Here is a 57671-nt window from a genome sequence, read left to right on the forward strand (position 1 = left end):
TCAGCTAGAACGATTCCGGTGTCATCAGTAATGGAGCCACGTTGAGCGGTGATATCAGAGGCCGATGTTCGCACTTCGAGGCCTTCGGCAGCCAGAGCTGGCCCCTGGACGATTTGCAGCAGGAAGAGGCGCAGCACACATGCGCACAGTGCGAAAAGGGTGATGAACAAGATCCAGTGGGCGCGCCGAGCCGACTCCTGCCGCCCCGCACGAGTGTTCATCTAGTGAGCCTTTCTAGCTGCGCGTTATTCACTACGAAAAGCGGCCTGGCCGCCCTCGACGGTGCCGTTCGACAACGTGACGAACCCGGTGGGTCCTGCCGGAACCATACCAAGATCGCGTGCAGATTTTTCGAGGGCCTGAGGTGACGATGCGTTGTGCAGTTGCGTCTGCAGGGTCCACGCTTCAGCATCTAGCGCGTTGACCTCCAGCTGCATCTCCCTGATCTCAAACGCAGTTTCAGCCATCTGCGTGTTGACGACCAGCGGCACGACAATTGCCGCCAGCAGAATCGCGATCGCCAGGAGTGCGAGCGGGATGACTGAGCGCTGCGGAATCTTTCCCTCGATCAGGTGCAGGGTGGGCCGCAGCGTGTCGCGGGTACGGGATGCTGGACGTGTACGCGCCACTGCTTCGTTTGTCATTGTGGCCTCCATGGGGAACGGATTTCGACGGCACGCACGCGCACGGATCGTGATCGAGGGTTGGATTCCTGTTCAGCGCTGTCAGCTTGAAGAGCGCCACGTGTGACCAGTGTCAGTGTCGCCTTCATGGACTCAGGCACCACCGGCAGTCCGGGCGGCGCATTGTCACGGGCGCCCTGAGCGAAGATCTCTTTGACGATGCGGTCTTCGAGGGACTGGTAGGCTTCGACAACCATTCGTCCGCCCACGCGCAGATGGCTCAGTGCCTGCGGAATGGCGGCCCGCAAAATGTCCAGCTCGTTGTTGACGGCAATTCGCAGCGCCTGGAACGTGCGTTTGGAGGGGTTTCCGCCCGTGCGGCGTGCCGGCGCAGGGATGGCGCGTTTGACCAGATCCGCCAGCTGTCCGGTTCTCGTGATGGGCTGCTCGGCGCGCTCTTTGACAATCAACGTGGCGATGCGGTGCGCAAAGCGTTCCTGCCCGAAGGTGCGCAGGATGTCCGTCAGTTCCTGCACGCTCGCATCTGCAATGAGTTCGGCTGCGCTGCGTCCACGGGTCGGGTCCATGCGCATGTCGAGGGGTGCGTCATGCGCGTAGGAAAAGCCTCGCTCTGTCTCATCGAGCTGCAGTGAGGAGACGCCCAGATCCATCAGGACGGCATCTGCCAGTCCGTCTGCCGAGTGGTCGTCAATGACCTGGCCGATTTGATCGTATGTTGTGTTCACGGCTTCGAAGCGCTGTCCAAATTCGCGCAGACGTTCGCTTGCCAGCGCAATGGCCTGCGGGTCGCGGTCAATTCCGACCACACGGATATGGGGAAAGCGTGTCAAGGCTGCGTGCGTGTGACCGCCCATTCCCAGGGTGGCGTCGATCAGAAGAGAGTCGGGCCGAGTGAGGGCAGGGGCGAGCAGATCCATGCACTGGTCGACAAGGACGGGTGTGTGCAGCTGAGCTGCATCGCGTGTAGTTTCTGCGCTCACGTTGCCTCCTTGTCCGTGATCTGCCTGTGTGCGTTCTTCCCACCTGCTTCTCCCCCGCCGATCTGCCATCGGGGAAGTGATGTCAGAGCGTCGGGCGGAGGGCACGGTGGGGTCAGAACATTCCGGGGATGATTTCGTCCGCTGTATTGGCGAAAACATCTTCTTGGACGGTGAGGTACTCGCGCCACGCTGTGGTGTCCCAGATTTCAGCACGTGCGCCAGCTCCGATGACTGTGAGTTCCCGGTCAAGTCCGGCGTATGCTCGCAGGTCAGCTGGAACGACAACGCGTCCTTGTTTGTCTGGAATTTCCTTGTAGGCACCTGAGAGCATGACGCGAACCCAGTCGCGCGCCTGTTTCGATGACAAGGGCGCGCGCATCAGTTCTTGTGCCATGGACTCAAACTCATGGGCAGGGAATGCGTAGATGCAGTGTTCCTGACCACGGGTGAGGACGATTCCACCTTCCATGTCGTCACGGAAACGAGCAGGCAGAATGACACGCCCTTTGTCGTCGAGCTTCGGCTCGTACGTTCCCAGGAACATGCCACACCTCCCTTCCCCTCCGTGACACGCAGCTCCACTTTAACCCACTTTCAACCACTATGGGAACATTTTGCGCCCATGTTTCGGTTTATTTTGAAAATAAACGTTGGAAAATCGCGTAAAAATCAGGGTGGAGGAAGGTGGAGGGAAAATTCTCAACGCCGGGTGTTGACGGGCATGAATATGTGCCACATCGAGGCATATCAGGGTCGAGGCTGCAGATTTCGCAGGGGTATTCCCTCATCGATGAGGGGTCAGCACACGCAGTGGTGCACAGTGGTGGACGTCCACGACATTCGCGGCGCGGTGATATCAGTGGGCAGCCAGCGCCAACTCACGTCAGTCACCCTCGTCGATGAGGGCACAAAAGAATGAGCGGCGGCAAGAATGGAGAACGAAGGAACGGCGAGTGTGCAGTGACTAGTCGCGGCCGCGTTCGTCCCAGCGGCGATTTTGATTCGCAACGAAATCCGTCCAACGTCCACTGGACGGCTTCGTGCCAGACTTCTTCGACGAGGCGGGATCCACCGGGCGCGTATGCAACGCGAAGAGAATACCGGCGACCATGATGCAGAATCCGAGCACTCCCAGAAGGATCGACCATATGCCGTAACCGAGCGTCACACCACCGAGCACCACACACATGCCGATGACAGCGAAGAAAGCGCCGAGGATCATGTTGCGCGGGGAGAGTTTGGAGCGCCGAGGGGAATCAGCGGAAGTGTCGTACGAGGAACGTGCACGTGAGGATCGCGAGGTGCGAGCCGACATGGTCGAGGCGAGTTCCGGATCGTCCTCACGCAGCTGGCTCTCCATTTGTTCGAGTATTTCTTTTTCATAGTCGGACAGGGCCATCGCGCACCTCCTTCGGCTGTGGACGTTACGGATCCAGTGTAACGGTCTAAGGTTCCCTAAGACCATTCGGGCCACGATCTGCAGGCGACACATCGTCTTTTTTGACGCTAGTGCCCAGCAAAGAAGCTGGTCGCAGTGCTCCGTCACCGAAACGCTCACTGGCGTGATCCATCGCCTCCTCCACAGCCCGCGAGCGCCCGTCATTGTCCATCAGGACCGCCACGCCGTCCCGGCGCAGCTGCAGATTTTCGGCTCGCACGCCCATGAGTCTGACTCCCCCGCTCGGCATCACTTCGGCTGCAAACAGGTCGTGGGCAGCGCGGGCAATGACGCGGCCTTCATCGGTAGGCGCCACCAGTGTGGCGGATCGTGTGATCGTGCGGAATGAGGCATCGCGCATCTTCATCGTAACCGTCCACGCCACCTGTCCGCCTGCTCGCAGTCGACGAGCGCACTTGTGGGCGGCTCGCACGATGAACTGCTCAAGGTCACGCCGGCTGGTCACGTTCGTCTCAAAGGTTGTTTCGGTTCCGACCGATTTTTCTTCGCGTTCCACATGCACGCGCCTGCGGTCGATGCCCCACGCTAGGTCGTGCAAGTGGTGCGCACTGGCCACTCCCAACAGCTTCGTCAACCGTGTCATCGGCATCTGCGCCAACTGGGCGACACGTTCAACGCCTTCCTGCTGCAGCACATCCAGCGTTCGACCTCCCACGCCCCACAACACGCCCACTGGCAAACTGTGCAGAAATGCCACCGTCTGATCCTCAGGTATCAGCAGCAGTCCGTCCGGCTTGGCGTGTGATGACGCGATCTTTGCAACGGATTTCGTGGAAGCGATCCCGACTGAGGCCGGCAGGCCGACCTCCTCCCGGATTCGCCTGCGGATGAGATGTCCGATCGTGGTGGGTGACCCGAGCCGGCGCCTGGCGCCGGCGACGTCCAGGAAGGCCTCGTCAATACTGACCTGCTCAACCAGTGGCGTGATCTGAGCGAGGATCGCCATCACGCGCGTCGAGTATGCGCTGTATATTTCCCGGCGTCCGGAGACCACCTGCGCACTGGGGCACAGTGCGCGCGCCCGCGCCATCGGCATACCGGCACGCACTCCGAATTCACGTGCTTCGTAGGTTGCGGATGTGACCACGCCCCGCATTCCTGATCCGCCGACGATCAGCGGTCTGCCACGCAGCTGCGGATTTTCCAGCAGTTCAACCGAAGCAAAGAAGGAGTCCATATCCACGTGGATGATCGGGGTGGCTGAATCGTCATCGCCCCAGTTGCGTTTGGCGCGCTTGTCGCGCGGCGCGTTCGACATGGCTCCTCCCCTCATCACTATCTTAGGGGCGTTACAGTAACGGGTATGTCTTCACGCGACGCTCACGAATTTGCGATCTCCACTGGCTCGGCACGGGTGACGTGGGATGGTTCCCATGCGACAGTGTTCGTCAACGGTGCGGAGTCCTCCAGTGTCGATGTCGACCATCCTGAGGTGCTCGAATTTGAATACATGCAGCATATGGATGCCGCCCTCGAAGCGCTTGCACCATCACCTGAGCCGGTGCGTGTCCTCCATATCGGCGGAGCCGGCTGCGCTCTGGCATGGGCATGGAGCATCAAGCGTCCACAGTCGCGCCATTGCGTCGTTGAAATCGATGAAGATCTGGCGCACACCGTGCGTGACCTGTTTGATCTGCCGCGCTCGCCTCAACTCAAGATACGTGTGGGCGAAGGGCGCCAGGTCCTCGATTCGACACGCCCTGAGCGGTGGGACGTCATCGTACGTGACGCTTTTTCCGATCAGAGCGTGCCCCGCCAGTTGATGACGCTTCAGGCGGCTCGATCAGCATGGGATGCCCTCGTACCGGGTGGACTGTACGTGGCCAACGTGCCGCACGGTGGGAAGGCAAACGGGCGCCCTGACGTTGCTGCAATCAGCGAGGCGTTCGGCGAAGTTGTCGCCGTTGCGGACCCGAAGGTGGCGCGTTCAGGCAGGTGGGGCAATGTCATGGTGGCCGGACGGAAGACGGTCCGCGACCAGTCGCCTCACTTTGCGCCGCTGGATGTTGCCCAGTTGGACCGGCTGCTGCGCAAGCTCGCACTTCCAGCGCGCATCATGGCAGGTAAGTCGTTAAACCAGTGGATTGCGGGGGCTCGGCCTATGGAAGATCCACAGGGCGAATGATGCGTACGTGAGCACGCCGCGCATTCACGATCACACCGATCACCCCGATGAGCAGTGTGATGGCCTGGATGGACATCGCCACGCGGAACTCGCTCCACCCGTATTCGCGTGTCGGGTTCAACAGGTCAAGGACGACGCCGATGACCTGCACTGTCACGATCGTGGCAACGAAGCCGCCCATATTGACCGTTCCGGTTGCCGTACCCAGGCGGTGTTCGGGTGAAGAGCGGCGCACAAAGTCGAATGCAATTGTTGAAGCGACGCCGCTGACGGGAAGCACGATTCCCAGCAAGAATGCTGCCCAGGCACCGACAGGCTGCACGCGAGCCAGCACGATGACCCATGCGAAGGTGGAGGCAGCGGCCGCGGCCAACACGCCCAGAACTCTGCCACCGGGTCGTAACGCGGTCAGCTGACCGACAACTGGACCGATCGCAATATTGACGCAGGTGAATGCTACGAGCACCGCTGAGGCGACAGCGGGGCTCAGTCCCATGCCGAGAGTCATGAACGGAACGCCCCACAAGAGTGTGAACGTCATGCCGGGCATTCCGCCTGTCCAGTGGGCAAAGAACCCGAGCCATGTCGACGGGTCACGCATGACGAACTTAATGGTAGTCAGTGCGTGCTCCCCCTGCTGATCTGAACGCTCACGTTTCGCTCCGGGTTTGTCCGCAACAGCCAATCCGATGAGGAGGGTTGCCGAAAATCCAAGACCCGCCAGGATGCAAAAGGCTGGAGTCCAGCCGAAGGCGCGCAGCGCCCACAGGAAGGGAACGGCTGACACCACCTGGCCGAGCAGTCCGACAATTGCGGTGAGCTGAGTCATCAGCGGTACGCGAAATGGGGTGAACCAGCTCGGTACCAGGCGCAGCACAGAAATAAAGGCCGTCGCGTCACCCACTCCCAGCAGAATGCGGGCAGCAAATGCCAGCGGCAGGTTCGTCGCGCACGCCATGGCAATGTGGGCGATGGACACGAGGGCTGCGCCGACCATGAGAACGCGTCGCGGCCCCCACCGATCCAGCGCAAGTCCCGATGGGATCTGCATCGCAGCGTAGACGAACAGCTGCACGGAGGAGAACGCAGCCAACACGGATGCGGGCATGGCGAAACGATCCATCGCTTCAATACCGGCAACGCCCAGGGATGTACGTGCAGCAACGGCCAGCACGTAGGCGAACATGGCGCTCGTCCAGACGAGAAGTGCCCGCCTAGTCATCGGATGGCTGCTGAGGGGGTCCCCATGTCGGATCGGCACGGTGGCGCAGGGTCTGGTTACGTTCGGTTGCCTCACTGTCATTGCCGCGGTCACGCAGGCGTCGCAGAACATCCTCGACAGTTTCGCGCTGGCCCTGTGATGGGCGCGCCGATGATTCGCTTTCGGCGCCACGAGCAGGACGCGCGTGGAAGGAACCTTCTTCGAGGCGGTCGAGGACATCATCAATGGTGACCTGATCCTCCTCGTCACCCTGCGTTGCCTCGTCGGTGTTCGCGCTGGTCGCGTCAGCCTCGGCTGAACGCTGTGAGCGGGTACGCAGGAACTCCTCGATGGTCTCGGTAATGTCCTCCGCCGACATTGCGGAGCTTTCCGAGTCAGGCAGCCGGAAGGTTTCCGTGCTGTTCGACGCGGTCGCCAGCGCGTCATAGTGCTTTTCGAGGGCGGCGATGGTACGCGAGACTTCCTCGTTGGCCTCAATGAGCTGAGTTACCTGGTCAATCTCCTCGCTGGCACCGCGCTCCAGGTCGCCAACCGGAAGAGACAGGTCAGCGTAGTCCGACAGCGAGGTCAACAGCGCTGAAGCGGCACGCGGGTACTGCGTGTCAGACATGTAATACGGCACTGCCGCCAGCATGGTGACACCGTCAATGCCCTGACTGGCCAGGTGGGACTGCAGGAATGACGTCATGGGTGCCGGAAAGCGCATCGTTCCCGACATCTGTGGCTGCTCAGGCAACAAGGAGCCGTCTGTGGCGTGCATATGAACAGGTGTGGGCCGGGTATGCGGCACACCGGAAGGGATGCCGTGCAGCGAGAACGAGATCTCCACGCCTGCCTGCTCGGCAAGGTGGGACACGGCTCGGACGAACGTTTCCCACTTCGCGTCGGGTTCAGGCCCGTGGAGAACCAGCAGCGGCACTCCCGCATCGTCGTAGACCAGGTCAAGTGCAATTTCAGGCACTTCAAGAGAGGTTGTCACCCAGTCGTCAATATTCATCACAGGGCGGTGTGAGCGGTAGTCGATGAACATGTCCGACTCAAACGTGGCCACGCGTTGGGTGTCCAGCGTGTGCAACAGTTGCTCGATTGCGAGGTGGCCGGCGGTTCCCGCATCCATCGCACCGTCAAAGTGTGTCAGCAAAATGGGGGCACGCGCGCCTTTGGCGGGGCCGTCGTCGTACGCTTCCTGGTCGTCCAGGAACTGATCAAGCGTATTGTCAGCCATCGCTGCCTCCTTTCAGCTGTGTCGCTACTACCACGGTACCCAAATCCGTGCCCTCAGGCGAGCTTTGAGCTACAAGGTGAAATTTCTATCTCGCTGTATATGCCGAAGTCCTCCAGATAGGGCACAATAGTATGCCGTCAGTTAGCCAGGAGGATGCATGTTCGAACCCGTCGACGCAGGCTCACAGGACCCCGAGATTGCTCATGAGCAGGCTGTCGTTGATGCGACGTACCACCGACTTGACCAGTTGAAGGATGAGTACCGTCTGGCGCAGGAACGCGCCCACCGCCAGCATGGTGTCGGCAACGCTCAGGGATTCACAGAACGTGACGTGCTCTCAGCACACTTTTCTGACCTGCGTGAGCGCCTCGATCAGGTGGAGGACCGCCTGGTGTTCGGCCGGATCGACATGGAAGATGACCTCACTCACTATGTGGGTCGCATCGGCATCTCAACTGCCGAGGGCGAACCCATGCTGATTGACTGGCGCGCCCCCGCTTCGCGACCCTTTTACCAGGCGACGGCCATTGATCCACAAGGTGTAATCCGGCGGCGCCACCTGACCACCCGAGCCCGCCGCGTCACCGCAATCGAAGATGAAGCACTGGATCAGGAGGCCGCAAACAAACGGAATATGACGCTCCAGGGCGAAGGCGCACTCATGTCCGCACTGAGCGAAGCCCGTCAGGGCCACATGACCGACATTGTGTCGACCATTCAGGCCGAGCAGGACAGCGTGATCCGCTCAGAAGATTCCGGCCTGGTCATCGTTCAGGGTGGTCCGGGAACCGGGAAGACCGCTGTTGCGCTGCATCGCGCCGCCTACCTGCTGTACACACAGCGTGACAGGCTCCAGCATTCCGGTGTCCTCCTGATCGGCCCCTCCCACGTTTTCCTGCGCTACATCGAGCAGGTATTGCCGTCTCTAGGTGAAACAGGCGTCGTGTCCGTGACGATGGGTGACCTGCTGCCCGGATTCCATGCACAGGCCCACGACAGCGAGCGCGTGGCACGCATCAAAGGCAAGGCGGTGTGGCAGTCGATTATTCGCCGCGCAGTCAAGGGGCTGCAGCGCGTACCTGACGCTGATCAGGAGCTGCGCGTGTGGTCACGCACCGTCACGCTGACCGTAGAGGACATCCGCGCCGCGCATGCTCACGCCCGCCGCACGGGCAAGCCCCACAATGAGGCGCGTGACGGTTTTGCGCTGGAGCTCATGGATGTTCTGGCGCGCCGACTGGCTGCCGATGAACGTGATCGCCGTTCGCGCGAAGGGGTGCATGACGTGGACGGCAACGACGTGGAGATGTGGCGTCAGGAGATCCGTGATTCGGTGGATGCTCGTCGCGCCATCAACCTGGCGTGGATGCCGACTTCTCCGCTCACGTTGCTGGAGAGGATTTTTGCTCGCCCGGGCTATCTGGAACAGCTCAACGCTTCGGTTCCCAATCGCCTCACTTTCGATGAGATTGCTGGGCTTCGGCGCCCGAAAGGTTCCCCGCTGACAGTTAGTGATATTCCTCTGCTTGATGAGTGTGCGGAGCTGCTGGGGACATCCTCGGCCTTGCGTGAGCGTGAGGATAATGAGCGCGCCGAGCGTCTGGCATATGCGCGCGAAGCCATTGAGCGCCAAAACCTGGGCGACGGTATCGTCACGGCTCAGATGCTGGCTGATGCGACACGTGAAGGGGAATCTCATTCGTCACTGGCTGAGCGTGCGCGACGCGACCGGTCGTGGACATATGGGCATATCGTCGTGGATGAGGCTCAGGAGCTCTCCCCTATGGCGTGGCGCGCTCTGTTGCGCCGCTGCCCGTCCCGCTCGTTTACTGTCGTCGGTGATCTGGATCAGCGTCGCGGACATGATCGCCCGTCCACGTGGCACGAGGCTCTTGGGCCAGCTGCGCGCGCCTTGAGCGAGGAGTATGTGCTGACGATCTCGTATCGCACGCCTCGCCAGCTCATTGACCGTGCTCAGCGCGTTATGGCGGCGGTAGGCGAACCCATGTCCGGTGAGCTTCAGGCTGTGCGTGATGTGACCGATGCCTATGAGCTCACGCATCTCGCGCAGGAGCACCAGCCACCCTCGTCACCTGAAACAGACGACATGTGGGAGCCGACGCGTGAGGCGATTCGGCGAGAATTGTCCGTACTTGACCACACGGTTGGGATTGGACGAGGGCGCCTGGCCATCATCATGGGATCGGAGCGCGCCGACCAGTGGAACGCTGACACAGATGGGCACACCACTCTCAGTGAGCGGGTCGCAGTGCTGAGTGCGACGGCTGCGAAGGGGCTGGAGTTTGACTCAGTTATCGTGGTGGAGCCTTCTGAGATTCTGGGCGACGGGCCGGGTGATCTTTTTGTGGCGCTGACGCGATCCACTCAGCGCCTGCATATCGTCTCCAGCGGACAGGTTCTGTCCGGACTTGAACAGAACTGACTTTCAGGTCACCTTTGTGAGAATATGAGCTTATGACTCGTGTTCTCTTGCTTGAAAATCCTCACGCTGACGCTGATCAAATCTTCGCAGATCACAATGTCGAGGTTGAACGCGTCAGCGGTGCCCTGGACGAAAATGAGTTGATTGAGGCGCTTCACGGTTTTGACATGGTGGGTGTGCGGTCCAAGACCCGTGTCACACAGCGTGCCATTGAAGCGAACCCTCAGCTTCAAGCAATTGGTGCTTTCTGTATTGGGACGAACCAGATTGATCTTTCCACGGCCACCAGGCACGGTATCGCCGTGTTCAACGCTCCGTATTCCAACACCCGTTCGGTTGTGGAACTGGCGATCGGTTTGATCATTGACTTGACGCGTCGTGTCACGGTCAAGAACTCGCGTCTGCACCGCGGCGTGTGGGAGAAGAGTTCGGACGGATCGCACGAGGTACGCGGACGCACCCTCGGCATTATCGGCTACGGCAACATCGGCACGCAGTTGTCAGTGCTGGCCGAGGCGATGGGGCTGAACGTTATTTTTTACGACACTGCGGAGCGACTCGCCCTGGGCAACGCCACGCAGATGCCGACGATGGAATCGGTGTTGCGTGAGGCGGATATTGTGTCGATCCATGTTGACGGCGCACCGCAGAACCGGAATCTATTTGGCGAAAAAGAATTCGACATGATGAAGAGCGGGGCGGTTTTCATCAACCTGTCGCGCGGGTTCGTGGTGGATATTGACGCGCTGCGCTCACACTTGTTGTCTCGTCATCTGGCGGGCGCCGCTATCGACGTGTTCCCGCAGGAGCCGAAAAAGAATGGCCAGCCGTTCTCCTCGCCGCTGGTGGGGATGGATAACGTGATTTTGACGCCGCACGTGGGTGGCTCCACCGAAGAGGCTCAGCTGGACATCGGACACTTTGTGTCAACAAAGCTGTGCGATTATCTGACGACAGGATCGACGGATATGAGTGTGAATCTGCCGAATCTGCAGCTTGCGGCTTCGGCACAGTCGCGTTACCGGATTGCGCTCATTCACCGCAATACGCCCGGCGTTTTGGCTTTGATCAACCAGACATTTGCTGAGTCCGGGGCCAACATTGACGGCCAGATTCTGTCGACGCAGGGGTTTGTGGGCTACGCCCTGACCGACATTTCTTCGGAATTGCCGCGTGAGGCTCTTCATGCCATTGAGTCGATGGACGATACGATTCGTCTGACCGTGACCAGTTTGTAGTGTGATACGCGTTTCTCCTGGCCTGCCAACCTACGCTACCGTAGGGTAGGTAAATCCTAGTGGAACGATCCAGGAGGAACAATGACACTGATGCACCAGCTTCAGGCTGGGTACGCCCCTGGCATTCCTTACTCTGTTGACATCAAGGACCACCGCATAACCGACGTTCTTGAGGATGTCGCTTCGCGTTATCCGAACCGCGTGGCGCTAGATTTCTTCTCACGCCCGACCACTTATCAGGAGTTGGTGAAGCAGGCTCGGCAGGGTGCGACGGTGCTGAAGAGAGCCGGTGTGCGACCAGGCGATCGCGTGGCAATTCTGATGCCGAACTGCCCACAGCACATTGTGGCGGTGTACGCAGCGCTGTACGTGGGTGCTGTTGTGGTGGAGCACAATCCGCTGGCACCTGAGCGCGAAATTCACGAATCTTTTGACCGTCATGGTGCGCGCGTCGCTATCGCGTGGGAAAAAGTGGTGGACAAGCTGGCTTTTCTGCGCGGAACCGGCAGGGTTTTCGCAATGGATTTGACGCACGCCATGCCGAAGGTGACGCGTTTCCTGCTGAGCTTGCCGGTTAAGGCTGCGCGGGAAAAACGTCAGGAGATCTCCGCTCCAGTTCCCGCCTATGTACCCTCGTGGGACAAGTTGGTTGAGCATGCCGAGCCGATGTCCGGTGACAGTCCTGCTCGCCCCGACGATGCTGCGCTGTTGCTGCATACAGGCGGCACGACAGGCACTCCGAAAGCTGCGACGATTACGCACCGCAACATCATGGCGAATGTGGCGCAGGATATTGCCTGGGTTCCAGATCTGCACGAGGGCTCTGAGGTTGTGTACTGCGTGCTCCCCCTCTTCCACGCCTTTGGCTTCGGTGTTTCGTTTATGGCAGGTATCCGCCTGGGCGCAACGTTGGCGCTTTTCCCAAAGTTCGACACCGCGATGTTGCTGACTGCACAAAAGCGTTTGCCGTGTACCTTCTTCGTCGGCGTTCCGCCGATGTATGAGCGCATCCTGGATGCGGCAGAAGAACTTGATTCCGATCTCACGTCAGTCCGATTTGCGATCTCGGGCGCGATGCCGCTGGATGGTGAGCTTGCGGCCCGCTGGGAAGAAACCAGCAGGGGCCTGATCGTGGAGGGCTACGGCATGACGGAAGCAAGCCCGATTATCTTGGGTTCGCCGCTTTCCCCCGCGCGCCGCCCCGGCACGCTGGGTCTGCCCTTCCCGTCCACCGAGGTGCGAATTGTCAATCCTGACAACATTGACGAGGATGTTCCCGACGGTCAGATCGGTGAATTGATCGTCAAAGGTCCCCAGGTGTTTGCCGGGTATTGGAACCGTGAGGATGAAACCGAACAGACACTGATTGACGGATGGCTGCGCACGGGCGATCTGGTGGTCCTTGATGACGGTTTCATCACGATGGCCGACCGCCGCAAGGAGATGATCAATTCGTCGGGCTTCAAGGTGTTCCCGAGCCAGGTTGAAGATGCGGTGCGCTCAATGCCAGGTGTTCGCGATGTTGCCGTGGTGGGATTGCCTGACAAGAAGTCGGGCGAGTCGGTTGCTGCAGCGATTGTGCTGGAGGCGGGCGCCTCTGTCACGTTGGATGACATTCGCACGTGGGCTGAAAAGTCACTGTCGCACTATGCGCTGCCACGCCAGCTCGTTGTCCTCAATGAGTTGCCGCGCTCTCAGATCGGCAAGGTGATGCGCCGCAGGGTGCGTGAGGATATTTTGTCGATGCAGTCGCGTGCCGCTGACCTTGCGCAGCAGGCCCAGGAGGTTGTCGACCAGGCTCAGTCTGCCGTGTCTGCTGCAGTGGAGCGTCTGCGTGATAAACGGCAGGGAGATTCGCACCGCGATCAGGATTCGAGCCGCAGCGACAAGTAGGCCGCTCGGTTGTAGGAGTCGGTTGTAGGAGCCCACGCTGGCGATTAGGAGTCGAGCAGTGTGGGCTCTTCTTCTCTGATCTGCTTCTTGCGAGCCTTTCGGGCGTGCTGCTTGTGCACTCCAGTGTGCTGCGGTACCCCAGCCGCACTGTCGCGGGTGTTGCCGGGGATAGACACCGTTGCTTCCTTGTCATCGGCCGTCTTGTCAGCATCGTCATTTTCCTGGCGCTGCAGGCGCAGCTGCGCAATCGCATCTTCGAAGTCTTCGAGCGAGTTATACGAGCGGTAGACAGATGCGAACCGCAGGAATGCGATCTCATCGAGTTGAGACAGGAACGGCAGAATTGCTTTGCCCACTTCTTCTGACGAGACGTTCGAGACGCCACTGGATCGCAGATGCTCTTCTACTTGTTGAGCGAGCAATGCGAGGTCGTGATCTGTAACTGGCCTTCCCTGGCATGCTTTACGCACGCCGGCGATAACCTTGTTTCGGGAGAAAGGCTCAACTGCTCCTGAGTTTTTGACGACCAGGAATGAGGAGGTTTCAATCGTGGTGAAGCGCTTCTTGCACACAGTGCATTCGCGGCGGCGTCGAATTGACGCTCCGTCATCAGCGATCCTGGTGTCTACGACACGTGAGTCAGGATTATGGCAAAAGGGGCAGTGCACGCGAGCCTCCATCTAGTGTTAGCTCAACGCTACGAGTTTTCACACCTCATTTGCAACACGAGACACAGTGACAACAGGCTCGCAATCCTACTCTGCTGGGATTTGCAGACGCTGCCCCACCTGAAGGGGACCGTCAATGTCATTGAGGCGCTCAATGTCGACAACAACCTGCTCGAGCGGGCGGGAAGTATCCACGGCTTGAGCAAGGCTCCACACTGACTCTCCATTCGTCACCGAATGCGCCACGGTCGGCCCCGAGTAGTCGTCTGGCTGGAAATACAGACCGGCACCCACGCTCAGTGTCGTGGCGGCAGCCAATGTGCTCAGTGTGCACACCACAGAGCGAAGAGTGAGCCGCGGCGTGGCTGCCTCGCGATGTCGCGCGAAAACAGGATGACGACGAATGGCGGGGTCTTCTTCCAGCAGGCGAGCACGCTTGCGTTGAAGAGACGGTGCAGTGGAGATGTCACGAACTGTCGCGAGTTCGCCGGTGTCCACCACATGCAGATTCGCAGCATGACGCGTTGTGGAGTGTTCGGTTCGAGCTGCTCCAAGAATCGCAGCGCTCATGAGAATCCCTCACTTTCAATCGTCGTACAAATGTTCGTCGAACACTTGTACGATATCATCATTTTATGAGGGCAACAAGACTTGCTCGAACAAATGTTTCACATTTGCCTAAGTCTTCGGTACCCTGTAAACACAGTGAAACAACGACCATGTGCATTTGCGTTCCAAATACTGATTGACCTGCATAAACGGGAGGATCGATGGCGAAGAAGACGGATGAGGCGACGTTAAGCCGTCGCAGGCGTGAGATTCTCGACACGATTCGTGAGAGTATCCGCGAACGCGGTTACCCTCCCTCGGTGCGTGAGATTGCACAGAACGTGGGGCTGGCTTCCCCCTCGACAGTGAAGCATCATATTGACGCACTGGAGGAGGCTGGTTTTATCCGTCGTCTTCCTGGCCAGGCGCGGTGCATTGAACTCACGGAGCAGGGTCTTGGAGATTCCCGCGATCCCCGCGATGCTCAGGATCAGGCACCTGCCACTGTCCATGAAATCGAGATCCCGGTCAGCCATGCTGACCAGGACACAGTTCCTGTCCCCCTCGTCGGGCAGATCGCTGCCGGCGCGCCTATCACGGCAGAACAGCATGTTGAGGACACGTTCGAGCTTCCCACCTCACTGACGGGGCAAGGCAACGTGTTCATGCTGCGTGTCAACGGCGAGTCAATGATTGATGCGGGGATCCTTGATGGTGACTATGTCGTGGTACGCTCTCAGCCCACCGCTGTTGACGGGCAGACGGTTGCCGCGATGATCGATGGTGAAGCAACTGTCAAGATTCTGTCTCACGCCGACGGTCATGTGTGGCTGCTGCCGAAAAACGAGTCCTACAGTCCGATCCCTGGTGACGAGGCAACGATCCTCGGCCTCGTCGTCACCGTGATCCGCTGCCTGTAGGTCAGAACCCGAGCTCTTGCGCAACAGCACGCAAGCGTCGGGCTGATTCGGTCAGACCGTCGCGCTCAGCCAGCGTCAGCGGCGGGTTCAGCACCCGTCCTGCACCCATTCGCCCAACGATGGTGGGTGCAGCCATGCAGACATCTGAGATGCCTTCCCAGTCTTCAAGCAGCGAGGAGATCGTCAGAACTCGGTTTTCGTCTCGCAGCACCGCGCGGGCAATGTTAGCTGCCGACAGGCCAATCGCGTAATTCGTGGCGCCTTTACCTTCGATGATCTTGTAGGCCGATTGAGTGACTTCTTCCGCAATTTCCTTGCGCAGATCACTGTCGAAGAGCCTGCCGCTCAGGGTGGGCCCCCAGTGCCGGATCGGCACGTTTCCAATTTCAGCGGATGACCACAGTGCCACCTCTGAATCACCATGTTCGCCTGTCACGTAGGCGTGGATGTTCTGTGTGGCCACTCCGGTTTCGCGCGAAACCAGGTAGCGCAGGCGCGATGTGTCGAGCACGGTGCCCGAGCCGAAGACCTGGTTGCGTGGAACACCCATGATTTTCAGCGCCGCATAGGTCACGATGTCAACGGGGTTCGTGATGAACATGAAGCGGGCGTGCGGTGCGACGTTCTGCAGGTTCGGCACGATGGTTTTCATGAGGTTGACGGTGGAGCCAGCCAGCTCAAGGCGGGTTTGTCCCGGTTTCTGCTTCGCACCGGCGGTGACAATCACCAGGTCGGATCCTCGCACGATTTCCACATCGTCGGATCCTTCAACGGCGCCGCATGGGGTGAACTGGATGCCGTGAGCGATATCGAGCGCTTCAGCCTCGACCTTCTTCTTGTTGATGTCCTGGAGGACGATGGTGCGGGCGTCGCCCCTCATGGCGCACGCATAGGCGACTGCGGTGCCAACCGCTCCAGCCCCGATCACCGCAATTTTCGACGGGTGTCCTTCCGTCCCTGAGGGGTACAAGGTTTGAGCAGTCATGTGGTGCACCTGATGCCTCCTTCATTCCGATCCGGCACCATCATCCCAAATCAGATGAATTTTGAGAAGTGGTCTATGGCCTCATTCACGAGGGCGACTGGACGAATCGGATGTGTCAAGAGTGGCTGCAAGACGTTCAAGCGCCTGTACCACGATGCGCGAATCTGTCGTCGGCCACATCTGCGGCATGGTGGCGCGGATAAAGCTGCCATACGACTTTGTGACCAGTCGCGGATCCAGCACTGCCACAACTCCCTGATCCTGCGAGGAACGCAGCAGTCGGCCAGCACCCTGGGCCATCAACAGTGCTGCGTGAGGCAGTGCCACCGCGCCGAAACCGCTCACTCCCCGTTTCGCTGCATCGTTTTGCAGCGCTTGGAACACCGCGTTGTCAGGATGAGGAAACGGAATCCGGTCGATGACAACAAGCCGGCAGGACGGGCCCACAACGTCGACCCCCTGCCACAGTGACAGTGTGCCAACCAGACACGAATCACGTTCGTTTCGAAAACGCGACACCAGTGCCGACGTGGTTTCTTCGCCCTGCACGTACACGTCCAGAGATGTCCCCTCGCGAAGCGCTCGCGCACCGGCCTTCAGACCACGCCAGGCTGAAAACAGGGCGAGTACACCTCCACCTGCCGCTTGAGTCAGGGCGACAAGCTCATCGAGCGCTTCCTCGCTCGGGCCCTCGCGACCCGGAACTGGCAGATGCTGTGCCACGTAGATGATGCCCTGACGAGCCACATCGAAGGGCGAACCAACGTCAATGCCATGCCAGGGCACGTGGGAGACCATCAGCCCGCATTCCCGAGCCGCCGAATCAAAAGACCCGCCCAGTGCCAGCGTGGCAGACGTCAAGATCGCCGCACGCTCCCCCAGCCCGACCGCGCCGAGCGGTCCGGCGACATCCAGAGGCGCAATCTTCAACGACACAGCGCTGCTATCCGTGTCCCTCTCGATGTACGTAATCGTCTGAGCTGGATCGACATTCCACGCGTCGACCGCCTCGATGAACTCATCACACGCCGCCTGCGCCATGAGTTTCTGACTTTGCTCCACCGAGGACTGCTCAACTTCACTGGCCACGGTACGCACCGTTGAATCACATACGCTGATCGCCTCAACTACCGCATCTGGCCTGCACACCATCAGCCCGTCAGGCTGCGCGTCGAGGGCATCCATCAATGCGGTCGCTGCCTGCTCGAACGGTTGAATATCAACGGATTTGATCAGCGTGCGTACTACTCGCGCCACCCGCGTACACAGTGCCTTGGATATTTCACAACAGGATTGAGAGCGAACGCGGGAAGCAAGTTCGTGGCATTCATCAACCACCACATGATCCAACTCTCCAAACAGGTTGAGCGCACTCATCGTGTCAATACCGAAGAGGAAATGGTTTGAGACCACCACGTCAGCTTCAAGCGCTTCATCGCGCGCGAGGCCAGCAAAGCATTCCTCCACAAATGGGCAGTCGCGCCCCATGCATTCACGCTTCGAGACACTCACCTGTCTCCACGCCCGGTCGGAGACGCCGGGGATCAGATCATCACGATCACCTGTATCCGTGATGCGCGCCCATTCTCGCACCCGCGTCACTTCTTTGCCGAGGTCACTGATTGGTCCCTGATGCGCGTCGGCAGCGTCGAAAAGAGTATCCAGCTGGGAGCGCCCACCGTCAGCTCGATACTTGCAGACGTAATTCGACCATCCTTTGAGCAGTGCGACATGCGGACGCACACCCGTTTCATCCGCCACGGCGTCAATGACCAAAGGAGCATCCTTCGTCAGAATCTGGCGTTGCAGTGCCAGCGTGGCCGTTGTGATCAGGGTTCGTGCGCCTGATTCAGCTGCCCGAGCCAGCACCGGAATCAGGTAACCAATCGACTTGCCCGTGCCGGTTCCCGCCTGAATCATCACATGGTGACCTGATTTCAGCGCGGAGGCGCCCTCGTCAATCATGCGAACCTGGCCGTCGCGCCGACTGCCTCCCATCGCGGTGAGCACTCGGGTCAAAATACGATGTTCGAGGGCAGTCTCCTGCTCGTCAGCCTCACTCATGGGGCGCGGCATTCACATGATGAAGTCGGTCTGCAAGCGCACTGTCGACGTGAGCAGTGATATGCGTGCCTGCTGCCTCGTAGTCTTCACTGAGGACCTCGCCCTGTTCGTGGGCGGCATGGACGAGGTCGCCGTGGTCGTACGGGATCACCACGTCAACATAGACGCGCGGACGCGGCAACGTGTCTTCGATGAGCTGGCGCAGCTCCTCGATTCCCTGCCCAGTGCGAGCACTGATCGCAACAGCTTTGGGAAACAACGTACGGTTCAGCGCCCGGCGTTCAGGCGAGGCCAGGTCACTCTTGTTGAGCACAAGAATTTCGGGAATCGTCTCCGTGCCGTCAATCGTGTCCAGCACGCCGCGCACGGTTTCGACCTGGCCGACCGGATCAGGGTGAGCCGCATCAACGACGTGGACGATCACGTCCGCTTCACCGACCTCTTCGAGCGTGGATCGGAAGGCCTCCACCAGTTGCGTCGGCAGATTACGGACGAACCCCACCGTGTCAGACAGTGTGAAGACCCGGCCATCAGAAGTTTGCGTCCGGCGGACAGTTGGGTCGAGAGTCGCGAACAGCGCGTCCTCCACAAGCACGCCGGCATCAGTGAGCTGGTTGAGCAGGGTAGATTTCCCAGCGTTCGTGTACCCGACAATCGCCACAGAGGGCACACCCATGCGACGGCGTGCAGCTCGTTGAGTGCGTCGGGCGGGTTCCATGTCACGGATCTGTGCGCGCAGGCGCGCCATGCGTGATCGAATGCGGCGCCGATCCAGTTCGATTTTCGTTTCACCGGGTCCTCGTGAGCCGATACCTTCACCGCCGGCCACACGGCCACCGGCCTGACGCGACATGGACTCACCCCAACCTCGCAGTCGCGGCAACAGATATTCGAGCTGAGCGAGCTCCACCTGTGCCTTGCCTTCACGAGACTTGGCATGTTGGGCGAAAATATCAAGGATCAACGTCGTACGATCAACAACTTTCACTTTGACGACGTCTTCCAAGCCGCGGCGCTGAGAAGCGGTCAGTTCACCGTCCACAATGACCGTGTCTGCCCTGCTATCCGCCACGATTTCAGCGAGTTCACGCGCTTTACCGGAGCCGAGGTAGGTGCCAGGATCTGGGGTGGGGCGCCGCTGAATGATGCCATCGAGGACGTGGGATCCGGCTGTATCAGCCAGTGCTGCCAGTTCACGCAACGAATTTTCCGATTCCTCCAGACTCTGCGTTGTGCGCAGGCCCACCAGGACCACACGTTCGAGACGCACCTGGCGGTATTCAACTTCACTGACTTCGTCAAGCTCGGTCTGGCTCGCAATGTCATTGACGCGGCGCATACCGGCGCGCGCCTCCCGTTCCAGGTCGCCAGCATCGTGCGTCGTGTCCTGAAAGCGCGTGGATGCCAGTGCTGTGCCCTGGCGGGCGAGGATACGCGCCACGACGTCTTCTGCTGCTTTGAACGATTCGTCGTCATGCGCTGAGGTTGAATCACGTGAGTCGGCCACTGATCTCCTTCGTTGCGGGTTCATCCTAGTGTGCCACGAGCAGACCCACCCGCGCAGATGAGACAGCGATGGGTGTGGACACCTGAGTGATCCACTAGGCTGGACATCATGACTGACCAGTACTTCACCAACGCTGCTCCTGCCGAAGAATCTGAACTGCGCCGCATTGACGTGGCGCTGCGCGGACACGATTTTCGCGCCTGGGTCAGTGATCATGTTTTTTCTGCCAACCGTCTGGACCTAGGGACACGCCAGCTTTTGGCAGAAGCTCCCACGCCGCCTTCGTCAGGAACGTTTGTGGATGTCGGGTGCGGATGGGGGCCGATCGCGCTGGCGATGGCGCTGGAGTCGCCCGAGGCTCAGGTGTGGGCAGTCGATGTGACAGACAGGGCGCTCGATTTGACGCGCCGCAACGCCACAGCCGCGGGAGTGTCCAATATCACGGCGTACCGTGCGCCCGCTGCCCTGGCCAAAGCTCACTCCGAGAACGTGCGTTTCGACCTGATCTGGTCAAACCCTCCGGTGCGTATCGGGAAAAAAGCATTGCGTGAATTGCTGACTCAATGGCTCAACCTGCTGGCCGATGAGGGTGAGGCGTACCTGGTGGTACAGCGCAACCTTGGCGCAGATTCCCTGATCTCCTGGCTGTGCGAGCAAGGCTGGGATGCCGGCAAGATTGCATCCAAGAAGGGCTACCGCATTATTCGGGTCGCGCGCCGCTAGATCGCGATTCAGGCTGCGCAGCGCTAGAACGATTCGGGCTGTGCATCACTGAGTGCGCGCTCGATCAACTTCAACGCGTTCGCGCGCAGTGCCGCCTCATCGCACCCGTCTGCATCGATCCACATGATGCGTGGGTCCCGTCTGAACCATTTGATCTGTCGCCGTGCAAGCTGACGGGTGGCCAGTGCAACCGACTCAATCGCCTCATCACGACTCATATGACCGTCAAGCACGGACAGAGCCTGCGCATATCCCGTTGCCCGGGATGCCGTCTTGCCCTCGCGCAATCCGAGAGGAATCAGGTGGGCAACCTCGTCAAGCAGGCCCTCGTCAAACATGGCGTGCGTTCTGACCGCGATGCGCTCATCGAGGCGGGCAGGCTCACGCCTCATTCCGAGCATGACCGCCGGCTGGGCGAACTCGTAGCGCGGCAGACGCGCTGAGAACGGCTCCCCCGTCAGTTCAATCACTTCAAGTGCGCGCACAATTCGGCGCGCGTTATGCGGGTCGATTCGGGACGCAGCAATCGGGTCACGCTCACAGAGCTTGTCCCACAGCCCTTGGACGCCCAGTGGCCCGTCACCCTCAGCTTCAATGCGGGCGCGTATGTCCGGATCTGTGCCAGGAAAGTCGATGACGTCAAGGAGCGCGCGAACGTACAGTCCCGATCCGCCGGCAACCACGGCGATGCCCGCACGACGATGAATATCCGCGATGTCACGTCGTCCTTCGCGCTGATAGGCGGCAACACTGGCCTCGTCTGTCACATCCAGGACGTCGATCTGGTGGTGCGTGATCCCTCGGCGTTCCTCCAGTGGTGTTTTGGCCGTGCCGATATCCATTCCTCGGTACAGCTGCATCGCGTCCGCGCTGACCAATTCGGCCTCACCGGATGTTCCCAGCAATGCCGGCAGATCCTGCGCAATGGTAAGGGCGAGGTCGGACTTTCCTGAGGCTGTGGGGCCGACGACGGCGATAATCGGAGTGTGGTCAGAGGTCACAGGTTCTGATCACCCAGCGGTTTGTACCAGTCCACGTCAATGGCAACGGCGCGAGCGTCAAAGTTGCGGTTGAGCGCCAATACTGCGCGGTTGGTCACGGCATTCGATGTCACGATGTGACAGATGTCGGGGCGCTCACGTTCCAGTGCCTGAGCATTGACAAGCTTGATCCACGCTGACAGTTTCCTGCCCCGGTATTGCGGGTCGATCAGCGTTGTTTCCTGGTAAGCGTAGCCGGATGTGTCGTCACGATACGTCAGCGTTGTCCAACCAACCAGTGGTCCTCCGGCTGGTCGAATTGCGGTCGTCATCCACTTGGTGCCGGCGCGGTAGAGTCCGTCCTCCATCAGTCGTATACGCTGTTCGTCCCAGATTGCGCTTTGATCAGTGGGTAGCGCACCTGAAGGGATGTCACGCGCGCACATTTCGTAGAGGCGCACCATCTGCCTGGCGAGCGCGGGCCGAGTGAAGGGTCCTGTCCACGTCACTGTTTCAAAACCGTCAGGCGCGACCGGTGCGGCTTCACGGATACGTTGGGCAGGAAGAATATTCACCCATTCACCGCACACAGGCTCATAGCCCCCGGCTCGCAGTGCCCGAGTGTCGGCATCCTCATCAAAATTGACGAGGGTGTCCGGCCGATCCGGGTGATATCCACTGACGTCAGCGATAGCTTCGGAATCCTCGATCTTGTGCCACGAGGTCGACACAACCCACGTGTCGATACCGGTGCGCCCATAGCGCCGCGCTTTTTCTTCACATCGGGCGCGAAGTGCCTGAGCGATCGCCTCATTGTGGGAATCTGCCAGATAGATGTCATACGTTGCCAGATGGGTGTTCTCCAGCAGCGGTAGCTCCAGATAGGCAAAGCCGATCACGCTGGCTCGATCGACGTCGACGGGCTGGGAACCTGCGCAGGCAATGATAAAGAGCTGAGCGCACGAATGACGAGCCGTGGAGAGCTGCTGGGCGGTCAGCGCCCACACAGATGTGCCAAAGATTCGCTGCGAATGTTGCTCCGTGAGAGCCGCCAACCGGCAGTAGAGATCAGCGTGCGGGTGTTCATTGTTGAACGGACGGCTGATTTGGGGGCGCACCTCAATAAGCGTGACGTCCTGGACGGCGTCAACGTCGCTTTGCTTCATGCATTCATGATCTCACGCGCAGCGTCGGCATTCCAAGAGTTACGCGCGGATCGGATGCCTCGTTGTGTGCACGCTGAACCTCCTGCCATGCGTCCCCTGCACGGGTACGGCGAACGTCGAAAAGTCCCCCGGTCAGGGCCGAGTCAGCGAGCAGATGGTGAGGCGCACCGTGCGTGACCGTTGCGCGCACCATATCGCCGGGTCGTGGCCTGTCCGCTTCTACAAGAGTGTCGGGCAGGGCGACATGTACCAGTCGGTTATCACGCGCACGCCCCGTGATGCGTTGAGTGGCACCGTCTTTGCGGCCTTGTCCTTCGCTGACGAGGACTTCGACGGCAGTGCCTTCGAGCTTCTCATTGTCCTGCGCGCAGATCTTATCTTGCAGGGCGATAAGACGGCTGTAGCGTTCGGAGGCGACCGCAGGGTCAACCTGGTCGTCGCGATCGGCTGCGGGCGTGCCGGGGCGCGGTGAGTACAGGAAGGTGAAAGCAGATGCGAAGCGTGCTTCTTCGACGACTTCGAGGGTCTGCTCGAAATCTTTTTCCGTTTCGCCGGGGAAGCCGACGATGATGTCGGTCGTAATAGCCGCGTCGGGCATTGCTGCGCGAACGCGTTCCAAAATGCCCATGAATTTCTTGCGACGGTACGAGCGGCGCATCTGGCGCAGCACCGTGTCTGAGCCTGACTGCAATGGCATGTGCAGGGATGGCATGACGGTGGGTGTCTGAGCCATCGCCTCGATGACGTCATCAGTGAAAGCTGCCGGGTGAGGGGAGGTGAAGCGTACGCGCTCAATTCCATCGACTGCGCCGACTGTGCGCAGCAGATCAGCGAAGGCTCCTCTGTGACCGAATCCCACACCGTAGGAGTTGACATTTTGCCCCAGCAGCGTCACTTCGATAGCGCCTTGTGCGACAACTGCTTCGACTTCCTGGAGGATCTCACCTGGCCTGCGGTCGCGTTCCTTTCCGCGCAGATGCGGCACGATGCAGAATGTGCAGGTGTTATTGCATCCGACAGAGATCGACACCCATGCCGCATACACGGATTCGCGGTGTGTGGGCAGCGTCGATGGAAAAACCTTCAGCGATTCTTCGATCTCAACTGCTGCTTCCTGGTTGTGTTCAGCGCGCCGCAACAGTGCGGGCAGAACATCGATGTTGTGTGTGCCGAAAACGGCGTCGACCCAAGGTGCGCGTTCCACAATACCGCCGCGCATTTGCTGAGCCAGGCACCCGCCCACTGCGATCTGCATGCCGGGGCGTTCACGTTTGACCTGGGCGAGCTGGCCAAGATTTCCGAACAGACGAGTCGCAGCGTTTTCTCTGACCGAGCAGGTATTGATGACCACCACGTCAGCGCCCATGTCGCCGGCATCAGTGGCGCGTGCTGCAGCTTCGGGTACTTGTGAGACGGGAACCAGTCCATACTCTTCCAGTAGTCCCGCCATGCGTTCTGAATCATGCTCGTTCATCTGGCATCCGAGTGTGCGCACCGCGTAGGTACGTGGCAGTGCAGACGGTGCGGCTGGCGCGGAAAGATCGGTCAAAGAAGTCATCGTCTGAAGATTCTACTCAACAATGCCTTACTCCACCCTGTTGGGTTCGTCATGCCCGCGTGTGACCACGTCACTCACCAGCGTGATTGCAGCGTCCACAGCCGCGGTGCGCACCTGTGTGCGTGAGCGGTCAGTGAAGTGATATTCACGCTGCGTGAAGCCTTCTGGAGTGACACAGGCGATGTGGACGGTTCCTGCTTCGTGCCCGTCTGCCGGACCTGGGCCGGCCACGCCTGTGGTGGAGATACCGATATCGGCACCCATCAGGGTGCGTACCCCCTGAGCCATCTGAATGGCCACGTCCGCATCTACCGGACCGGTTCGTGCCAGGTGTGCCCGATCGACACCCAGAATGTCAGCCTTCAGCTCAGTGGCATAGGTACACACGCCTCCGCGCACCGCATCGGATGCGCCCGCAATGTTGACCAGTGTCGAGCACAGGAGCCCACCTGTCAGGGATTCAGCTGTCGCAATCGTCAGGTGTGAGTCGATAAGGTCGTGCACCAGGCGAAAAGTCGCATCATCAGATGTCATCGTCCGATTCTCTACTCCACTCATTCAACGCGGCGCCGACAACGCTGACGCACACGTGAGCCGCATATCCTTTGCGCGCCAGCATACCCGTCAGCCTGCGAAAGGCTTTATCGCGTTCAGCGCCGTCGAGCCCTCGTGACAGCACCGACCGTTTCTTCGCGTCGACAAGTTGTCGAGCCCGCGCCTGTTCATCCTCATGAGAAATCTCGCTCAGGGCCTCGTTAATCAGCTCCAGCGCAACTCCGCGTTTCGCCAGATCTGCTGCCAGGGCGCGTCCTGCTTTGCCGCCCAGCGAGAAGCGATCCTTGACGAACATGGCGGCAAACGCGCGATCATCAACCAGTCCAACGCGTTCGAGCCGATCCAGTACGTCATCGGCAACATCACTGGAAAAGCCACGCGACGTGATGGCCGTGTGCAGTTCGGCGCGTGATCGCGCCCTGGCGTCCAGCTGACGCAGTGCCACCTCACGTGCCGCTTCAATCGCGGCTGTCCCCGTTAAAGAAGCGTTGCGTTCGCGAATTCGCGCCATGCGTTGCGCAGCCGAATCCGCGGTTGCACGCCGACGCTGGTCACCCAGCTCAGGATGGTCTTCGGGATCCGAGTAGTTGACCACGTGCACACACCTTAGAATCCTGCATCTTCGGAGGGGTCAACGGCCGGCTCTGCTGTCTCCGAAGCCTCCTCGGACTGTGTTGATTCTTCTTCGGGAGATGCTTCGATGCCAACGGCCTGCAGGATCTTGTGTTCGATCTCGTCGGCAAGTTCAGCATTGTCAACAAGGAACTGGCGGGCGTTCTCCTTGCCCTGGCCCAGCTGATCATCTCCGTAGGTAAACCAGGAACCTGACTTGCGCACGATGCCGCTTTCCACGCCCATGTCAATCAGGGAGCCTTCACGTGAGATTCCCTTACCGTAGACGATGTCGAACTCCGCCTGCTTGAACGGCGGCGCCATCTTGTTCTTGACGACTTTGGCGCGGGTGCGGTTGCCGACGGGTTGATCGCCATTTTTGAGAGTCTGGATGCGACGCACGTCGATGCGAACTGAAGCGTAGAACTTCAGTGCCTTGCCACCCGTTGTTGTCTCGGGAGATCCGAAGAACACACCGATCTTTTCACGCAGCTGGTTAATGAAGATCGCAGTTGTCCCTGTGGCCGACAGGACGCCTGCGATCTTGCGCAGCGCCTGACTCATCAGACGGGCCTGCAGGCCGACGTGCGAGTCACCCATTTCGCCTTCGATTTCCGCCTTGGGAACGAGCGCGGCCACCGAGTCAATGACGATGATGTCAATGCCGCCCGAGCGGATCAGCATGTCGGCAATTTCCAGTGCCTGTTCACCGGTGTCGGGCTGTGAAACCAGCAGGGAGTCAGTGTCCACGCCCAAAGCACGCGCATACTCCGGGTCAAGTGCGTGCTCAGCGTCGATGAACGCAGCGTTTCCACCCGCTTTTTGTGCGTTGGCAACGGCGTGCAGAGCAACGGTGGTTTTACCGGAAGATTCTGGTCCATAGATTTCAACGACTCGACCGCGCGGCAAACCGCCGATGCCCAGTGCGATGTCGAGGGCCAGCGAACCTGTGGGAATGACGCGTACGGGCGGGCGCGCATCGTCGCCCAGTCGCATCACAGATCCTTTTCCGAACTGCTTATCGATCTGCGCGAGTGCCACTTCCAGTGCTTTGTCGCGATCTGTGGTCGCTTGCTGCGCACGCGGGGCTGTTTTCCTGGCCATCGTGTTTCTCCTCGTCGTTGCGGGCTCTCCGCCCAATGGATCAGTCCTGGTCTCGGAATGCGGTCCCCTCGCCGGGGTGCATGAGTGACGATATGCCCGACCATAGGCATTTGGGATTCGTCGCGAGCAATCTGTGGAAAGCTGGAGCGAATCGGGCCACCTGTGGATACAGTAGTGGAACACGTGTTCGATTGTGAAACGACACGCTGATGTCACAAACGTGAGCCGCCTCGCCCGTCAATCCTCGCGCAGGCAACCGTTCGGCTCGCCTTCAGCGCTTCTTCTTCGGGCGCCTGTGCACCCAGCGGGCTTCTTCGCCTTTTCCGGTTTCATCGACGAGGGCGTCCCATATCACCTCAACGTCAACACCGGCATCCATCGCCTCACGGCCGCTCATTTTCAGCGGGACGAGGTAGAGGTCCTGAAACAGGGAACGCCCTAACGCAGGTCCATAGACCTGGTCAAGGGCGTTCCAGAATTCTGATTTGAGCACGAAGCTGAACCGTTCTAGCTCAACAGCGCAACCGACATCAAATCATCGGGCACCGTATCGGGCACCGTTGTGCTTTCAATGATCGCCATGCGATCTGACACGGTGCGCAGGACGACCCACAGCGGGACGCCTAGTGCTCCGGTAATGGCTTGTAGCAGTTCAGAGGAGGCTTCTTTCTGTCCCCTCTCAACTTCGGACAGATATCCCAGCGACACCTGTGCCTGAGATGAAACTTCGCGTAAGGTCCGGCCCTGGTCCTGACGCAGTGAGCGCAGCACGTCGCCAATCTCGGTGCGAAGCAGTGGTGCTGTTGCAGTTGTCGTCATGTTCTGACTGTATCCTCTCGTTGAACTCACATGCATCCTATGTTCACCAACTGGGAAGTTACTGAACACCAGCTTGCAATGCGCAGGATCATTTCCTTGTCTGATCATTTCAACGCCCTTGACGATGTCTTTATTCCCGGCAGTTGACAGATCCCTAATGTGGGGTACGTCTCGATTCGGGGAGTTGGTACTCCCCTGGCCGGCAGCGTCAGTGCGTGATTTCAAATTGTTTGAGCAGTGTGCGGCTGGCGTGCGAGTCTGTGGCCTGCAGCGCCAGGAGCTGCGCGTAGATTCCGCCACTGCGCGCCAGTTCAGCAGGCGACCCGACCTCATCGATCGTCCCGTTCTTCAAGGTGACGATTCGATCCACCGTTGCGATCGTGGACAGCCTGTGCGCGATGATGATCGTCGTGCGCCCATGCATGAGTTCGTCGAGGCCGGCCTGAACCTGCCGTTCAGCTTTGGTGTCCAGGGCTGAGGTTGCCTCATCGAGCACGAGGATCGGCGCGTCCTTGAGCATGGCGCGAGCAACGGAGATGCGCTGTTTTTGCCCACCTGACAGTTTGATGCCGCGCTCACCGATCTGCGTGTCGAAGCGGTCGGGAAGGCGCTCAATGAACGACAGGGCGTTCGCGCGACGCGCCACCTCGACAATCTCGTCGTCCGTAGCGTCGGGTTTGCCGTAGGTGATGTTGTCACGAATCGTGCCGGAAAACAGGCTTGCGTCCTGGAAGACAACACCGATCTGATCGCGCAACGCCTGAGTCGGCACCTGCGTCACGTCATGTCCGCGCACCCTCAGCACGCCTGCATCAGGCGTGTACAGCTTCATCAGCAGGTTGATCATCGTGGTCTTGCCACCACCTGACTCACCCACAAACGCGATGCGTTCACCTTTGCGAATAGCGAGGGAAATATCGCGCAGGACTGCCTCGTCGGTGTAACCAAAGTTGACGTGGGTGTACTCGACGTATGGATCCTCGCTGGACCAGTCGATTGTCTCGTGCACGGCGGTCAGCGGCTCGTCGGGTTCTGACATGACTTTGAAGTACTCGTTGGAGCCGGTGATCGCCTTTTGCAGGGTATCCACGTAGTAGCTCATCGACGTGACAGGCTGCTTGGCCATGTTGATCAGTTGGATCAACAGCACCATCGATCCCACGGAGAAGGCGCCGCGAGCAGTTTGGATGAAGATAATCAGGTACACCGCGAAGAACACCAAGTCCAGGCACACGCGACGAATAATGTCCATGCGGTGCCAGTAGGCAGACTGGGAGCGCGTGATGCTGATTGCGTCGTCGTAGTGCCCGTCGAAGGCTTCCAGTTCGGAACGCTCGCGCGTATAGGACTTCACGACGCGAAGCTGGCCGATGACTTCAGCAAAACGGCCACCCGAGATGTCGTAGTGCTCGTTCTTCTGATGCTCCCACACTTGCCATTTCACCGAGGTTAAAGCTGTGAGCCAGACGAACAGCGGGTAGATGATGAACAGGCACAACGCCAGCCACGGCGAATGCAGGCCAGCCACCACCAGCACCGTGACGACGGTGAGGATCGTGGTGAAAAACGAATTGGCGAATACCTGCAGGAAGTCAGCCACCGAGGCAATTGAACGGTTCAGGCGCGAAATAATCGTGCCGGTCAGCTCGGAATCAAAATAGCGCTGCGGCAGGCGCAGCAGTTTCGAAAAATAGTTGTGCGACAGGATCGCGCGGATCCTCGTGCTCATCTGGTCACCCATATAGCCGGTGACGTTCGTGATCAACGAGTTCAGCACCATGAGTGCGAGCAGTCCAACGGCCAGCCACACCAGGGTGGTGATCGTCGCGTTCGTCTTGCCGCCGATCATGTCCACGACGATCTGCGTGCCCTGCGCGATGACGAAGGGGCTGAGCAGTGAGGTCGTGGTCGTGATAATGGCGCCGATGATAATGCCGACGTAGAGCGGCCACAGTGACCGGGCACTTGACAGGATCCGCCAGATATTCTTCATGTCTGAGATGACACCTAATGTTTGCCGAACAGTTTGACGCTTTCGATCACGTAGCCGGCTCCACTCCACAATGTGGCGATCAGAGTCAGTGCTGCAACGACGACCATGAACCATGATCCCGGCATAACGATGTTCCAAAAAGTGGACCAGGGCAGCAGCAGGATGAAGATCAGGAACATTTGCAACAAGGTCTTGAACTTACCTGCAAGCGATGCAGCAACGACAACTGAGCGTTTGAGCAGGAGTGCACGCAACACCGTCACGCCTAGTTCTCTTGCCGCAATGACGATGGTGAACCACCACGGGAGGTAACCCGCGATGCTCAGCATGATGAAGGCGCTCAAGGTCAGTGCCTTGTCGGCAATCGGATCCATGATCCGGCCGAAATCGGTAATGAGGTCCTGCGAGCGGGCGATGTGCCCATCGAGCTGGTCGGTGACGCCGGCAATCACGAACACGCTGACCGCCCACCAGTGCAGGTTCCAGTCATGCTGCAGCATCAAGATGATGAGGATGGGCACCATGATGAGGCGAAAAACAGTCAGGATGTTGGGAACATTGACCCAGGAGCGCTTCGGCCCCTCATCCAACATCGAGACGTTTTCCGGTGCTGACTTCATCATGATGAATCCTATCGTGTTCAGCGACCAGTCAGTTGCCAGGCGTCTTCATTTGGACCTGACCCGTCGTCATAGTCCTTCTCATCGACCCAGTCATCAGGTGCGCCGATGCTGGTCAGGTCCCGGTGAGGGTGGGCGAACGGCCCTGCATGTGAGTCATGACCCATTGAGTCGCCGTACGCGTCAGGTGCGTGATCAGCGGACGAGGGCGCGCCGTGGTAGCCGCCCTGACTGGAAGCCGGATCGGCAGGCTGTTCCGGTTCGGAAGCATGTACGGAATCCGTTTCCCCGCGCAGCATTGCCAGCACGTCTGGCAAGGACTCAGGTGGAACCAGCACTTCGCGCGCCTTGGATCCTTCGGACGGGCCGACAATTTCGCGCGATTCCAGCAGATCCATCAATCGTCCTGCGCGTGCGAACCCGATGCGCAGTTTGCGCTGCAGCATGGAGGTGGAGCCCAGCTGTGTGGAAATCACCAGTTCGGCTGCCTGCAGCAGATCCTCAAGATCATCACCAATATCCTCAGCAACCTTCGGCTTCTTCGCAGGTGCCGTGACGTCTTGACGGTACTGCACTTCCATCTGCTCCTTCACATGCGTGACAACAGCATGGATTTCAGATTCAGTGACCCACGAGCTCTGAACGCGCAAAGGTTTCGCCGCACCCGCCGGCAGATACAGGCCGTCACCTTGACCGATCAGCTTTTCAGCACCGGTCTGGTCCAAAATCACGCGCGAGTCAGTTTGCGAGGCTGTTGCGAACGCGAGACGAGAGGGAACATTAGCTTTAATGCCGCCGGTGACCACGTCCACCGACGGGCGCTGGGTGGCCAGCACCAGGTGAATGCCGGCCGCACGTGCCAGCTGTGTAATGCGCTGAATGGACGCTTCCACGTCACGAGGCGCCACCATCATCAGGTCCGCCAGCTCATCGACCACGACCAGCAGGTACGGGTAGGGCTTGAGCGTGCGATCCAGTCCCGGCAGCGCGTGCACCTGCCCGGACAGCACGGCCTTGTTGAAGTCGTCAATATGACGGAACTTGTATGTGTGCAGGTCGTCGTAACGCCTGGTCATCTCTTCAACAACCCATTCAAGCGCTTCGGCGGCTTTCTTCGGATCCGTGATGATCGGTGCGATCAGGTGCGGTATTCCGTCATAGACCGTCAGTTCCACACGCTTGGGGTCCACCAGAATCATGCGTACCTGCTGCGGAGTGGCGCGCATCATGATGGATGTGATCATCGAGTTGATGAAGCTCGACTTACCCGAACCGGTCTGGCCTGCAACCAGCAGGTGCGGTGTCTTGGCCAGGTTGGTGACAACGTAGCCACCCTCGACGTCCTTACCCACACCGACCATGAGCGGGTGGTGATTGCGCTTGGCGACACCGGAGCGCAGCACGTCACCCAATGCGACCGTCTCGCGGTCAGGGTTCGGGATCTCCACACCGATGGCGGACTTGCCGGGAATCGGTGAAATGATGCGCACGTCTGCTGTTGCCACAGCGTAGGCAATGTTCTTCGACAGGTTCGTGATGCGTTCGACCTTGACGCCCGGACCCAGCTCGACGACGTATCGAGTCACCGTGGGGCCGCGCGAAAAGCCTGTCACTGTGGCGTCGACGTTAAATTCGGTCAATACGCGCTGCAGGGCCTCGATGATCTGATCGTTCGCGGCAGAACGCGTCTTGTGCGGCGCGCCGCGGACCAGAAGGGATTCGTCAGGCAGCGTATAGGAAATCGACTCGTCGAGCTCGGGCTGGAAGGAACTGGCAGGCGGCTCGGTCGTGGGCGGTGCGGCCAGTGTGGAGGTCTCCTCCCCTGCTCCCGTATCTGCCTGTGGCAGGACCTGGGTTGCTGCTTCTGGTTCGTGGTCTGACGAGGGGGGCTCCGTTTCCTCGATGTCCTGGTGTTCTGACACATTCGGGACGGCGTGTGCGCTCTCGTGTGCACGGCGGAACGCTTCATCCGCGTCGTAGGAATCCAGCTGAGCGGTGGCCGCAAGCTCGTCCTCGTCACTATCGACATCGTCTGCATCAATGCGTTCACGCTGGTCCTGGCGTGACAGGATGCGCCACCATGAGCGCAGCACTGCGGGAATGTCACTGATCCGGGTGCGGGTGGCAAGCAGCAGTGAGTACAGGGCGAGCAGCACCAAAATGGGGATCGCTCCCCAGGGTGACAGCAGCTGAGCCAGCGGGCGTCCGATGAACCAGCCGGCAAGCCCTCCGGCTGCTTCGATCCGGTCGAAGGAATCGATGTTCGGGTTTCCCGCGGTGATGTGGGTGATGCCCGCGATCGACATGGCCATGCCGATTCCACCTGCAATGTGGTGTGGCAGAGCGTGCTGGCCGGAGCGCGCCTTGATAAGCTCGATCGACAGGGCGACGAACACGATCGGCACCAGAACGGAGAACAGTCCGACCAGGCCGGCTACCGCGTGATGCACGATCATTCCTGCGGCCCCCGATATGCCGAACCATTCACGCAGGGCGATGATGATGGCCAGCCCACACAAGATGAATGCCAACGCGTCGCGTTTAAGCTGAGGGTCCGTAGCGCGCCACTGCTCGTGTGCGCTGCGAACCGCGTGGCCTGTTGCCGACGCTGCCCGCGCCAGGCCGCCTGGGCGTGCCGGAGCGTTCTCGGCGCGTGCAGAGGAGCGCCCCGAGGTTCGAGAGCTGCGAGTACGCGAAGATGATGCAGATTTTTTGGCCATGATACTTCGACGCTACCGCGAACACTTTCCGATCCGTTTCAGACGCGCCGACCGACGCGCCAGATCGCCTCACATGGAGTATTTCACGCGTTTTTCCCGCAGGACTTCCTCGATCTGGCTGCGCGTGGGCACCGGCAGTGCCGATTCATGTGAAATGGTCACCGCGGCCGCGGCGTTGGCAATGCGGCATGCTTCGATCAGGTCGTGCCCCTCCAACAGTGCGGCAGACATGATCGCGATATGAGTATCGCCCACACCGACCGTGTCAACGGTAATGGAATCGAATGCGGGAATCTGCACGCGCGGCGAGTTCTCATCGACCTGCACTTCGCACCCCATCACGCCCAGGCGACGCACGATTGCGGCGTCGGGGCGTATGACATGTCGAATCGCAGTGCCAGGCTCAGTAGTTGCCAGAATCCGGCTCAACGTGGAGGCCTGGCGGATATTCATGGTCAGAACATCCACACGTTTCAGCAGTCGGCGCCACGCCCACACTGGTACCTGCTCCACAGCCGGTGACACGGAGACCACCAAAGTGACATCATCGGGCAGGTCTGCTCCCCATCCGGACAGGACGCGCGCACTGGACTCGTTGACCAGGTCAGCGCCACCGATATGGACAAGGTCCCCCTCCTGCAGCTCAATACGGTCGAGGGCGGCACGCGATGGCTCAGATTCAACGCCTGACGTAGCGACGGACGTGGTCGAGCCGTCGTTTTCCACCAGCATGATGGCAGCGCCGATGTCGCCCACCAGTTCATCAGTCACGATCTGGACGCCAGCGTGGGCAAGCTGGCGGCGCACGGTGAAGGAGTTCGGTCCGGTTCCCAGTGGTGAGGCCAGCAGCGCGGGGATCCCGTAGGCTGCCACGGCTGACAGCGTGGTGAAACCACCTCCCGGTCGTGACATGGCGCTGTCTGCCCGCACGGATGTTCCCCGCTCGGGGATGTGATCAACGTGCAGCGGGAGCGACAGCACGATGGAATCTGTCGAGATGAAACGACCGGTCATGCCATTACCGTACCTTCTGTTCCTGCGTGAGTCATAGGACGCACATATGGGAACGCCAGAATCTGACGAATCGTGCTGCCGGTCAACAACATGACCAACCGATCCATTCCGATTCCCACACCTCCGGTCGGCACCAATCCCAGGTCGAGGTCATCGAGAAATGCCGTGTCGATGCTCATTGCCTCAGGGTCTCCCGCTGCTGCCGCCAGCGACTGTTCAACGAAACGTTCGCGCTGGTCAATAGGGTCTGTCAGCTCTGTGTAGGCCGTGCCTAACTCCATGCCAAAAGCCACCAGGTCCCACCGTTCGGCAAGACGGGGGTCGTCGCGATGTTTGCGGGTCAGTGGCGAAGAGGATGCTGGGAAGTCGCGGTAGAACGTCGGCTGAACCGTTTGCGCTTCAACTAGGTCATCGTAGAGTACCGCGATCAGTGCTCCGTGGTCGACAACGGGTGGTACGTCAATGCCGTGCGCGTGACAGAGGCCGATAAGCTCATCATCGTCCGAATCCGGTGTCACTGTGGTGTTCGTGGCAGCACTGATCGCCTCATGGACACCAATCACAGGCCACTCACCTGACAGGTCGTATTCGACCATGTCTACACCGTCGTAGCGGCACACCGTCTGCAATCCCTCGGTACCGAATGACCCTGCCGGCCGCAGACATACGCATTGTCCGTTGACTTCCAGGGCGCAGCGTTGGATGAGTTCCTGGGCCAGATGACGCATCGTTGTGTAGTCGCCGCCCGCTCGGTAGGCCTCCAGGGAGGTGAACTCGGGATTATGGGTCATGTCCGCCCCCTCGTTCCTGAAGGAGCGTCCCATTTCGAAAATGGCGTCCATACCCGCCACAGCCAGTCGCTTCAAGTACAGTTCGGGAGCTATCCGCAAGAATACGTTGGAACCATAGGCATTCAGGTGTGTAATAAATGGCCGAGCGTTCGCCCCGCCCTTAATCGGATGCAGGATTGGCGTTTCCACTTCGGTAAATCCGTTGTGCGCCAGCACAGCGCGCGTAGTGGCCATCACGCGCGAGCGTTTGCGCAGAAGATCCACCGCAGTGGAGTCTGTCAACAGATGTGTCACACGCTGGCGGGAGCGGGTCTGAGCATCCAGCGTCGTGCCGTGGGCAGGCAGAGGACGCAACGATTTTGCCGCCATCGTCCACGTTGCCACCCGCACCGTCGGCTCGCCAAAGCGTGTACGTCCTGGGTGCCCTGTTACTGCCACCGAGTCTCCGATGTCACACAGGCCCCACAGTTCGAACACTGCCGGTTCCGTCGTGGATTGTTCCAGCATGATCTGAATCGTCTGCCCGCCTCGGTCAAGGTCGGCGAAGATGATGCCGCCATGATCTCGGATGGCACGGATGCGCCCACCGGTAGTGACCTCGTCAGGGGACCAGGTATCATCGGCACACTGCCGCGCTTGAGCGCGCACCTGATCAGGGAGAAGCCCCAGCGACAGTGACGGGGGCCACGGTTCCATACCGCTTTGGCGCAGACGCTCAGCCTTGGAGCGGCGGACGCGTTCTTGCTCCGTGAGTGCACGCTGCGGCACAACAGCCTGATGGGCTTCCTGCTCGATGGCGTGCACTGCCCGGCGGTGTTCGTCATCAATGCCCCATGACTGTCCATGGTCAATGTCAGCCCATACGGGCAGGAAACCCTCTAGTCCACCGGCTGCAGCCAGAACATGTGTGATTTCTGCGAACGTGCGATAGCACATATAACGAGGAAACCACTCGGGGCGGTAGCGGGAATTGGATTCATACAGGGACTCGAGCTGCCACCATTTGGATGCGGCGCGCATGATGCGCCGGAGCAGCCGGGCACGCCACGTGGCATCAACCGCCTCGCCCTCGCGAAAAATGCGACGGAACATCGCAAAGTTCAATGAGATCGCGTTGATCGGCCCGTCAGCGCAGTCCGTTATCAGGGCGACAATCATGGCTTCAATGATGCCGTTTGTCGCTGTAGCTGATCGACGCATCAGGTTCAGTGACAGCCCCGTATTGCCCCACGGCACGAATGTCAGAATTGCTTCGATAGTCCCGTCACCTGCGCGGGCAACGACTACTCGTGTGCGTGAATCCACCGGGTCGAACATGCGGTCCAGCGCCATGGAAAAGCCGCGTTCGTCGCCTCTGCGATACTCGTTGGCGACCCGTTCCAGGCAGCAGCGTTCCTCGGCGTCGATCTCTCCGAGTTGGCGGATCGAAATATCGATACCGGCGCGTGCCACTCGGCGAACCGCATGGGCAAGGTCTTTCATGTAGGGATCACGCAATTCGAAGTCGCGGACGTGGACGATTGCTTCACCCCCCATGGCTCGCACGGCAAACCCCTGCTGTCGGTAGGCACGCGCTCCTGATTCGGAGGCAGAAAGAACGGCCGGAATCCATCCGAAGCGGGCGCAGCGCAGGCGCCACTGCGCGATCGCGTTCTGCCATGATTGGGGATCACCCAGCGGGTCGCCGGCAGCCATGCAGACACCAAACAGAACCGAATAGGATACGCCGGCACGTTGATCTGTTGACAGCACCAGGGACCGGTCACCACGGGTTGCGAAGTACCCGAGCGAATCTGTTCCCCAACGGGCCAGCAGTTCGCGCGTTTTCAGGTCATCTCCGCAAGTGCGTCCCGGCGTTTTCTGCCCGCGCAGGAAGTAGGCCAGTGCCAACAGATAGATCAGCGCTGACCATAAAGACAACGCCAGTGCAAGGGGACGCGGCCCTATCGGCTCGCTACCGTCGGTCAGTGTCAGCGACACGAAGCCCAGAGAGCGTGAAATCACCCATCCGGGTCCAGCAGTGGTATGCGACCACGGTCCCCACGTCACCAGCACAATTCCCCACACGATCGAAGTGCCGATCCCTGTGATCAGAATGACCAAGGCACCGACGAGGGACCCGCGCACAATGTGCGAGGGAAACGAGGCCCGATAGTGCAACAGCGCCACCATCACGATGAGCGCCACGAGCGGCGAGATCAGTAAGGACGGCATATCCAGCCACACAGCGCTACCGTCCGCAACGAAAAGGATGATGAACAACACGGACGTGAGGGCGCCAATGATCTGGAAAAAGGCGATGGCCCATAGTACGACGCGTTTTCGTCGCGATGCGGCCAGCGCGATTGACCCACACACTACTGCTTCGAACAGGCCGGCACCCGACGGCAAGTTCAACGCGCTCGTGATCAACATGCCGATTTCAACGACGCGCGGAGCGATCAGGTGGATCAGCACCGACAGGAGGGACCAGATCATCGTAATGGCGTAAATGTCCGAGACGATGGTCGGTATTCTCAGCGCGCGGGCGGTGGCCTGCTCGCTGGCTGGTGGAAGCGGACTGCGTTTCGATGTGGACGGTGTTACGTTCACTGCTCGACCACGACAGGCACAATCATCGGGCGGCGACGCAGCTTGCGCGCCACCCACCTGCCCAGAACGCGCCGCATGGCCTGCTGCAGTTTGTAGGGATCCTGTCCTCCTGGCGCTGCTGCCTGGCGCAGTGCGTCATCCACATCAGGCAGGATCTCGTCGAAAACAGAATCGTCCTCAGCCATGCCGATCGCGCGGATCGTCGGCGGTGCGAGCACCATCCCTGAATCATGTTCCACCACGGCGTACACGCTGATGAACCCTTCGGCTCCCAGCGTGCGACGCGTCTCGAGTTCGTCGTCGGAAATTTCACCGATCGAGCGTCCGTCGACGTAGATGTATTCACATGGAACCGCGCCCACAACGCGCGCTTTCCCATCGATCAGGTCAACGACCACGCCGTCTTCAGCCAGCACGACATTTTCCGGGGAGACACCTGTCTTGACGGCCAGCTGTCCGTTGGCCACCAGGTGGCGGATCTCGCCGTGAATCGGCATGACGTTGGCTGGCTGCACGAGGTTGTAAGCGTAGATGAGTTCACCGGCAGAGGCGTGACCGGACACGTGAACCTTCGCATTGGCCTGGTGCACGACTTTTGCGCCCAGTCGAGTCAGGTCGTTGATGACCCGATAGACCGAGTTTTCATTGCCCGGGATCAGTGAGGAAGCGAACACCACAGTGTCGCCCGGTTCGATCGTGACGAATCGGTGCGATCCTACGCTCATGCGTGACAGCGCGGCCATCGGTTCGCCCTGCGAGCCGGTCGCCATGTAGACGCGCTGCTCTGGAGGCAGCTCCCCTATCATCGAGCGTTCGATCAGGACACCCTCGGGAATTGACAGGTAGCCTTTTTCTTCCGCGATGCGCATATTGCGTTCCATTGACCGTCCCACGAGGGCAACCCTGCGTCCACTGCGCGCCGCCGCATTGATGACCTGTTGGACGCGGTGCACGTGCGAGGCGAAGGAGGCCACGATGATCTGGCCGGTCGCATCTGAGAAAACCTGGTTGAGGACGGGGCCGATTTCGCGTTCAGGAGTGATGAATCCTGGCACCTCGGCGTTTGTGGAGTCCACCATGAACAGGTCGACGCCTTCTTCGCCGAACCGGGCGAATGAACGCAGGTCGGTCAGGCGGTGGTCGAGGGGCAACTGGTCCATCTTGAAGTCGCCGGTCATCAGAACTTTGCCGGCGGGAGTGCGCACGAACACTGCGAGCGCATCCGGAATGGAGTGCGTCACCGCAATAAATTCCAGGCTGAACGGGCCGACCTCGGCAGTGTCATGTTCATCTACGACGTTCAGGGGAGGGTTCTCCAGGCGGTGCTCGCGCAACTTGGGCTCAACGAACGACAATGTCAGGTCCGACCCATAGATCGGGATGTCAGAGCGCAGTTTGAGCAGGTAGGGGACGGCGCCGATGTGATCTTCGTGGCCGTGGGTCAGTACCATCGCCTCCACATCGTCGAGGCGCTCCTCAATCCACGAGAAGTCAGGCAGAATCAGGTCAACACCTGGCTGACTTTCTTCGGGGAAGAGAACGCCGCAGTCGACGATGAGCAGCTTTCCGTCATATTCGAGGACGGTCATGTTGCGGCCGACCTCACCGAGACCACCGAGGGGCACGATCCGCAGGGCGCCCGCGGGTAGGGGTGCCGGTTCGGTTAAGTTTTCGTACAGGGACTTCATGGGGCAAGTGTCTCACGCATTGGACCGCGCTGAAAGCGGCGGCGCGCGTCCAGATGTTTTCCCACGCTATTTCACAGCAGGTTCATGCGTTCCATGACGTGACGCAGGCGCGTGAGCTCCTCATCAGATGCCGGCACGAGCGGCAGGCGGACGGCCGGTGTGTCGATGATTCCCTGCAGTGCCAGTGCGGCCTTCGCCATCACTGTCCCTTGTCCACCTCCCATGATGGCGTCGACCAGTGGGCGTAGTTCGAAGTGGATTTCGCGCGCTTCCCACACCTGGCTGTCATCCAGAAAATCAATCATCCGGCGGTACTGGGCGGCGGCAACGTGGGCAACCACTGAGATCAGTCCTGATGCGCCGGCCACCAGCCAGTTGAAGTTCTCACCGTCATCGCCTGAGTAGTATTCCAACCCTGTGCGATGCATACGTGCCGATCCTCGTTCCACCTGACCGGTCGCATCCTTCACGCCTTTAATGCGGTCGTATTGGGCCAGCTCATCGAACGTCTCGTCGCTGAACGCCAGGCCGGTGCGCCCCGGAATGTCGTAGAGCATGATCGGCAGGTCGGTCGCGTCCATTATGGCGCGCACGTGCGCAATCAGTCCAGCCTGGGAAGGTCGGTTGTAGTACGGGGAGACGACCAGCAGACAGTCAGCTCCGCATGCCTGCGCTCCTTCCGCGATGCGCACGGCGTGAGCAGTGTCGTTCGAGCATGCGCCGCACATGATGTGAGCGCGCTGACCCACAGCTTCCTTGACAGCTCTGGTCAGTTCGTCCTTTTCAGGTTGGTGGGTGGTCGGTGATTCACCCGTCGTACCCGACAGAAGGATCGTGTCGCATCCGTCGTCGACCAGTTTGGTGGCCAGCCTGGCTGCTGCCTCGGCATCAAGTGAGCCATCCTGGTGAAAAGGGGTCACCAGTGCGGGCGCGAGGGATCCGAATGTACGTGACGGAAGATGTTTCATGTTTCACAGTCTAGGAGATGGCGTCACGAGGGGCCGCGTTGTTTCAGTTGGTGGATTCTGCAGGGTGGTCGCACCCTTCAGGGCCGCGAGCACCGGCACTGTCTGCTTGCGCATTCGGCCTGCCACCGCCACCTGATCCCGCGGAGTCGAGTCCTGCCCACCACAGGTGCTGCGTCATCGGCGTTCCTGCCACATCGAGCCGTCTGAGCAGCCCTGCCGGCGCAAAACCTGCTGACTGGAAGAATCTGACGCGCGCTTCATCGTTGGGGCTGATCCACACCTGGAGACTGCGGGCAGACAGCCCCGCTTCCCGCGCGGTATCCACAATCGCGGCCAGCATGCGGGAGGCGTGTCCAGAGCGCCTGAATCTCTCGTCCACGTCGAGGGCGGCCAGCTCAAGGCCGTCTGGAATATCAGGTGCCTTCGCATGGTCAATGTGATGGGACGGTGCCGGCTGCGCGACCACGAACCCGACAACGCGGCTGCCGTGCAGCGCCACCATTGTGGAGCATCCCGGCGGTGGTATGCGTGAGAGCGTGTCATTCCAGGCGCGCTGCACCTCCAGAGGCGAAACGTCGACGGATGCTCCCCCTACGGCGCGGGCAACGCTGCGTAGGGATGCGACCTGAATGGCAGCAATGTCGGCTGCATCCGGGGCGGTTGCGGGGCGTACTGAGACGCGGCTATCAGCGTTGCTCATAGTGTCATGAGCTGATCGACACCGACGGTCAAACCAGGCTGTTCGTGCACGTGACGGATAGCGAACAGGACGCCGGGCATGAACGATGCGCGGTCAAAGGAATCGGTGCGGATGACGAGCTGCTCGCCCTCGTTTCCCAGCAGGATTTCTTCATGTGCGACCAGTCCACGCAGCCGCACGGCGTGCACGGGGACACCGTCAATGACGCCGCCGCGAGTTCCTTCAGGGTCGGTGCGGGTCGCATCGGGCATCGGATCGCATCCTGCTTCGCGGCGGGCACGGGCAATGCGTTCAGCTGTGGCGCGAGCCGTTCCCGAGGGTGCGTCCAGCTTGTTCGGATGGTGCATCTCGATCACTTCAGCCGATTCGAAGTACGGCGCGGCCATTTCGGCAAATTTCATCGCCAGAATTGCTGACATCGCAAAGTTCGGCGCGATGATGACGGATCTACCTGCGCGTTCGGCGTGCTCCGCGACGCGCCCGCGAGACTCATCGGTCCAGCCCGTTGTCCCCACCACGACGTTTACGCCGCAGTCCAGCAACGCATGCACATTATCTTCTGTCACGGCCGGAGCGGTGAAATCAACAGCGACCGTCGCCTGGTTGAGTGTGTCGGTGGTGATCTGGTCATCGACGTCAATGCGTGCAACGACTTCCATGTCTGGTGCTGCGCTGACGGCCTCAACGACGGTCGCACCCATGCGTCCTCGTGCACCAACGACTGCAACTCGCAGTGTGTTCATCTCTCCTCCTTCGCCGCGGTGGCCTGCGGCTGTCTTAGCTGCGCACGTTCGGCAGCACGACCGCGCGGCCCTGCTCGGCGTTGACCAGCTCAGCTGCCAGCGCTCGCACGTCTTCCTGGGTGACTGCGTTGATGCGGGCCAAGCCCTGATCGACCGTGAAATACGTGCCGGTCAGCTCGGCGTTACTCAGCCGGCCCATCCGTGACAGGTTATCTTCCAGCCCCAGGGCGATCGCGCCGCGCACGTGTCCACGTACCCGAACGATCTCTTCCTCGGTCGGCCCGTCAGAAGCCAGAGCCTGCAGTTGTTCGTTCATGAGCTGTTCAACCTGCTCCACGTGTGCGGGCGACGTGCCGGCATACATCCCGAATGCGCCGGCATTCGAGTAGCGCATGTTGAAGGCATATGTCGTGTAAGCCAGGCCGCGTTTTTCACGGATCTCCTGGAACAGGCGTGACGACATCGACCCGCCCAGGATAGACAGCAGTACTGACATCGCAGGGATGCGGTCATCACCGACCTGCAGCGCAGGGCATCCGACGATCACATGAGCCTGTTCGACGTCGCGGTGACGTTCCTGGACAGTGGGTTGTGCCAGCTGTGCCGGTGTTGTGTCACGCCTGGGAGCAGGTCCGAGGCCTCCCTCGTCCCCACGCCACCCTGCCCGGTCGAGCGAAGCAGCAACGAGGTCGACGATGTGGTCGTGTTCAACGTTTCCGGCAACGGAGACGATGAGGCGGTCTGGACCGTAATGGGACTGGTAGTGCTCCCACACGTCGTCACGGCTGACGGCTCGGATTGCTTCAGGAGTTCCGCCGACCGGTTTGCCCAGCGTTGTGTCACCGAAAACAGCGGCAGCGAATGCTTCGTGGACTGCATCGAGCGGTGAGTCCTTCGCCATCGCCAGTTCGTCAAGGATCACGCCTTTTTCCACGTCGAAGGCGTCGGGCACCAGCGATGAGGAGGTCACCATGTCGGTGAGGACACTCAGCGCCATATCCACATCCGCGTCACGCACCCGCGCATAGTACTGCGTGTGTTCCTTGTCGGTTTCCGCGTTTGTTTCACCGCCGACCGCGTCGAATGCGACCGCAATATCGAGCGCACTCATCGTTGGTGTGCCTTTGAACAGCAGGTGCTCCAGGAAGTGTGTGGCTCCAGCGTGAACAGGGCTTTCGTCGCGCGAGCCGACCGGCACACACAGCCCGATTGCCGCTGAGCGCGTGGCAGGGACGTGCTGAGTGATGATTCTGACGCCGCGTGGCAGGATCGTGCGCGTCACCGTCGTTTCATCATCGCTGACGGTCATTGACGAGGCCGCTGCCTGCGCGCCGCCGAGTGGAAGATCGATACCAGTTATGGTTGGTGCGGTCACTAACGAGATTCCTTTGGTGCATTCGTTGATGTGCCATTTGACGCGGATGGCGTAATTGACGAGTCGGGCAGGTCAAGCGGGTCGGCACCCTGGCGCGCCTGCTTCGACGTCATCTTGGAGCCTTCAGTTGCGGAGGCGCCGACAGGTGCGATGTCTTGTGGCGGATCGCTTTCCAGGCTCGAGCGAGACTTGAGCGGAGCCGTTGTGCGTGTTTTGGCGCTTGCCGTCTTGTCGTTGCGACTGGCTGAGGTGTCAGCGTTGGACTCCTTGGCGCTGGTGCCCAGGTGCTTTTCCGACGGGATGCCGCCGGTGAGTGCGATGATCAGAGCGATCAGAAGTGCGAGAGCCATGATGGCGAAGAACCACGTCATCCATCCGAATCCCACTTCAATACCCCATGCAGATGTTGCGGCGCTTGCGATTCCGACGATCACGGCGGCGGCAACCGTCATGCACAATGCCCACATATAGAAGCTGCGTGGTGACTGGCGGGTGATAGCGCGCGCAAAGCCGAGAACTGTGGCAACCAACAGAGCTGGGCAGGCGATGACAATGATGCTGCCGACCGTCATCGGTGCGACGTAGCCGGGGTCTGCGGTTTCAATGCCGCCGGTGGACATCAGTATCAGCCATGCCAGCGTATCCAAGACAAAAAGGGCGCCGAATAAGACCGGATCCGTGAAGCGCTTCATGAGCTGTCCTTTCGTTGGTTCGCAGCTGTGTTGCACGCGTCAGACTTAGCTTATGCCATTGAGCCGCGGCGCACCTGCCTGTGACCATACCGGCGTTGTTCGAGGCAGGCCTTCGGCCAGCCCACGAAGGAGGCGCGGCACCCTCAGTCGGGTGCCGCGCCCTGCCGAGTCAGCATCACTCAGCGTTCAGACTTATTCAGCGTTCTCACTTACTCAGCATCGTCGGAGGAGTCAGTGGAATCTGACTGATCCTTCGAGTCTGCGTCGTGAGAGCCGCCCTCGTCGTTGTGATGACGACGGGTGCGGGTGCGCTGGCGACGCTCTCCACGGCCGCGTCCGCGACCGCGTCCGGAGCGCTCTGAACGATCATCCTGGTCCTTGTCGGACTGTCCGGACTTGTCCTTACGCGGTTCCGGCTCGAATTCAGCGGCCTCTCCGTCAACGACGGCATGCAGAGACAGCTTGCCACGGTCACCGATTTCAGCGATCTCAACCTCGATCTGCTGGCCCACCTGCAGCACGTCATCGACAGATTCGATGCGCTTGCCACCGACCAGGCGACGAACCTGCGAAATGTGCAGCAAACCGTCCTTACCTGGCGTCAGGGAGACGAATGCGCCGAAGGATGTCGTCTTGACGACGGTGCCGACGAACCGCTCACCCACCTCAGGCATCTGCGGGTTTGCGATCTGGTTGACCATGGTGCGTGCCGCTTCTGCAGAAGCACCATCGGAGGAAGAGATGAACACTGTGCCGTCATCTTCGATGACAACTTCAGCGCCTGTCTCGTCCTGAATCTGGTTGATCATCTTGCCCTTGGGTCCAATGACCTCACCGATCTTGTCGACCGGAACCTGGACGGTGATGATGCGAGGCGCGTTGGCGGACATCTCATCGGGGCCGTCGATCGCGTCGTGGATCAGCTTGAGGATCGCCAGGCGGGCATCGCGAGCCTGTGCGAGCGCGGAACGCAGGAGCTGTGAATCAATGCCGTCCAGCTTGGTGTCCAGCTGCAGAGCGGTGATGAATTCGCTGGTGCCCGCGACCTTGAAGTCCATGTCGCCGAAGCCGTCTTCTGCGCCGAGGATGTCGGTCAGGGTCACGGCCTTCTGCTCACCGTCAATTTCGCCGGTCATCAGGCCCATTGCGATACCGGCGACGGGTGCGCGCAGCGGCACGCCAGCCTGCAGCAGTGACAACGTTGAGGCACACACCGATCCCATTGAGGTGGAGCCGTTCGAGCCCAATGCCTCGGAGACCTGACGGATGGCGTAGGGGAATTCTTCGCGCGTGGGCAGAACCGGCTTGAGAGCGCGTTCAGCCAGGTCACCGTGACCGATTTCGCGGCGCTTCGGGGATCCGACGCGGCCGGTGTCACCGGTGGAGAATGGCGGGAAGTTGTACTGGTGCATGTAGCGCTTGGAGGTAATCGGGCTCAGGTTGTCGAGCTGCTGCTCCATGCGCAGCATGGCCAGCGTGGTCACACCCAGGATCTGGGTTTCGCCGCGCTGGAAGAGTGCTGAACCGTGGACGCGAGGCAGAAGACCGACCTCAGCGAACAGGGAGCGGATCTCGCGCGGATTACGGCCATCCATGCGGATGCCTTCACGCAGTGTGCGCTCACGAATCGTCTTCTTCTCCAAGGCGCGGAATGCAGCCTTGAGGTCCTTCTCGCCTTCAGGGAACTGTTCCTCAAGTGCTGCCAGAGCCTCGTCGCGCACAGCGTCAACGGCCTCGTCGCGGGCAAGCTTGCCTTCAGTCTTGAGGGCCTCGGCCAGCTTGTCACCCACCTGCTTTTCGAGGGCGTCGTACTCTTCGTCGGTGTAATCAAGGAAGAGCTCAAATTCGCCTGTTTCCTTGGAGGCCTTCTCCGCCACCTTCATCTGTGCTTCGCACAGCGCGCGAATGAATGGCTTAGCGGCTTCCAGGCCGTCGGCAACGACATCTTCAGTCGGCGCGGTGGCACCGTTTTGGATGAGTTCCCATTCGTTCTCGCCGCCGCCGGCTTCCACCATCATGATGGCCACGTCATCCGTGCCGTCCTCGTTGGTGACGATGCGGCCGGCGACCACGATGTTGAACACGGAGCGCTGCAGCTCGGACCAACGCGGGAATGCGACCCACTGGTCATCGATCAGAGCCAGGCGCGTACCACCGATCGGGCCAGTGAAGGGCAGGCCCGCGATCTGGGTGGACATCGACGCCGCGTTAATGGCGAGGACGTCGTATGCGTCATCGGGGTGAACCGCAAGAACGGTCTCAATGATCTGGACTTCGTTGCGCAGGCCCTTGACAAATCCGGGGCGCAGCGGGCGGTCGATGAGACGTGCAGCCAGAATGGCTTCAGTTCCGGCGCGGCCTTCGCGACGGAAGAATGATCCGGGGATGCGGCCAGCAGCGTAGGAACGCTCTTCCACGTCGACGGTCAACGGGAAGAAGTCGAACTGATCTTTGGGATTTTTCCCTGCGGTCGTGGTGGACAGGACGACTGTTTCGTCGTCGAGGTATGCCAGCGTTGAGCCGGCAGCTTGTTGCGCAAGCAGTCCGGTTTCAAAGCGGACGGTGCGCTTACCGAATTTGCCATTGTCGATAATGGCTTCGGCAGCGGTGATTTCTTCGCCTTCCATCATGGGCGTAATACTCCATTTCTTGTTCTGGTCATGCGCCCGACGTCGGCCTTCGATCGAAGCCCACGGACCGGCATTTTCTGTTCACGCGTTCCGTAAGCCACTGTCGAAAACCGCTCGTTCAAGGCGCGCATTGTCGAGTCGGGATAGCAAAAGCGGCCCGGTTCCAGGTGGAGCCGGGCCGAGCTTTACTCAGCGACGCAAGCCAAGGCGGTCGATCAGTGAACGGTAGCGTTCAATATCGATGTCCGACAGGTATCCGAGGAGCCTGCGGCGACGACCAACCAGCAGCATCAATCCACGACGTGAGTGGTGATCGTGCGGGTGCGACTTGAAGTGCTCCGTCAGATCCTTGATTCGCTGGCTCAGCAGAGCAATCTGCACCTCGGGAGAGCCTGTGTCGCCCTCATGAGTTGCGTACTCAGCAATGATCTGGTCTTTAACATCTTTACTCAGCGGCACGTGTTCTCCTCAAATGTCTCGCTGCGCGGAGCATCGAAGCTTGTCTTCGTGCAATCCATCCCGCGGCCGATCTAACGGCGAATATAGGCTAACACGCCCCGCCCTCACTTCAGCCTGATCAGGGCGAAAATCACGCTGCGAGCGCGGTGAGATGGCGCACGTTCAGCTTCAATGTCTCATCATAAGAAATTCAGGTGGCGCCTGTTGATCAGGCAGGCTGAAATAACCATATGAGTATTGAATTGGATGGAACAGCGACATGGCTCCCTGCCCTCGAGCATCTCGATCTTCTCGCGGATCCTACCGCGAAGGCACTTCAGGAACTGGCCAAGCGCGAGCCGGAGCTGACTGCGCAGGCCCTTGTAGCCGATATTGATCCGGATTACGCCGATACCGAGGCGATGACTGAGCACTACCAGATGAATCTGGCTCTGTCGTGCAACTGCGTGCTCATTGCCGGCAAACGCAGTGGTGAGGAGCGCGTGGCTGCCGCTGTCGTGCGCGCAACGACGCGAGCCGACGTCAACCATGTCATCAAGAAGACACTGGACGTGCGCAAGTGCTCGTTTTGGCCGCAGGACAAAGCAGTGGAAGCCTCCGGCATGGAATACGGCGGCATCACACCTGTGGGCGTGCCGCCACAGTGGCGCCTGCTGTTGGATCCGCGCGTGATAGTCGACATGTGTGTCATCGGGTCAGGTCTGCGTCGCTCCAAGTTGGCGATGCCCGGCGAGTTGCTGGCGGCCCTGCCCGGTGCCGAGGTGATCGAGGGACTCGCACAGCCGGTCAACGAACAGGCCTGACGAGGCTCACATCCCATGCTGCTGTGAGCGACCACTCACATACGTGCTGTCGCCCTGCTAGCATCACGGTATGGATCCCGACGACGTGACCTTACCGACCAGCCTGCATCTGGGCGTCGCCACGTCCTCCCTTCAGATCGAGGGCGGCGACACCCACAACGACTGGCATGACTGGGCTCAAAAGCCCGGCACTATCCGCGACAACTCCGACCCCGCTACTGCGGTCGACCACTGGCAGCATTGGCGCGAGGACATCGAACTGATGCGCAACCTTGGCATTCGCGACTACCGAATGTCCCTGGAGTGGGCGCGCATCGAACCCGAAGAAGGTGTTTTCGACACTGACGCCATTGCCCATTACCGACACGAGCTCGAAGCACTCGTCGAAGCAGGGATCCGACCCCTCGTGACGCTGCACCACTTCTCTAATCCGCGCTGGTTTGCCCAGCGAGGTGAATTCACCCGCCACGAGAACATCACCTGCTTCATGCGTTTCGTCTATCGGGTAGTACGCGAATTTCGCAACCTCGTCACCGACTGGGTGACGATCAACGAACCCAATGTCTATGTCACGCAGGCGCACCTGTTCCAGGAAGGTCCCCCGGCAGATGTATCGTGGCGCAGCGTGCGCGCCTGCCTGCGCCACCTCGCTCAGGCTCACTGCCGCGCCTACATGCTGATCCACCGGCTGCAACCAGAAGCGAAGGTCGGTTTCGCGCACCACATGCGTGTTTTTGTGCCGCGCGTCGCCTCGAACCCGTCGCACAGGGTACTCACCCGCGTTGCACGCTATGCGTTCCAGGACGCCATCGCACAGGCAATGCTGGTCGGTGAGTTTCCGGTCGCCCTCGGCACAAGTGGCGGAGTAAAACCGGGGCGCTACTACGACTTCCTGGGCATCAACTACTATTCGCGCAGCGCGATCGACAAGCTCGAAGATGGCACCATACCCGGTACCCCTGTCAACGACCTGGGCTGGGAGGTCTACTCTGACGGCATCGTGGAGGTGACACGCGAACTGGCTGAGCGCTACAACGCACCCGTATGGATCACTGAAAACGGCACGTGCGACAACGGCGATGCAAACGCCGATGAATCATTCCGCTGCCGCTTCATCTGGGATCACCTGAATGCACTGGCGCACAGTGGCCTGCCCGTCGAGCGCTACTACCACTGGTGCTTTACCGACAACTGGGAGTGGAGCGAGGGAATGACAGCGCGCTTCGGCCTGGTCAGTGTGGATCCTGCCACCGGTCAGCGCACGTGCAAACCCTCCGCCCTCATGTACCGCGACATCATTCGCGAAGGCGCACTGACACCGGATCTTTACGACACCTACGTTGCCGGCCAGCGTTACCGGGAGGATCCGCAATGAGCACCGCACCTGACCAGACCCACCACCACGATCACTTCGTTGATCCTCATGCGCGACCACCCGTCACCAAAGGCTGGATCGGTCGCTACGGATTGGCTTACCTGGGCATCAACCTGGCGTGGGCGGGCCCCAGCCAGCTCCTCATCGCCAAGCAGGTCCTTGACTTCTTCGGAGACAACGGCAAAGAGCAGTACCTTGCGCTGATCATGGCGGTCGGCGGTGCGGCCTCCATTATCGCCACCGCATTGTGGGGATTTGTCACCGACTGGACGCGTTCGCGTTTTGGGCGTCGATCCCCGTGGGTGCTGATTGGCGCGGTAACATCAGCTGCCTTGCTGGTGTGGATGGGCGGGGCATCCTCGTTCGTCAGTTTGCTGATCGCGTGGACGCTGTTCCAGATCATGATCGCAAGCGCCGTGGGAGCGAGCCAGGCGATGGCACCCGACCGTGTTCCGACCAACCAGTACGGCACGGTTTCAGGCGTCATGGGTCTGACGTACACACTCGCCCTAGTCCTCGGCACGGCAATCGGCACGGTCTTCGATGTCGCGCCGGCCTACTGGATTTCCGCTGCAGTCGTGGTGGTCCTGGTCGTACAGTTCCTGGTTTTCTACCGCGAGGTCCCCACTGGCGAGGGCGTCTTCTCGATCTCACCGACCACACCTGCCGCGACCGATGACAGTGATGAGGATGTGAAGAAACCCGTCGGCGCTCAGGCGAATGCCGACCGTCCATATGCAGACTTTATCTGGGTGTTCATTGCGCGCATGGCTGTGACCCTGGGGAACGTGACGGCACTGTTCTACCTGTTCTACTACCTGAGAGATCGCATCAAGCTGGACGATCCAGATACGGGCGTGCTGATCCTGACCGGAATCTATGCGCTGGCCGTGGTGGTGTGCGCCGTGGCGGCCGGGTCGATTTCTGACAAGATGCACCGGCGCCTGATTTTCGTGGCCGGATCATCCGTTGGGGTTGCGGCCGCCTGCTTGATCATGGCGTGGGCGCACGCGTTCTGGGTGGTCATTATTGCCGCACTGGTACTCGGCATTTCGTGGGGCGTGTACATGGCGGTCGATCAGGCGCTGATCAACGAGGTACTGCCAATCCCCGCGCAACGCGGACGCGATGTCGGAATCATGAATATCGCGGTTGTCACGCCAAATGCGCTGGCACCGGTCGTGGCAGCGGGAGCCTTGTCATTCCTGGGCGGCTATGCGGGCCTGTATATCCTGTCCGGAGTGCTCGCTCTGACCGGCGCACTCGTGATTTATCGGGTGAAGAACGTGGCGTGAGCAGCTTGCCTGGTGCCGAGCAGATGTCTGCTCTCAGTCAGTTGGCCGTCACGGCATCAGGATCCACGCGTCCTGACACGCCGATCCCCAGCACCAATGCTGTTTGCCGCAGATCATCATCCATCTGAGCCGTCAGAGCATCGACCGAGTCGAACGCCTGCATCGCACGGATGCGTTCCACGAAGTGCACCGCGATGCGCTCGCCATACAGGTTCAGGTCGGCGCGCCCCAGCACGTGCGCTTCAACGGTGCGCTTATCTCCACCGAACTGCGGGTTGGTGCCCACTGAAATCGCTGCCGGATAGAACTCACGCGCCGTCGTATTCGGCACCGAGCGCACGACCCATCCGGCATACACACCGTCCGCAGGCACCACACCGTCGATCCCCTCGGACAGATTGGCAGTCGGAAAACCGAGTTTGCGTCCGCGTTTGAATCCGTGCTGAACAACGCCACGCACTCGGTGCTGTCGGCCCAAAACATATGCCGCCTGAGCAACGTCACCCTCGTCAAGTAGTTCACGAACCCAGGACGACGACCAGCGCCGACCTTGCGGGCTGATGATGTCAGCGACCATCACCACATCAAAGCCGTATTCTCTGCCCAGTTCACGCAAGGTTTCGACCGTGCCGGCGTTGTCTTTGCCAAAACGAAAGTCCTCACCAACCACAACTTCCACAGCACCCAGTACCTCAACGAGCGTGAGCTGGACGAACTCGCGCGCCGTCAGCGAATAGAAGGAGCGGTCATAGTGGATGACAAGCGTGTGATCAAGGCCGGCAGCATCCATCGCGCTCAGGCGATCTTCCAGTGGGCTGATCAGCTGCATATGCGAGTCGGGCTGGTGGACTTGCCGGGGGTGCGGGTCAAAGGTGCAGGCCACTGCCGCCACCCCGCGTTTGCGCGCACGGTCCACGCAGGCGGAGATCACACGCCGATGACCGCGGTGCATACCATCGAAGTTGCCGATGGTCACCACGGAGGCGAAATCTCGTGGCACTTGGTCAATTGACGTCCACACCTGCATGTCTTACCACACCCTTATCGTGCGCAGAGCACCGTTTTGTACCTTCACCAGGCCTAAAGGCCGGCCTTCACAATACACGCCGATCGGCTGGTCCACATTCATATCAGCCAGCTGCGCGCCGCTGCGTTCAGGCGGATTCCCGTGAGCAAAGCGCGCGGCCTCCTCCTGAGAAATCTCAAGGGTGTCAAAGAGTCTGCTGACGGCCTCACCAATGGGAATGATCGGCACGTCGGCTCCTTCAGCGGTCAGCGCTTCAAGCCGATCCAGTGGCGCAGCATCGTCCAGGGTGAACGCGCCGGCCTGCAGGCGGCGCAAAGCAGTCAGGTGTGCAGCTGTGCCGAGCTGTTCGGCAATGTCGCGGGCAATGGCTCGCACGTAGGTGCCGGCCGAACATTCAACGTGAATATCACAGTCCACCACCGGCACGCCTGCCTCCGCTGCGGTCGGGCGGAGCGGACCAGTCAGGTCAATCGCGCTGATATGAACCTCGCGCGGAGGGATGTGGACGTCTTCTCCTTCGCGCACCAGGGCGTGCGCACGCTTCCCACCGATCTTGATGGCAGAGACGGCAGAGGGCACCTGCCACCCGCGTTCACGCACCACACGGGCAGCGTCGGCCACCTGATCGACTGTTACATCGCTGGCTCCTGGGCACTCCGTGACCTGCCCATCTGCGTCCTCGCTGGTTGTCCCGATTCCCAGACGCATGGTGGCGTCATAGATCTTCGTACTGGCGCTCAGGTAGGTGAGCAGCCGCGTCGCTTTGCCGATACCGATCACCAGCACACCGGTCGCCATCGGGTCGAGCGTACCGGCGTGCCCGACTTTACGGGTGTGCGCCAGTCGTCGCACACGGCTCACCACGTCGTGACTGGTCATCCCCTGGGGCTTGTCAACGATCAGAATTCCCGAGGGTGGCTGTGGCTTCTGCTTCGAATCGGTAGGTGTCATGGATCTGGGCGGGCCTAGATTTCGTCGGTGTCGGCGTCGGCCTCGTCGATGTCTGATTGATCGACGTATGTGTCGTCAGCGCCTCCCTCGTCGGCGTATTCCTCGTCGTCTTCTTGGGGATGACGGTAGGGATCTGCCTCGCCGGCATAGCTGGCACCTTGAGCACCGCGCGCGATCTCCTCATCACGCGCACGAGCCTTGCCCAATGCATCTTCAATGGAGGCGGCCGTCTCTGGAAGCGCGTCGAGGATGAATTCGAGCGTCGGGGTCAATCGAATGCCCAATGCCTTGCCCACTTCGGAGCGAATCAGCCCCTTGGCGGATTCGAAAGCGCGCGCCGTTGCTGCGCGTTCCTCGTCATCACCCAGGACGGTGTAGAACACGGAGGCGTGCTGCAAGTCTCCTGTGACGCGCACATCTGTAATGGTCACGAACCCCAGGCGCGGATCCTTGATGCGTCGGCCCAGCAAGCGTGCAACCGTCTGATGAATCCGGTCCTCCACCTTATGTACTCGCGATTCATCTGCCATGGTGATGCCTCCTGTGCTGGTAAACAAACGTTGCGACCCTCTATCGTACGTGTCTGCGCCGTCGTGTTCCTAGTGATCGTGTCCATCACCTCATGTTCACCGTCAGCACATCGGCGGCTGCATAATAGGAGCCGTGATCACTGAGCCGCACGCAGATTTTTCCGCCATCCATTTCCTCGCGCTGTCCGCTGCGCGCCATGCCGGGCGCGACAATCTCATCGAGCTGCATCTGGATCCTGCAGCGCACACCTACTCGGAAGCCTCGCGCCGCACCCTGGCTCACAGCCTCGACGACGCGCTGCGCGCTGCTCAGGTCTTACTGGACTGGAATGTCGGGCCCACCTGCCGCGTCATTATCATGGCGCCGAACTGCGCCTGGCATATGCTCGTGCACGTGGCCTGCTCCGCAATAGGAGCCATCACTGTGCCGCTCGATCAGCACCTGCAGGCCGGGGAATTAGCCGCCATCCTGGTCAACTGCGAGCCGGATGTCATCATCTGCGGGGATGCTCAGATTGACCGCGTTGAGCGCGCGACCGCCTTGAATCCCGACGCCGACAACACTTCCCACCCGGCCCGCCAGCCACGCGTCGTGACAGTTGACCAGTGGAGTCGCGCGGTTGCTGAGACCTCTCCCCTGCCGCTTGCTGATGTGGCGGCACTGCCTGCGGACACGGTCGGCGCAATTTTGTACACCTCGGGAACGGCCGCTCATCCCAAGGGCGTCACACTCACCCATGAGAACCTGTGGTGGGGCACGCGCAATTTCCGCGACGTCTTCGAATATGGTCCACGCACCGTCGAAGCCGTCAGCGTTCCCCTGTCCCATATCGGTGGTTTCAACGGCACCACGCTGGACCTGACGATCTCGGGCGGAACGGTGATCATCGTGGATGCGTTCCATCCGGCTGCACTGGTCGAAGCCCTGGGCAGCTACCAGGTGGAGATGATGTTCGCCGTTCCCACGATGTACCGCATGATGTGTCAGGTTCCCACTTTCACCTCGGATGGGTTGCCCTCATTCACGCGCCCTTTGATCGGTGGCGCACCCGTACCGGCTGACCTTGCCGCCATGTTGCGCGAACGAGGCCTTGAACCGTTCAGCGTATGGGGGATGACTGAGCAGGCAGCGTCAGGTACGTGCCTGGTTCCCGGTCTTCCAGCCGACCGCTCCACAACCAGCGGTTTTCCTTTCCCGCACACACGTATCGGTATCGAGATGGTGGATGGGCTGGACGCACACGCTGTCCCAGTTGAAGGTACCCGGGCGGGCGAGTCCCCCTCTTCAACTGCGAGCGTTCTGCCGCCCAGCTCGCGCGAGGGAGACATCCGTGCGAACACTATTGGTGAACTCATCTGCACCGGCCCATCCGTTACCAACGGGTACTGGAATGACGACGAACTCAACGCGGCATCGTTGAGGGGCCCGTGGCTGCGCACCGGCGACTTGGGTTTCATTGACGAGGACGGCTTCGTTCACATCGTGGGGCGCAAAGTGGCCACGGTGAACACAGGCGGCGAAAAGGTGCTCCCTCACGAGGTTGAACAGGTGCTCACGCGCATGGACGGAGTCCGATCCGCGCATGTGGTGGGTGTGCCCGATGTGAAGTGGGGCGAAGCTGTCAGCGCGGTACTGGTCATGGATGAGGGGTGCGAAGCGCCATCGCTTCACGATGTACGTGAGTTTGCCGGTCGATATCTTGCGCGCTTCAAGGTGCCTCAGCGCCTGGCGGTAGTTGAGTCACTGCCGGTATCGTCCAACGGCAAGGTCACCGTCTGCGCGCTTCGCGCAGTGTTCGCACCAGATGACTAGCAGGGCGGTGTGTGTACCGGAAGTGTGTGTACCAGACATGTGCGTGTACGAGGCACATTGGCATTGAATCCAATGAACGGGTGAATGTGCGCGCATACGCACGCGTCGCGTTCTGTCGCAGTGTGGACGCGTATCGGTAAGAGAACATTGCATCACGGTGCAGCGGCCGGTGTACAGAGCAAATGTAAATTTGCGGAAATTTGCTGTCAGGTATGGACAAAGGTCCTGTTTTCCGTTTACATTCCTAGGTGTGGACGAAATTGCACAAGCGCAAGAGCGGGTCAAGCGTCAAGTGGCCCAAGCTCAACAGCACGCAGAAACCGCAACAGAATTTCGTCGCCGAGCAGAGCAAGTGACCGGACAGGGCACCAGTCGCGACCGTCTCGTGCGAATCACGGTGAATTTTCAAGGTCATCTCAGAAGTACAGATATCGATAGTCATGCCCAGGGCGTGCCAGCCGATCACATCGCCTACGACGTGATGGAGGCTTACAACGCGGCGCGCACGGACCTTCGCGGTCAGGTGCACACGATCGCGGGCGAACTGTTTGGTGAGGATTCTCCGATTGTCTCAAGATTGATAGGTGAAATGTGAGCGACCTCGAGATCAGAACAGACGAACTGTCCCAGCACAAAGCACACGTAGCACAGGTGGCCAGCGCTGTTGACCTGGCTAAGCAGGCCTCATATGAAGCGGGTATAGGCGGCACCGCTTTTGGGCTTCTCTGCACCCCGATCTTGCTGCCTCCGTTGTTGATCATGGAAAGCGCAGCGCGCCGAACCATGCAAAGCGCAACCGACGCCTTGGAGAGGACGTCCAGGCAGCTCGGACTGACCACTGAAGACTTCAACTCTCAGGAAGCGGACCTGACACGCGGGTTCAAAGCTGAGGTAAACGTATGGGGTAAGCGAGGTCGCCATGAGTAATTCTTTGATTGCTGAACGCCAGGAATCCACAGGGCAGCTGGCCGGTACGCTGCTGATCGAAGATGGTGAGGCCCTCGTCAAGGCCTTTGAATCGAAGGACTGGGTCAGTGGCGGCGTCGCACTCTTTTCAACCGCGCTGGATATCGGTGCCTCGGTCCTCGACCCGCTGGGCACACTGATTGCGATGGGCCTGGGGTGGCTCATCGAGCATGTTCACCCTCTGGACGAATGGCTCGATGCGTTCACCGGTGATGCCGACCAGGTGGCCGCCTACAGCGCGACGTGGAAAAACATTCACGCTCAGCTCGCTGAAGCCGGTACGCTTCTGCAGAACCACACCCGCGTCGACCTGTCCGATATGCGCGGTGAGACCATTCAGGCGCTGAATGCCCTCGAAGGCGACATCGCCAAGACCGTTGAGAAAGCCGGACGTTGGGCAGATGCAATGGGCACGGCACTGGAAGTAGCCGCGTCCCTCGTCCAGATCGTTCATGACCTGGTCCGCGACGCGCTCTCACAGATCATCGGCGCTTTTGCTTCAGCAGTGATCGAAGCAGTCGCGACCGCTGGTTTGGCACTGCCGGCGATCATCCAGCAAGTCACCGCCAAAGTATCCAGCCTGGCCACTCGCATCAGCGAAACGATCAACAAGGTGATCGAGTCGATCGGCAACCTCAAAGGCCTCCTGGGTCAGCTTGCGGGCCTGTTCGACAAAGTGAGCGGCATGCTCAATCAGTTCCTGGCCACCCCCGGTGGTCAGATTCTGAAAGATGTCGGCACCAAGCTTCTCACCACTGGTGGAAACGCGCTGCTCAACAAGATCACGGGTGGCTCACAGGGTGGCGGCCTCTTTGGTTCCCAGCGTCAGATGATGGATCCTGCGGCGTACGGCCGAGGCACCTCGCTGAACCGAGGATCAGGATTTTACGGTGGCGGAGCATATGGCGGCTTGGGTTACTCAGACTACTATGGCACCCACTACGCCTCAGCTTTGCCGAGTTCCTATCACGCAGGCTCCTACGGCATGCCAGGCTCCTATGACGTGTCGGGCGCTCATAGCGCGTCTGATGTGAGAATGAGCCACTCTGCTGCCTTCGCGGGTATCCGGCACAACGGTGATATCACTCCTGACTCACGCATCCCGGTGGCTCCGGCAGGTGCAGAAGCTGTCCACGCGTCTTCATCTGCTCCCACGCAGGCGGGCCGTCTGGGCTTCCACGCCGCTGAATCGTCAGCCGCGTCCTCTGCCTCCTTGGCAGCTCGTGGTGGCGCCGCGGCGACTGGGCGCGGCTTCATGGTTCCGCCGATGGCGATGGCAGGCGCCGGTGGTTCGATGGCGGCAGCAGCCTCGTCCGGATCTGGTTTCAGGGGAGCGCATGCGTCCCGGCAGATTATCAACGAGGAGAATTTTCAGTCATTGTTCGACACGGAGCCAGAAGCTCCTGCTTCGAACGTGCCAGTCATCACTGGTAGCCATCACACTGAACACGCCTTCTCGCCGAGGTCATAACTTCTGGTCGCCGACGCACAACGCGCGCCTTGACTGGCTCATCAGCCAGCTTCAAGGCGCGCATTGTGTAATGTATGAGGTTCCTAGAGGGCCGAAACCGGAAGCGGACGTCCTACCAGCGACCCGCTGGCAGGGATCGCAGGTTCGGCCGACGTTGAGTGAGCACACTCTGCCGGAGACATCCGTCCCACAACAGCTGAGGCTTCCTGACGCGCCGCACCAGCGGAGGCCAGTTCAACGAGGTCAGCATATTCGGACGGGATTTCCCGACCCAGGTTCTTCATCGCTTCGCCCCACAGTTTGCCTGAACGGTAGGAGGAACGCACGAGCGGCCCTGACATACAGGCGGGGAATCCCATCGCATACGCCACGTCACGCAGTCGCACGAATTCCTGAGGTTTGACCCATCGGTCAATGGGATGGTGCAATGCCGAGGGGCGAAGGTATTGCGTAATGGTCAAGATGTCACACCCCGCGTCCAGCAGGTCACGCATGGTGGATTCGATTTCTTCGGTCGTCTCCCCCATGCCCAAAATCAGGTTCGATTTTGTGACGAGGCCAGCCTCCTTCGCTGCGTTGATGACACTCAGCGAACGGTCGTAACGAAACGCCGGCCGGATTGTCTTCATCAGGCGCGGAACCGTTTCCAGATTATGAGCGAACACCTGAGGCCCGGATTCGAATATCTGTGCAAGGGCATGCGGATCGCCTTTGAAGTCATCGACCAGCAATTCGACACCGGTCCCAGGCTGCATGACATGGATCTGTCGGCACGATTCTGCGTAGAGCCACGAGGCTCCGTCTTCAAGGTCGTCTCTACTGACGCCTGTGATCGTCACATAGCGCAGTCCGAGTTCTTTAACCGACTCAGCCAGGCGCTTGGGCTCATCCCGGTCGTATTCAGTTGGCCGTCCGGTGGCAATATCGCAGAAGTCGCATCGACGCGTACACAGCGCTCCACCAATCAGGAAGGAAGCCTCACGGTCCTCCCAACATTCGTAGATATTCGGGCAGTT

At 60.2% G+C, this 57671-nt stretch carries 52 protein-coding genes (2 of these 52 only partly in view); 14 read left to right on the plus strand and 38 right to left on the minus strand.

The window, feature by feature from the left end; translation table 11 throughout:
* The 4 genes from AC1EJZ_RS04320 to mraZ all read right to left on the minus strand — a co-directional run.
* Positions 1 to 221, minus strand: the 5' portion of a protein-coding gene (locus AC1EJZ_RS04320; protein ID WP_092648469.1) for a peptidoglycan D,D-transpeptidase FtsI family protein. The gene continues 1522 nt to the left of window position 1, outside the view; 221 of the gene's 1743 nt are visible here — the first part of the coding sequence; the start codon lies at positions 219 to 221; its stop codon lies off the left edge, out of view.
* Positions 222 to 245: 24 nt separating this feature from the next.
* Positions 246 to 644, minus strand: coding sequence for a cell division protein FtsL (gene ftsL, locus AC1EJZ_RS04325; RefSeq protein ID WP_092648468.1), 399 nt, complete (start codon positions 642 to 644; stop codon positions 246 to 248).
* Entirely contained in the window at positions 641 to 1624 is a 984-nt protein-coding gene (gene rsmH, locus AC1EJZ_RS04330) for a 16S rRNA (cytosine(1402)-N(4))-methyltransferase RsmH (RefSeq protein WP_480294000.1), read from the minus strand. The genes ftsL and rsmH overlap by 4 nt, the downstream gene beginning before the upstream one ends.
* 112 nt (positions 1625 to 1736) lie before the next feature.
* Positions 1737 to 2168 carry a division/cell wall cluster transcriptional repressor MraZ gene (mraZ, locus tag AC1EJZ_RS04335; RefSeq protein ID WP_058236461.1) on the minus strand — a complete coding sequence of 144 codons (432 nt, stop codon included), beginning with the start codon at positions 2166 to 2168 and terminating at the stop codon, positions 1737 to 1739.
* A 246-nt stretch (positions 2169 to 2414) separates the two neighbouring features.
* On the opposite strand from mraZ, the gene AC1EJZ_RS04340 reads away from it, so the two are divergent.
* Positions 2415 to 2543 carry a hypothetical protein gene (locus AC1EJZ_RS04340; protein ID WP_257590402.1) on the plus strand — a complete coding sequence of 43 codons (129 nt, stop codon included), beginning with the start codon at positions 2415 to 2417 and terminating at the stop codon, positions 2541 to 2543.
* A 45-nt stretch (positions 2544 to 2588) separates the two neighbouring features.
* Here the strand turns inward: AC1EJZ_RS04340 and AC1EJZ_RS04345 are convergent, their stop codons facing one another.
* On the minus strand, positions 2589 to 3023 hold the full coding sequence (locus AC1EJZ_RS04345) for a DUF3040 domain-containing protein (protein ID WP_058236460.1): 435 nt from the start codon (positions 3021 to 3023) through the stop codon (positions 2589 to 2591).
* A gap of 46 nt (positions 3024 to 3069) precedes the next feature.
* On the minus strand, positions 3070 to 4341 hold the full coding sequence (gene dinB / locus AC1EJZ_RS04350) for a DNA polymerase IV (protein WP_058236459.1): 1272 nt from the start codon (positions 4339 to 4341) through the stop codon (positions 3070 to 3072).
* A gap of 45 nt (positions 4342 to 4386) precedes the next feature.
* Between dinB and AC1EJZ_RS04355 the strand changes: the two genes are divergently transcribed.
* The gene (locus tag AC1EJZ_RS04355; RefSeq protein WP_070725902.1) at positions 4387 to 5208 is read left to right on the plus strand and encodes a spermidine synthase; all 822 of its coding nucleotides are present in this window, start codon (positions 4387 to 4389) and stop codon (positions 5206 to 5208) included.
* Here the strand turns inward: AC1EJZ_RS04355 and AC1EJZ_RS04360 are convergent.
* Entirely contained in the window at positions 5183 to 6430 is a 1248-nt protein-coding gene (locus AC1EJZ_RS04360; RefSeq protein ID WP_070725904.1) for an MFS transporter, read from the minus strand. The genes AC1EJZ_RS04355 and AC1EJZ_RS04360 overlap by 26 nt on opposite strands.
* Entirely contained in the window at positions 6423 to 7655 is a 1233-nt protein-coding gene (locus AC1EJZ_RS04365) for a PAC2 family protein (RefSeq protein ID WP_070725905.1), read from the minus strand. Before AC1EJZ_RS04365 ends, AC1EJZ_RS04360 begins: the two co-directional genes overlap by 8 nt.
* Positions 7656 to 7812: 157 nt before the next feature.
* On the opposite strand from AC1EJZ_RS04365, the gene AC1EJZ_RS04370 reads away from it, so the two are divergent.
* From AC1EJZ_RS04370 to AC1EJZ_RS04380, 3 genes are all read left to right on the plus strand, one after another.
* Positions 7813 to 10098 carry a HelD family protein gene (locus AC1EJZ_RS04370; RefSeq protein ID WP_058236455.1) on the plus strand — a complete coding sequence of 762 codons (2286 nt, stop codon included), beginning with the start codon at positions 7813 to 7815 and terminating at the stop codon, positions 10096 to 10098.
* 32 nt (positions 10099 to 10130) lie between these two features.
* A complete protein-coding gene (serA, locus tag AC1EJZ_RS04375) occupies positions 10131 to 11336 on the plus strand; it encodes a phosphoglycerate dehydrogenase (protein ID WP_480294001.1) in 1206 nt (401 codons plus the stop codon).
* A gap of 81 nt (positions 11337 to 11417) precedes the next feature.
* A complete protein-coding gene (locus AC1EJZ_RS04380) occupies positions 11418 to 13229 on the plus strand; it encodes an AMP-binding protein (RefSeq protein ID WP_058236453.1) in 1812 nt (603 codons plus the stop codon).
* 44 nt (positions 13230 to 13273) lie between these two features.
* Here the strand turns inward: AC1EJZ_RS04380 and nrdR are convergent, their stop codons facing one another.
* A complete protein-coding gene (gene nrdR, locus AC1EJZ_RS04385) occupies positions 13274 to 13897 on the minus strand; it encodes a transcriptional regulator NrdR (RefSeq protein WP_480294002.1) in 624 nt (207 codons plus the stop codon).
* Between the two features lie 87 nt (positions 13898 to 13984).
* Entirely contained in the window at positions 13985 to 14467 is a 483-nt protein-coding gene (locus tag AC1EJZ_RS04390; protein WP_070725911.1) for a LysM peptidoglycan-binding domain-containing protein, read from the minus strand.
* Between the two features lie 200 nt (positions 14468 to 14667).
* Here AC1EJZ_RS04390 and lexA point away from each other — a divergent pair, with 200 nt between their 5' ends.
* Complete coding sequence (gene lexA / locus AC1EJZ_RS04395; RefSeq protein WP_058236452.1) at positions 14668 to 15366, plus strand: transcriptional repressor LexA; 699 nt, start codon at positions 14668 to 14670, stop codon at positions 15364 to 15366.
* A 1-nt stretch (position 15367) separates the two neighbouring features.
* On the opposite strand, the gene AC1EJZ_RS04400 is transcribed toward lexA, so the two are convergent.
* From AC1EJZ_RS04400 to hflX, 3 genes are all read right to left on the minus strand, one after another.
* Positions 15368 to 16351, minus strand: a complete 984-nt coding sequence (locus AC1EJZ_RS04400) for an L-lactate dehydrogenase (RefSeq protein WP_058236451.1) — start codon at positions 16349 to 16351, stop codon at positions 15368 to 15370.
* A gap of 81 nt (positions 16352 to 16432) precedes the next feature.
* Positions 16433 to 18415, minus strand: a complete 1983-nt coding sequence (locus tag AC1EJZ_RS04405) for an ATP-dependent DNA helicase (protein ID WP_480294003.1) — start codon at positions 18413 to 18415, stop codon at positions 16433 to 16435.
* Entirely contained in the window at positions 18408 to 19946 is a 1539-nt protein-coding gene (gene hflX / locus AC1EJZ_RS04410; protein WP_480294004.1) for a GTPase HflX, read from the minus strand. Before hflX ends, AC1EJZ_RS04405 begins: the two co-directional genes overlap by 8 nt.
* Before the next feature lie 84 nt (positions 19947 to 20030).
* Here hflX and AC1EJZ_RS04415 point away from each other — a divergent pair, with 84 nt between their 5' ends.
* Positions 20031 to 20645, plus strand: coding sequence for a class I SAM-dependent methyltransferase (locus tag AC1EJZ_RS04415; protein WP_092648462.1), 615 nt, complete (start codon positions 20031 to 20033; stop codon positions 20643 to 20645).
* A gap of 23 nt (positions 20646 to 20668) precedes the next feature.
* Here the strand turns inward: AC1EJZ_RS04415 and miaA are convergent, their stop codons facing one another.
* The 21 genes from miaA to rpsO all read right to left on the minus strand — a co-directional run bounded on the left by miaA (position 20669) and on the right by rpsO (position 46424).
* Positions 20669 to 21646, minus strand: a complete 978-nt coding sequence (gene miaA, locus AC1EJZ_RS04420) for a tRNA (adenosine(37)-N6)-dimethylallyltransferase MiaA (protein WP_285014603.1) — start codon at positions 21644 to 21646, stop codon at positions 20669 to 20671.
* Entirely contained in the window at positions 21643 to 22791 is a 1149-nt protein-coding gene (locus AC1EJZ_RS04425; RefSeq protein ID WP_480294005.1) for a hypothetical protein, read from the minus strand. The genes miaA and AC1EJZ_RS04425 overlap by 4 nt, the downstream gene beginning before the upstream one ends.
* A gap of 4 nt (positions 22792 to 22795) precedes the next feature.
* Positions 22796 to 24349, minus strand: a complete 1554-nt coding sequence (gene miaB, locus AC1EJZ_RS04430; RefSeq protein WP_092648459.1) for a tRNA (N6-isopentenyl adenosine(37)-C2)-methylthiotransferase MiaB — start codon at positions 24347 to 24349, stop codon at positions 22796 to 22798.
* 27 nt (positions 24350 to 24376) lie between these two features.
* A complete protein-coding gene (locus tag AC1EJZ_RS04435; protein WP_058236445.1) occupies positions 24377 to 24883 on the minus strand; it encodes a CinA family protein in 507 nt (168 codons plus the stop codon).
* Positions 24873 to 25499 carry a regulatory protein RecX gene (locus AC1EJZ_RS04440; protein WP_480294006.1) on the minus strand — a complete coding sequence of 209 codons (627 nt, stop codon included), beginning with the start codon at positions 25497 to 25499 and terminating at the stop codon, positions 24873 to 24875. Before AC1EJZ_RS04440 ends, AC1EJZ_RS04435 begins: the two co-directional genes overlap by 11 nt.
* 11 nt (positions 25500 to 25510) lie before the next feature.
* Positions 25511 to 26620: a recombinase RecA gene (gene recA, locus AC1EJZ_RS04445; RefSeq protein ID WP_058236443.1), complete on the minus strand. Its 1110-nt coding sequence runs from the start codon at positions 26618 to 26620 to the stop codon at positions 25511 to 25513.
* 271 nt (positions 26621 to 26891) lie between these two features.
* A complete protein-coding gene (locus AC1EJZ_RS04450; protein WP_058236442.1) occupies positions 26892 to 27113 on the minus strand; it encodes a DUF3046 domain-containing protein in 222 nt (73 codons plus the stop codon).
* 14 nt (positions 27114 to 27127) lie between these two features.
* Entirely contained in the window at positions 27128 to 27439 is a 312-nt protein-coding gene (locus AC1EJZ_RS04455) for a helix-turn-helix domain-containing protein (protein WP_058236441.1), read from the minus strand.
* 208 nt (positions 27440 to 27647) lie between these two features.
* Positions 27648 to 29432 (minus strand): ABC transporter ATP-binding protein, encoded by a 1785-nt coding sequence (locus tag AC1EJZ_RS04460; protein ID WP_480294007.1) that lies wholly within the window; start codon positions 29430 to 29432, stop codon positions 27648 to 27650.
* A gap of 14 nt (positions 29433 to 29446) precedes the next feature.
* The gene (gene pgsA / locus AC1EJZ_RS04465; protein ID WP_480294008.1) at positions 29447 to 30055 is read right to left on the minus strand and encodes a CDP-diacylglycerol--glycerol-3-phosphate 3-phosphatidyltransferase; all 609 of its coding nucleotides are present in this window, start codon (positions 30053 to 30055) and stop codon (positions 29447 to 29449) included.
* A 17-nt stretch (positions 30056 to 30072) separates the two neighbouring features.
* Complete coding sequence (locus AC1EJZ_RS04470; RefSeq protein ID WP_480294009.1) at positions 30073 to 32772, minus strand: DNA translocase FtsK; 2700 nt, start codon at positions 32770 to 32772, stop codon at positions 30073 to 30075.
* Positions 32773 to 32841: 69 nt separating this feature from the next.
* Entirely contained in the window at positions 32842 to 33786 is a 945-nt protein-coding gene (locus AC1EJZ_RS04475) for a PfkB family carbohydrate kinase (protein WP_193599980.1), read from the minus strand.
* Positions 33783 to 37169 (minus strand): bifunctional lysylphosphatidylglycerol synthetase/lysine--tRNA ligase LysX, encoded by a 3387-nt coding sequence (gene lysX / locus AC1EJZ_RS04480; protein WP_480294010.1) that lies wholly within the window; start codon positions 37167 to 37169, stop codon positions 33783 to 33785. The genes AC1EJZ_RS04475 and lysX overlap by 4 nt, the downstream gene beginning before the upstream one ends.
* A complete protein-coding gene (locus tag AC1EJZ_RS04485; protein ID WP_070725933.1) occupies positions 37166 to 38857 on the minus strand; it encodes a ribonuclease J in 1692 nt (563 codons plus the stop codon). The genes lysX and AC1EJZ_RS04485 overlap by 4 nt, the downstream gene beginning before the upstream one ends.
* Before the next feature lie 71 nt (positions 38858 to 38928).
* Complete coding sequence (gene dapA / locus AC1EJZ_RS04490) at positions 38929 to 39825, minus strand: 4-hydroxy-tetrahydrodipicolinate synthase (RefSeq protein ID WP_480294011.1); 897 nt, start codon at positions 39823 to 39825, stop codon at positions 38929 to 38931.
* Positions 39826 to 39868: 43 nt separating this feature from the next.
* Positions 39869 to 40525: a GNAT family N-acetyltransferase gene (locus AC1EJZ_RS04495; protein ID WP_070725937.1), complete on the minus strand. Its 657-nt coding sequence runs from the start codon at positions 40523 to 40525 to the stop codon at positions 39869 to 39871.
* On the minus strand, positions 40522 to 41268 hold the full coding sequence (gene dapB / locus AC1EJZ_RS04500; RefSeq protein WP_285014592.1) for a 4-hydroxy-tetrahydrodipicolinate reductase: 747 nt from the start codon (positions 41266 to 41268) through the stop codon (positions 40522 to 40524). The genes AC1EJZ_RS04495 and dapB overlap by 4 nt, the downstream gene beginning before the upstream one ends.
* Before the next feature lie 34 nt (positions 41269 to 41302).
* A complete protein-coding gene (locus AC1EJZ_RS04505; RefSeq protein WP_070725979.1) occupies positions 41303 to 42577 on the minus strand; it encodes a M16 family metallopeptidase in 1275 nt (424 codons plus the stop codon).
* A 65-nt stretch (positions 42578 to 42642) separates the two neighbouring features.
* The gene (locus AC1EJZ_RS04510) at positions 42643 to 43335 is read right to left on the minus strand and encodes a hypothetical protein (protein ID WP_058236433.1); all 693 of its coding nucleotides are present in this window, start codon (positions 43333 to 43335) and stop codon (positions 42643 to 42645) included.
* A gap of 209 nt (positions 43336 to 43544) precedes the next feature.
* Complete coding sequence (locus tag AC1EJZ_RS04515) at positions 43545 to 45965, minus strand: polyribonucleotide nucleotidyltransferase (RefSeq protein ID WP_058236432.1); 2421 nt, start codon at positions 45963 to 45965, stop codon at positions 43545 to 43547.
* Positions 45966 to 46154: 189 nt separating this feature from the next.
* Complete coding sequence (rpsO, locus tag AC1EJZ_RS04520; RefSeq protein WP_058236431.1) at positions 46155 to 46424, minus strand: 30S ribosomal protein S15; 270 nt, start codon at positions 46422 to 46424, stop codon at positions 46155 to 46157.
* 230 nt (positions 46425 to 46654) lie between these two features.
* On the opposite strand from rpsO, the gene AC1EJZ_RS04525 reads away from it, so the two are divergent.
* The 3 genes from AC1EJZ_RS04525 to AC1EJZ_RS04535 all read left to right on the plus strand — a co-directional run bounded on the left by AC1EJZ_RS04525 (position 46655) and on the right by AC1EJZ_RS04535 (position 49897).
* Positions 46655 to 47227 carry a YbaK/EbsC family protein gene (locus tag AC1EJZ_RS04525; protein WP_480294012.1) on the plus strand — a complete coding sequence of 191 codons (573 nt, stop codon included), beginning with the start codon at positions 46655 to 46657 and terminating at the stop codon, positions 47225 to 47227.
* Between the two features lie 70 nt (positions 47228 to 47297).
* Positions 47298 to 48602, plus strand: coding sequence for a glycoside hydrolase family 1 protein (locus AC1EJZ_RS04530; RefSeq protein WP_058236429.1), 1305 nt, complete (start codon positions 47298 to 47300; stop codon positions 48600 to 48602).
* Positions 48599 to 49897, plus strand: coding sequence for an MFS transporter (locus tag AC1EJZ_RS04535; RefSeq protein ID WP_480294013.1), 1299 nt, complete (start codon positions 48599 to 48601; stop codon positions 49895 to 49897). Before AC1EJZ_RS04530 ends, AC1EJZ_RS04535 begins: the two co-directional genes overlap by 4 nt.
* 37 nt (positions 49898 to 49934) lie before the next feature.
* Here AC1EJZ_RS04535 and AC1EJZ_RS04540 read toward each other — a convergent pair whose 3' ends face one another.
* From AC1EJZ_RS04540 to rbfA, 3 genes are read right to left on the minus strand one after another with little or no spacing between them, the layout of a single operon-like run.
* A complete protein-coding gene (locus AC1EJZ_RS04540) occupies positions 49935 to 50924 on the minus strand; it encodes a bifunctional riboflavin kinase/FAD synthetase (RefSeq protein WP_058236427.1) in 990 nt (329 codons plus the stop codon).
* A gap of 3 nt (positions 50925 to 50927) precedes the next feature.
* Positions 50928 to 51875 (minus strand): tRNA pseudouridine(55) synthase TruB, encoded by a 948-nt coding sequence (gene truB / locus AC1EJZ_RS04545; RefSeq protein ID WP_285014585.1) that lies wholly within the window; start codon positions 51873 to 51875, stop codon positions 50928 to 50930.
* A gap of 14 nt (positions 51876 to 51889) precedes the next feature.
* Entirely contained in the window at positions 51890 to 52405 is a 516-nt protein-coding gene (gene rbfA, locus AC1EJZ_RS04550) for a 30S ribosome-binding factor RbfA (protein WP_480294014.1), read from the minus strand.
* 133 nt (positions 52406 to 52538) lie between these two features.
* Between rbfA and AC1EJZ_RS04555 the strand changes: the two genes are divergently transcribed.
* The 4 genes from AC1EJZ_RS04555 to AC1EJZ_RS04570 all read left to right on the plus strand — a co-directional run bounded on the left by AC1EJZ_RS04555 (position 52539) and on the right by AC1EJZ_RS04570 (position 56655).
* Positions 52539 to 54218, plus strand: a complete 1680-nt coding sequence (locus tag AC1EJZ_RS04555) for a class I adenylate-forming enzyme family protein (RefSeq protein WP_480294015.1) — start codon at positions 52539 to 52541, stop codon at positions 54216 to 54218.
* A 250-nt stretch (positions 54219 to 54468) separates the two neighbouring features.
* Positions 54469 to 54813 (plus strand): YbaB/EbfC family nucleoid-associated protein, encoded by a 345-nt coding sequence (locus AC1EJZ_RS04560; protein WP_058236423.1) that lies wholly within the window; start codon positions 54469 to 54471, stop codon positions 54811 to 54813.
* Positions 54810 to 55145, plus strand: coding sequence for a hypothetical protein (locus tag AC1EJZ_RS04565; protein ID WP_058236422.1), 336 nt, complete (start codon positions 54810 to 54812; stop codon positions 55143 to 55145). Before AC1EJZ_RS04560 ends, AC1EJZ_RS04565 begins: the two co-directional genes overlap by 4 nt.
* The gene (locus tag AC1EJZ_RS04570) at positions 55138 to 56655 is read left to right on the plus strand and encodes a collagen-like triple helix repeat-containing protein (RefSeq protein WP_480294016.1); all 1518 of its coding nucleotides are present in this window, start codon (positions 55138 to 55140) and stop codon (positions 56653 to 56655) included. Before AC1EJZ_RS04565 ends, AC1EJZ_RS04570 begins: the two co-directional genes overlap by 8 nt.
* A gap of 83 nt (positions 56656 to 56738) precedes the next feature.
* On the opposite strand, the gene lipA is transcribed toward AC1EJZ_RS04570, so the two are convergent.
* A protein-coding gene (lipA, locus tag AC1EJZ_RS04575; protein WP_480294017.1) for a lipoyl synthase crosses the window boundary here: on the minus strand, positions 56739 to 57671 show its 3' portion. Its footprint extends 183 nt past the window's final position; only the last 933 of its 1116 coding nucleotides appear in the window; the start codon falls outside the window, past its right edge — the gene reads right to left on this strand; it ends in the stop codon at positions 56739 to 56741.

The sequence above is a fragment of the Pauljensenia sp. C0170B5 genome (genome assembly GCF_056590195.1).

What these genes read in the sequence shown, in the direction of transcription:
- ftsL (WP_092648468.1), bottom strand. Translation starts at nt 644, where the DNA reads ATGACAAACGAAGCAGTGGCGCGTACACGTCCAGCATCCCGTACCCGC.
- mraZ (WP_058236461.1), bottom strand. Translation starts at nt 2,168, where the DNA reads ATGTTCCTGGGAACGTACGAGCCGAAGCTCGACGACAAAGGGCGTGTC.
- AC1EJZ_RS04340 (WP_257590402.1), top strand. Translation starts at nt 2,415, where the DNA reads ATGAGGGGTCAGCACACGCAGTGGTGCACAGTGGTGGACGTCCACGAC.
- AC1EJZ_RS04345 (WP_058236460.1), bottom strand. Translation starts at nt 3,023, where the DNA reads ATGGCCCTGTCCGACTATGAAAAAGAAATACTCGAACAAATGGAGAGC.
- dinB (WP_058236459.1), bottom strand. Translation starts at nt 4,341, where the DNA reads ATGTCGAACGCGCCGCGCGACAAGCGCGCCAAACGCAACTGGGGCGAT.
- AC1EJZ_RS04355 (WP_070725902.1), top strand. Translation starts at nt 4,387, where the DNA reads ATGTCTTCACGCGACGCTCACGAATTTGCGATCTCCACTGGCTCGGCA.
- AC1EJZ_RS04360 (WP_070725904.1), bottom strand. Translation starts at nt 6,430, where the DNA reads ATGACTAGGCGGGCACTTCTCGTCTGGACGAGCGCCATGTTCGCCTAC.
- AC1EJZ_RS04365 (WP_070725905.1), bottom strand. Translation starts at nt 7,655, where the DNA reads ATGGCTGACAATACGCTTGATCAGTTCCTGGACGACCAGGAAGCGTAC.
- AC1EJZ_RS04370 (WP_058236455.1), top strand. Translation starts at nt 7,813, where the DNA reads ATGTTCGAACCCGTCGACGCAGGCTCACAGGACCCCGAGATTGCTCAT.
- serA (WP_480294001.1), top strand. Translation starts at nt 10,131, where the DNA reads ATGACTCGTGTTCTCTTGCTTGAAAATCCTCACGCTGACGCTGATCAA.
- AC1EJZ_RS04380 (WP_058236453.1), top strand. Translation starts at nt 11,418, where the DNA reads ATGACACTGATGCACCAGCTTCAGGCTGGGTACGCCCCTGGCATTCCT.
- AC1EJZ_RS04390 (WP_070725911.1), bottom strand. Translation starts at nt 14,467, where the DNA reads ATGAGCGCTGCGATTCTTGGAGCAGCTCGAACCGAACACTCCACAACG.
- lexA (WP_058236452.1), top strand. Translation starts at nt 14,668, where the DNA reads ATGGCGAAGAAGACGGATGAGGCGACGTTAAGCCGTCGCAGGCGTGAG.
- AC1EJZ_RS04400 (WP_058236451.1), bottom strand. Translation starts at nt 16,351, where the DNA reads ATGACTGCTCAAACCTTGTACCCCTCAGGGACGGAAGGACACCCGTCG.
- AC1EJZ_RS04405 (WP_480294003.1), bottom strand. Translation starts at nt 18,415, where the DNA reads ATGAGTGAGGCTGACGAGCAGGAGACTGCCCTCGAACATCGTATTTTG.
- hflX (WP_480294004.1), bottom strand. Translation starts at nt 19,946, where the DNA reads ATGAACCCGCAACGAAGGAGATCAGTGGCCGACTCACGTGATTCAACC.
- AC1EJZ_RS04415 (WP_092648462.1), top strand. Translation starts at nt 20,031, where the DNA reads ATGACTGACCAGTACTTCACCAACGCTGCTCCTGCCGAAGAATCTGAA.
- AC1EJZ_RS04425 (WP_480294005.1), bottom strand. Translation starts at nt 22,791, where the DNA reads ATGAAGCAAAGCGACGTTGACGCCGTCCAGGACGTCACGCTTATTGAG.
- miaB (WP_092648459.1), bottom strand. Translation starts at nt 24,349, where the DNA reads ATGACTTCTTTGACCGATCTTTCCGCGCCAGCCGCACCGTCTGCACTG.
- AC1EJZ_RS04435 (WP_058236445.1), bottom strand. Translation starts at nt 24,883, where the DNA reads ATGACATCTGATGATGCGACTTTTCGCCTGGTGCACGACCTTATCGAC.
- recA (WP_058236443.1), bottom strand. Translation starts at nt 26,620, where the DNA reads ATGGCCAGGAAAACAGCCCCGCGTGCGCAGCAAGCGACCACAGATCGC.
- AC1EJZ_RS04455 (WP_058236441.1), bottom strand. Translation starts at nt 27,439, where the DNA reads ATGACGACAACTGCAACAGCACCACTGCTTCGCACCGAGATTGGCGAC.
- AC1EJZ_RS04460 (WP_480294007.1), bottom strand. Translation starts at nt 29,432, where the DNA reads ATGAAGAATATCTGGCGGATCCTGTCAAGTGCCCGGTCACTGTGGCCG.
- pgsA (WP_480294008.1), bottom strand. Translation starts at nt 30,055, where the DNA reads ATGATGAAGTCAGCACCGGAAAACGTCTCGATGTTGGATGAGGGGCCG.
- AC1EJZ_RS04470 (WP_480294009.1), bottom strand. Translation starts at nt 32,772, where the DNA reads ATGGCCAAAAAATCTGCATCATCTTCGCGTACTCGCAGCTCTCGAACC.
- AC1EJZ_RS04475 (WP_193599980.1), bottom strand. Translation starts at nt 33,786, where the DNA reads ATGACCGGTCGTTTCATCTCGACAGATTCCATCGTGCTGTCGCTCCCG.
- AC1EJZ_RS04485 (WP_070725933.1), bottom strand. Translation starts at nt 38,857, where the DNA reads ATGAAGTCCCTGTACGAAAACTTAACCGAACCGGCACCCCTACCCGCG.
- dapA (WP_480294011.1), bottom strand. Translation starts at nt 39,825, where the DNA reads ATGAAACATCTTCCGTCACGTACATTCGGATCCCTCGCGCCCGCACTG.
- AC1EJZ_RS04495 (WP_070725937.1), bottom strand. Translation starts at nt 40,525, where the DNA reads ATGAGCAACGCTGATAGCCGCGTCTCAGTACGCCCCGCAACCGCCCCG.
- dapB (WP_285014592.1), bottom strand. Translation starts at nt 41,268, where the DNA reads ATGAACACACTGCGAGTTGCAGTCGTTGGTGCACGAGGACGCATGGGT.
- AC1EJZ_RS04505 (WP_070725979.1), bottom strand. Translation starts at nt 42,577, where the DNA reads ATGACCGTCAGCGATGATGAAACGACGGTGACGCGCACGATCCTGCCA.
- AC1EJZ_RS04510 (WP_058236433.1), bottom strand. Translation starts at nt 43,335, where the DNA reads ATGAAGCGCTTCACGGATCCGGTCTTATTCGGCGCCCTTTTTGTCTTG.
- AC1EJZ_RS04515 (WP_058236432.1), bottom strand. Translation starts at nt 45,965, where the DNA reads ATGATGGAAGGCGAAGAAATCACCGCTGCCGAAGCCATTATCGACAAT.
- AC1EJZ_RS04525 (WP_480294012.1), top strand. Translation starts at nt 46,655, where the DNA reads ATGAGTATTGAATTGGATGGAACAGCGACATGGCTCCCTGCCCTCGAG.
- AC1EJZ_RS04530 (WP_058236429.1), top strand. Translation starts at nt 47,298, where the DNA reads ATGGATCCCGACGACGTGACCTTACCGACCAGCCTGCATCTGGGCGTC.
- AC1EJZ_RS04535 (WP_480294013.1), top strand. Translation starts at nt 48,599, where the DNA reads ATGAGCACCGCACCTGACCAGACCCACCACCACGATCACTTCGTTGAT.
- AC1EJZ_RS04540 (WP_058236427.1), bottom strand. Translation starts at nt 50,924, where the DNA reads ATGCAGGTGTGGACGTCAATTGACCAAGTGCCACGAGATTTCGCCTCC.
- truB (WP_285014585.1), bottom strand. Translation starts at nt 51,875, where the DNA reads ATGACACCTACCGATTCGAAGCAGAAGCCACAGCCACCCTCGGGAATT.
- rbfA (WP_480294014.1), bottom strand. Translation starts at nt 52,405, where the DNA reads ATGGCAGATGAATCGCGAGTACATAAGGTGGAGGACCGGATTCATCAG.
- AC1EJZ_RS04570 (WP_480294016.1), top strand. Translation starts at nt 55,138, where the DNA reads ATGAGTAATTCTTTGATTGCTGAACGCCAGGAATCCACAGGGCAGCTG.